The sequence below is a fragment of the Zobellella iuensis genome, from assembly GCF_016746085.1.
Taxonomy (GTDB): Bacteria; Pseudomonadota; Gammaproteobacteria; order Enterobacterales; family Aeromonadaceae; genus Oceanimonas; species Oceanimonas iuensis.
This window is the reverse complement of sequence record NZ_JAERTZ010000002.1, coordinates 170,346-226,155: the sequence shown is the minus strand read 5'-3', so window position 1 is coordinate 226,155 and position 55,810 is coordinate 170,346. Positions and strand designations below refer to the sequence as shown.

Below are 55,810 nucleotides of genomic sequence, written 5' to 3'. Positions count from 1 at the left end.
CTGAGCCAGTTCGACCTGCAGTTTCCCCTCATGGGTACGGGCGCGCTGGGCGAAAATATCCAGGATCAGGCCGGTGCGATCCAGCACCCGACACTTGACCTCCCGTTCCAGGTTGCGCTCCTGGGCCGGACTCAGGCTGTGGTTGAAGATCACCACGTCGGCCTGATGCATCTGCACCAGGGCGGCCAGTTCTTCTACCTTGCCGGTGCCGATAAAAAACTTGGACTGGGGCGCACCCCGACTGGCGGTGACCACCGCACAGGTCGCGACCCCGGCGGAGTCGGCCAGCAGCTCGAGTTCATCCAGCGCTTCCCGCTCGTCATCATCGGCAAAATTTATATGAACCAAAATGGCGGACTCGCCACCTTGATAACGCTCAAACAAGGCGCCTCCTCCGTCGTGCAGATGGGGTGGTATGCAAAGGATAATGCCGCAAGCAACGGCGCCGACTCATGCTCAATCTTGATCCTGCTCGGTATCGGCCTGCTCGGCACCACCGGGCGATGGTGCCTGATGGTGTACCGGCCTCGCCGGCACTACGGTCGAAATCGCATGCTTGTACACCATCTGGCTGACGGTGTTTTTCAGCAGAATAACGAATTGATCGAACGACTCAACCTGGCCCTGTAGCTTGATGCCATTCACCAGATAAATAGAGACGGGGATCCGCTCACGGCGCAGCGCATTCAGAAATGGATCCTGCAGAGATTGTCCCTTAGCCATCTTGTTGTCCTTATCTTTTGTAATTGTGAAAAATTGTTATTGTTGTCTTTCATTGAGCGCCCGCCTCACCTGCTCGATCAGGTGAAGGTCGGCCTCTTTGTTATCAGTATCCAGCCAGTGTACGTCCGGCCAGCTCCTGAGCCAGGTCAGCTGCCGCTTGGCCAATTGCCGGGTAGCGGCGATCCCCCGCTCCACCATTTCATCATAGCCGACTACGCCATTCAGGTAATCCCACATTTGCCGGTAGCCGACACAGCGAATGGACGGCAGATTCGGATGCAGATCGCCGCGCTGGTAAAGGGTCCGGACTTCCTGCTCAAATCCCTGTTCGAGCATCAAGCGGAAACGGTCGGCGATACGCCGGTGCAGCAGGGACCGTTCCTTGGGCGCAATCGCGAACTGTAACACTTTGTAAGGCAGGGGATCATCCTTGTGTTGCGTCAATTCTGTGAGCGTTTTACCGGAAATGCGAAAAACTTCCAGTGCCCTGGACAGACGCTGGGGATCATTGGGATGAATTCTGGCGGCCGCCACCGGGTCGATATCGGCCAACTCACGATGTAGCTGCTCCCAACCGAAGCGGGCCGCTTCGGCTTCAATCTGCGCCCTGATGCCGGCATCGGCACTGGGCAGGGGGGAGAGCCCCTCCAGCAGTGCCTTGAAGTAAAGCATGGTGCCCCCGACCAGCAGCGGGATACGGCCGGCGGCACTGATCTCGGCCATGGCCGCCAGCGCATCACGGCGGAAATCCGCCGCCGAATAGGCCTGCGACGGGTCGAGCAGGTCAATCAGCCGGTGAGGCGCCACGGCCTGCTCCTGCGGGGTGGGCTTGGCGGTGCCGATATCCATCCCCCGGTAGACCAGCGCCGAGTCGACACTGATCAGTTCACAGGGCAATGCCCGGCACAACGCCATGGCCAGGCTGGTCTTGCCCGAGGCCGTGGGGCCCATTAAAAATATTGCGAGGGGTTCAGTCCCCATCCATCCACCTGTCTAGTTGTTGCTCTATCGCTACCGGCTGCAAAAAAGAAAGCTCGCCGAAGGCGGCGGGCAGATGCGGCAGCAACCGTCGCCACAGGGTCACCGCGTCGGCCATGGACCAGCCTTGCCGGCGCGCCGGCCCCTGCTCGGCCAGCCACTGGCACAAGGCCCGGGGCTGGCCTTCGGCATCGCTATCCAGCCGTGCCAACAGTTCGGGGAACAACCGTGCCAGATCCGCATGACGCAGAGGTTGCGGCACCCGGGTCAGGATAATGGTGCCTTTGCTGCCGCTTTTCAACTCCAGACCCAGCTTTTGCAATGTCTGCCGATGTCGTGTCAGCCCCAACTGTTGCTGTTCATCCAGCGGAATAGCGATGGGCAGCAGCAGGGGCTGCGGCGTCAGCCCCTGCTGCCAGACCTCGAACAACACCCGGCCATTCTCATAGACGCCGGCGCCGGCCAGATCACACAGCCAGAGCTGCTCCTGGTGCAGTACCACCAGGACCCGCTCCCTGACCAGCAACAGGGGCTGGCTGACCATTTCGGGCAGGGAACCGGTTGCCGTCGCCCGCCCGGCAACCGGCGCCCGATGCTCGGGAGCCAGCGTGGTCAGCAAGCCCGTCATGCCCTGCCACTCCCGCCGGCTTGGCCCACCGCCGGTTCGAGCCGCCCCTCCGCCGCCATAACTGTGGCTCGGCGCCTGGAAGCTTACCGGGGCGGAAGGGCGGGACAGCTCGTCATAATCCACCGGCGGCTCCGCCACCCGGCTGGCCTGGGCGGCCGGACGATGGGCCAGCGCCTGTACCAATACCTGATAGATAAAGTCGTGTACCAGCCTGGCCTGGTGGAAACGCACTTCGTGCTTGGCCGGATGCACGTTGACATCCACTTCCCGCGCATCCAGCTCCAGATAGAGCACAAAGGCCGCGTTGCCATCGGCCGGCAAGCGATCACCGTACGCCTGGCGTACCGCATGGTTGAGCAGCTTGTCGCGCATCATGCGACCGTTGACATAGGTATATTGCAGATCGGCCTGGGCCCGGGCCGCTTCGGGCGGGGCCAGCCAGCCCCACAGCCGCAGCCCGTGGTGCTCGCTGTCGAGCCGGAGCGCCGAGCCGATAAAGGCAGGGCCGCATACCGCCGCCAGGCGCTTGTCTTGCTGGGACGGCAGCGTACCCGCCCGGTACTGGCGCACCGGCTTGCCGTTATGATGCAGGGTCAGGCTGATATCGAACCGACTGAGGGCGATGCGTCGGATGACCTCATCGATATGGCCGAACTCGGTTTTTTCGGTACGCAGAAACTTGCGCCGCGCCGGGGTATTGAAAAACAGATCCGCCACTTCCACCGTGGTGCCCTTGGGGTGGGAAGCCGGCTGCACCTTGACTTCCATTTCCCGGCCCTCCGCCATCGCCTGCCAGGCTTGTGCCTGCTCCTCCGGCTTGGAGGTGAGCACCAGGCGTGATACCGAGCTGATGGAGGCCAGCGCCTCGCCGCGAAACCCCAGGCTCAGGATCTGCTCCAGATCCTCCAGGGTACTGACCTTGGAGGTCGCGTGGCGAGACAGCGCCAGGGTGAGCTCCTCGCGCGCAATGCCGCTGCCGTTGTCGCGGATGCGAATAAGCTTGGCCCCGCCTTTCTCGATATCCACCTCGATCCGGGTAGCACCGGCATCCAGGCTGTTTTCCACCAGTTCCTTGACCACGGAGGCGGGCCGCTCCACCACTTCACCGGCGGCAATCTGGTTAGCCAGCCGGGCCGGCAATATCTGGATAGGCATGTCAGCTTCCCGGTATGTTCAGCACCTGGCCAATACGCACCACGTCGGACTGCAACTGGTTATGCCCCTTCAGCAGGTTGACGCTGATACCGTAGCGTTGGGCGATCAGCGACAGGCTCTCTCCGGAGCGGACCGTATGCTGGCGCGCGCCGCCCTGGGCCGGCTGACTGGCCATCATGGTGCCGCTGGGCGGGTTCTGCCGGTAATAGGATTTCACGCCGTTGAACACCGCCAGGGCGATTTTCTGCTGATGATCGGCGGTGAGCAGCAACTGCTCCTCCTGGGGATTGGAGATAAAGCCCGCCTCGATCAGGATGGAGGGTATGTCCGGCGACTTCAATACCGCCAGGCTGGCGTGCTCGGGCTTGCTCTTGTGCAGGCGCACCACCTTGCCCATGGCGGAGAGGATATGCTCGCTGATGGCGTAGCTGTCGGCCCGGGACCTGTCCATCGACAGATCGAGGAAGGTGCGGGTCAGGTAAGGATTGCCGTCGGTCTGGGAAATCACTTCGCCCACCCCACCGAGCAACTCCGATTGGCGCTCTTGCTTCTCCAGCCAGCTGGCCATTTCCCGGTTGGCCCGGTTGGAAGAAAGTACCCACACGGAAGCACCGCGCGGCCCCTGGTTGGCGACGCTGTCGGCATGGATGGACAACAGCAGATCGGCCCTGGCCTTGCGGGCGATTTCGGAACGCTGGTTGAGGTTGACAAAATAGTCGCCGGTGCGGGTCAGCACCGCCCTCATGCCCGGCTCCTTGTTGATAAGCTCGGCCAGGCGCCGGGAAATGGACAGGGTGATGTGCTTCTCCCGGTTCTTGCGCGGCCCTATGGCACCGGGATCTTCCCCGCCGTGACCCGGATCGATGGCCACCACGATTTCTTTCTGGCCCACCGGCGCCGCAGCCCGCACTACCTGTTGCGGTGTCCGGCTCGAATCGGCATAGGGCAGATCGACCACCAGGCGATGGCCGTACTCCCCGGCCGGCGTCAGCGGGAACACCACCGGCCTGACCCCGGACTTGAGTTCAAACACCAGTCGGTAACCGCCCGCCGTCGCCGGCTTGCTGTCCCGGATGCGGGTGATCAGTTCGCTGTTGTTGGTAATGGCACCGAAATTGACCCGGCTTTGGGTCTGCCGCAAATCCACCACCAGCCGGTGGGGATCGTTGAGCATAAAATATTCGTAATTGGGGGCCGACCCCATGTCCAGCACGATGCGGGTATTGTCCGGCGAAGGCCAGATACGGATACTTTCCAGCTGGTTGGCCCAGGCCGACACGCTGAACAGCACCAAGAAAAAAGCAACTATCGACTTCACGCTTGTACTTTCTCCAGCAACGCCACGCCTACCGGGGTGCAGGCTTCCAATAACGCCATGCGCCGCATGCCTTCATAACTGAGGGTAATTTCCATATCCGCCGGCGGCAGCATGCCATGACCCCGCTCCGGCCACTCGATCAGACACAAGCTGTCTTGAGTAAAATAATCACGAATGCCCATATATTCCAACTCTTCCGGGTCTGCCAGACGATAAAGATCGAAGTGATATATTTGCCAGGCCGGAGTCTGATAGGGCTCGACCAGGGTGTAAGTCGGGCTTTTGACTTTTCCTGCATGGCCCAGGGCGGTGATAATACCCCGGCTGAGGGTCGTCTTTCCCGCCCCCAGCTCGCCATGCAAAAAAATGACTGCCGCTTCGCTGCAGGCCAGGGCCAGTTTTTGTCCCAAGGCCAGGGTCTCCCCCTCATCGGCCAACACCAGGGTCCACTTATTTGTTGTCATTTTCATCTACTTGATTAATAAGGCTTCTTAGTGGAGATAACAAATCCGATGCCAGCAAGCCGAGCATGCCTTCGGCCGCGGCCCTGTCACCGGCCAGGCCGTGCAGGCACACCGCCAGGGGTGCCGCCAGGGCAGGGGCCAGCCCCTGGGCCATAAAGGCACCGATTATACCAGATAACAGGTCGCCCATACCCCCCGAGGCCATACCGGGATTACCATAATGACATAAACTGACATGGTGCTCATCAGCGATCAAGCTGCCGGCCCCCTTGAGCACCGCCACGCCGCCGTATTGCCGCTGGATGGCACGCACCGCCGCCAGCCGATCCGCCTCAACATCCGCCAGGCTGCATCCCAGCAGCACAGCGGCTTCTCCCGGGTGCGGCGTCAATACCCAGGGCCGAACGGCCGGCAGCCGTGTCTTGTTTCCGGCGAGCAAATGCAGGGCATCCGCATCGATAACCATGGCCAGACCGCTGTCCATGGCCGCGTCGAACAAGGCCTCGGCCCAGGGGTCGCGGCCCAGTCCCGGCCCCAGTACCAAGGCATCGGCCCAGCCCCAGTGACTGAATCCCGGAAAGGCTGCCGTCATCAGCTCGGGCCGGTGCAAGTTCAGGAACTGCGCATGGGCAGGATGACTGACGATGCGCACCAACCCTGTGGCACAACGCAGCGCCGCCTCCCCGGCCAGCCTGACGGCTCCATTCATGCCCTCATTGCCGCCCGCGATCAACAGCCGGCCGGCTTCGCCCTTGTGGGCTCCCCGCCGTCGGGTGGGCAGGGCCATTCGCTCCTGCTGCCAATGCAGCAAGGTGGCCACCGGCTGTTGAGCCAGCCGGGCCTGGATACCCAGATCCGCCAGCCAGATCCGGCCGCACACATCGGGCCCGCGCCCGGTCAGCAGGCCGGGTTTGAGCCCGACCAAGCTCAGGGTAAGAGAAGCCTGCACCGCCTCGCCCAGCAGCCGGCCGGTGTCGGCGCACAGGCCGGAAGGCAGATCCACCGCCAGCACAGGTGCATCGGTGGCGTTGATGCGCCGGATATGCTGGCGGGCGGCCTCCCTCACCTCGCCCTTGAGGCCGGTGCCGAGCAGGGCGTCGATGATCAGATCCGGCTTGTCCTGCAAGGCACTCAGGCTTTCGATAGCACCACCGTCGGCCCGGTAGTGATCCCGGGCGGTGGTCGCATCGCCGGTCAGGGCGTCGGCATCCCCCAGCTGCACCAGTTGCACCCGGACTCCCGCCGCCCGGGCCAGCCGCGCCACCACATAGCCGTCGCCGCCGTTATTGCCGCCACCGCAGAACACCCACCAGTGCCGGGCATCGGGCCATTGCCGTCGGGCCAGCTCGAACAGCGCCAGGCCGGCCCGCGACATCAGCTCGAACAGGCTGATGCCGGCCGAGGCCGCCGCCTGTTTCTCCCCTTCCCGGATCTGCTCCGAGTACCAGAGCGACTGTGTTAGACTGTGGGGCTTTTCCAGACCGATAATGCTCATGACCGCTCCCGACCTTGCCGCTTTGGCTCACGATATCAAGCTCTGGGCAGCAGAGCTAGGCTTTGACCAGGTAGGCATCACCGATACCGACCTGGCCGCCCATGAGCCCCTGCTGGCCGACTGGCTGGACCAGGGCTACCACGGCGAGATGGACTACATGGCCCGCCACGGCATGATGCGCGCCCGCCCCCAGGAGCTGCTGCCGGGCACCTTGCGGGTGATTTCGGTGCGCATGAACTACCTGCCGGAGCAGGCCGCCATCGCCCGGGTGCTGAGCGACCCGGACAAAGGCTATATCAGCCGCTATGCCCTGGGCCGGGACTACCACAAAGTACTGCGGGGCCGGCTGAAGAAGCTGGCCGACAGGATAGCGGAACGGGCCCAAGAGCTGGTCGCCCGCCCCTTCGTCGACTCGGCCCCCATACTGGAGCGGCCGCTGGCCGCCAAAGCCGGCATCGGCTGGGTGGGCAAGCACTCGCTGTTACTCAACCGGGAGCAAGGCTCTTTCTTCTTTCTGGGCGAGCTCTTGGTCAACCTGCCGCTGCCGGTGGACAGCCCGGTGGAGGAAGGCTGCGGCAAGTGCGTGGCCTGCATCACCACCTGCCCCACCGGCGCCATCGTCGCCCCCTATGTGGTGGACGCCCGGCGCTGCATCTCCTACCTCACCATCGAGCTCGACGGCTCCATACCGGAGGAGTTCCGACCGCTGATGGGCAACCGCATCTACGGCTGCGACGACTGCCAGCTGATCTGCCCTTGGAACCGCTTCACCGGGGCCAGCCGGGAGCCGGATTTCGCCGCCCGGGACGACCTGCACGCCCCCGAGCTGCTGACCCTGTTCGCCTGGAGCGAGGAACACTTCCTGAAGATGACCGAGGGCAGCCCCATCCGCCGCATCGGCCATCGCCGCTGGCTGCGCAATATCGCCGTGGCCCTGGGCAACGCCCCCGCCTCCGAGCACGTCATCCGGGCGCTGGAACAACAACGGGAAGCGGTGGACGAGCTGGTGCGGGAACATGTCGACTGGGCCCTGGCGCGGCAACGAGCCGGCCTGACCCGGCCGGAGCGCAAGACGGAGCGGCTGATCCGCGCCGTGGACAAGGGCATGCCGGAGCATGCCCGCTGAGGGCCTGATATCGGAGGCCGTTTGCGGGCATAAAAAAACCGACCCTGAGGTCGGTTTTTTAGGTTTGGAGCGGGAAACGAGACTCGAACTCGCGACCCCAACCTTGGCAAGGTTGTGCTCTACCAACTGAGCTATTCCCGCAAAATACTTTTCACTTTCAATGCCGCCTTGGTGAGCCGCATCGTTGCAATTTGGAGCGGGAAACGAGACTCGAACTCGCGACCCCAACCTTGGCAAGGTTGTGCTCTACCAACTGAGCTATTCCCGCAAAATACTTTTCACTTTCAATGCCGCCTTGGTGAGCCGCATCGTTGCAATTTGGAGCGGGAAACGAGACTCGAACTCGCGACCCCAACCTTGGCAAGGTTGTGCTCTACCAACTGAGCTATTCCCGCAAAATACTCTTAACTTGTGCATGGGGCCGCGGCGCGACCCTCATCAACTTCAGCAAGGTCAAGCCCTATCAACTGAGCTATTCCCGCAATTTGTTACGTAGGCAGCGGCTTGCTTTGCAATTCCGTCCGGCTACGGGAGGCGAATTATAAGAGCACTTTAAGTGAATGCAAGCCTTTTTTCGCCCCCTAAGATCGTTTGTCGAATTTACCAGCAATGGCGCCCGGATGGCTCAGATCTTGAACACCTGATCCCGGTAGAACTGCAGTTCGGCGATGGATTCGCGGATATCGTCCAGGGCCTGGTGGCTGCCCTTTTTGGTGAACTGCTCCAGCAACGCCGGCTGCCAGCGGCGCACCAGTTCCTTGACGGTACTGACATCGATATTACGGTAATGGAAAAAGGCTTCCAGCTCCGGCATATGCCGCACCAGAAAGCGCCGATCCTGGCCGATGGAGTTGCCGCACAGCGGCGAGCTCTTTTCCGGCACCCACTGGCGCAGAAACGCCAGCGTCTGCGCCACCGCCTCGGCCTCGGTCACTGTGCTTGCCTGCACCCGCGCCACCAGGCCCGATCCGGTGTGGGTGCGCACATTCCACTCGTCCATCTTGGCCAGCTCCGCTTCCGGCTGGTGGATGGCCAGCACCGGCCCCTCGGCCAGCACCTTCAGCTCCTTGTCGGTCACTATGCTGGCAATCTCGATAATCCGGTGTTCGTCCGGCTCCAGGCCGGTCATTTCCAGATCGATCCAGACCAGGTTTTCTGTATTTTGGCTCATCTTGGGTCTCTAGCTGTGTGGCAATGTGGGACAAGTTTGAGCGGGAAAGTGTATCATAGCCGCAGTGAAAACGGGTTCGAGGACATCGTGACCAAGAAAAAACAGCTCAGCAAAGGCCAGAAGCGCCGGGTAAGCGATAACCACAGCCGGCGGCTCAAGCGCCAGCAAGAGGAAAGCATTGATGACCGCCTGCTCGGCCCGCCCCAGGAAGGAGTGGTGATCAGCCGCTTCGGCCAGCACGCCGACATCGAAGACCATGAAGGGCGTATCCATCGCTGCAACCTGCGCCGGACCCTGAGTTCCCTGGTCACCGGTGATCGGGTGGTCTGGCGCCCGGGCGTGGAGGCCATGCAGGGCATCAGCGGCGTGGTGGAGGCGGTGCACCCCCGCCAGACCGTGCTCAGCCGCCCCGATTACTACGACGGCATCAAGCCGGTGGCCGCCAATATCGACCAGATAGTGGTGGTGTCGGCGGTATTGCCCGAGTTGAGCTGCCACATCATCGACCGCTACCTGGTGGCGGCCGAAGATGTCGAGATGCCGCCCATGCTGGTGCTGAACAAGGTGGATCTGCTCACCGACGACCAGCGCCGGCAGGCGGAGCTGGCCCTGCAACGCTACCGGGATATCGGTTACCAGGTGCTGCTGGTCAGCTGCGACACCGGCGAAGGCCTGGAGCAGCTCAAGCAGGCGCTTAAAGATCACACCAGTATCTTCGTGGGCCAGTCGGGGGTGGGCAAGTCCTCCCTGGTCAATGCGGTGATGCCCCACGTGGACGCCGCCACCGGCGCCGTGTCCGATAACTCCGGCCTGGGCCAGCACACCACCACCACCGCCCGGCTCTATCATTTCCCGTCCGGCGGCTCCCTCGTCGACTCGCCGGGTATTCGTGAATTTTCCCTCTGGCACCTGCCGCCCGAGCGGGTGGCCTGGTGCTTCAGCGAATTCCGGCATTACCTCGGCGGCTGCCGTTTCCGCGACTGCAAGCACGGCACCGATCCGGGCTGCCTGCTGCAACAGGCCAGGACGGATGGCCACATCCATCCCGAGCGGCTCGACAGCTACCATCGCATCATGGATGCCATGGCGGACAAACCCAGCCGCCATCATCCCAAATCCTGATCCTTTTCCCAGTCATTGTTCGGACGCCCTATGATCGATAGCCTTAAAATTTTGCTGCAATACCTGCTACCCAAACACCTGATTTCCCGCCTGGTCGGCCGCCTGGCCGCCATGGAGGCTGGCCGCCTCACCCAGTGGCTGATCCGCCGCTTTATCCAGCGCTACCGGGTGGACATGAACGAGGCCCAATATCCGGATCCGGGCCATTACCTGAGCTTCAACGACTTCTTTACCCGCCCGCTCAGGGAAGGGGTGCGCCCACTGGTGGAGGGGGAGGAGATCCTCGCCATGCCGGTGGACGGCGCCATCAGCCAGCTGGCCCCCATCCAGCAGGGGCGCATCATCCAGGCCAAGGGCCACGACTTCAGCGCCCGGGGCCTGCTCGGCGGCGACAAGGCCCTGGCCGAGCCCTTCATGGGCGGCGACTTCGCCACCATCTACCTGGCGCCCAAGGACTATCATCGCATCCACATGCCCCTGGACGGGGTGCTCAAAACCATGATCTACGTGCCCGGCGAGCTGTTCTCGGTCAATCCGCTCACCGCCGAGCGGGTACCCGAGCTCTTTGCCCGCAACGAGCGGGTGGTGTGCATCTTCGATACCGCCGCCGGGCCCCTGGCCCTGGTGCTGGTGGGCGCCACCATAGTGGCCAGCATCGAAACCGTCTGGGCCGGCACCATCACCCCGCCCGTGGGCAAGCGCGTGCAGCGCTGGGACTACGATCCGGCCACGGCGCCGCGCCTGGCCAAGGGCGAGGAGATGGGCCGCTTCAAACTGGGCAGCACCGTGGTCTGCCTCTTTGCCCCCGGCCGGGTCGAGCTGTCCGACAGGTTCCAGCCCGGCACCCCCACCCGCATGGGCACCGAATTCGGCCGCCTGCTGCGGGGCTGAGCCATCGCAGGCTTTAACCCTTAAACATCGAGAGTCAGCCGTGTTTGCCCCCATACTGCTGTTTTTTGCCCTGCTGTTGCTGCCGGCCCCGCTGCCGGCGGATCAGAGCGTCGCCGACATCGAGACCCTGCTGGCCGAAATCCCCGAGGGGGACAGGCCCGAGCTGCAGAAATTGCGCGACAGCTACAACCAGGCCCTGCAACTGGTGCGCGAAGGCGAGCGCTACCGCCGGCAGGCCCAGGCGCTGCGGCAGTTCATGGATGGCTACCCGGCCGAACTCAAAAAGCTCGAACGCGAACGGGACGGGCTCAAGGCCACCGACACCGCCGGCATCCCCCGCCTGGACGAAGAGGCGGTGCAACAGGCCCTGGTCGATGCCCAGGCCCGCCGGCTGGAATTCAGAGGCCAGCGGGACGATCTCGCCAATACCCTCAACCTGCAGGAACTGGGGGCGGGCGATCAGCACAAGCTGCTGGACGATCTGCGCCAACAGCTGCGCCGCACCCAGCAGAGCCTGGACGAATTACAATTCTCGGACAGCCAGAACCGGCAGCAGACCGCCAACCGCGTACTGGCCCTGGTGCGCGAGCAGAGCCTGCAGACCCGCATCCAGGTGCTGGAGCTGGAGCAGCTGTCCGCCGGCAACAGGGACAGCCTCAACCGGCTGAAACTGGACATCATCCAGGCCCGGTTGCAGGATCTGGACGCCTACATAGCGGCGCTGCAGAATCGCCAGAACGAGCTGCGCCGGGCTACCACCGAGGCCACCATCGCCGAGAGCGAACGCCTGCTGGACCAGGTCGAGGCCGACGCCCCCCTGCTGGCCGGTCAGCAGGCCGTCAACCAGCGGCTGTCCAGCCAGCTTGCGGAGAAGAGCCGGGAGGTGGAGGCGCTGCAGCTGGAATACCAGGCGGCGGAGCGGGCCGCCTCCGAGCTGGTTACCATGAAAAACAACCTCAAGGAGCAGCTGGAATGGCTGCAGGTCAGCCGGGGCTTCGGCGAAAACCTGCGCAACCGCCTGAACGAGCTGCCGTCCCCCTATTCCCTGCCCCAGCTGGAGGCCCGCATCGTGCAGAGCCGGGTGGACAAGTACGGCTATCAGGAATCCCTCGACAGCCTGCGCACCGGCAGCTACCGCACCAGCCTGCTGCTGAGCGAGCAGGCCGGCGCCCTGACCGACACCCAGCTGTCCCAGCTCGATGAACTGCTGGCCACCCAGCGCCGCTTGCTGGAGCAACTGGTCGGCGCCACCGACAACCAGATCCACGAGCAGACCCGGCTCAAGGTCGCCTACAGCCGGCAGAACAGCCAGCTGCAGGAAATCCGTACCCTCACCGACGAGCGGCTGTTCTGGCTGCCGGATCTGCGCCCCATCGGCGGCCAGTTCCCGCAGTCCCTGATGGAAACCCTGGGCTGGCTGCTGACCGCCAGCACCTGGACCGCCCTGCCCCAGTCCCTGCTGCTGCAGGGCGGCGCCAGCCTCACCCTGTACGGCGTCAGCTCCCTGATGGTGCTTTACCTCTGGTTCCTGAGCCGGCGCAGCCTGCGCGATTACCTGGAGAAAATCAGCCCGCGCATCGGCAACGTCACCCAGGACAAGTACGACTACACCTTCAATACCCTGCTGCTCAGCCTGCTCACCGCCCTGCCGCTGCCGGCGCTGCTGTCGCTGTTGTCCAGGGCCATCGACTCGCCCTGGGCGCCGCCGGTGGTGCTGGCCCTGGCCCATGCCCTGGGCAAGCTGATGCTGCCGGTGTTCATCCTGATGTTGATCGGCAACCTGATGATGAACAGGGGCCTGCTGGTGGTGCACTTCAACCTGCCCCGGGAACGGGTGCGCCGGGTCTGGCGCCAGTTCCAGACCCTGATGCTGACCATGCTGCCGGCCCTGCTGCTGTTCTACACCGCCCAGGAATACCGGGACTTTTCCCTCTACGACACCCTGGGCCGGCTCGGCTTTATGTTCATCTGCCTGCTGCTCAGCCTGTTCTCCTGGCGTCTGTACCGGGCGGATCTGCCGCTGCTGCTGTCCACCCCCCGCCGGGAGCACCTCACCCTGGTCAACCACCTGCTGTGGGGCCTGCTGATCCTGGCGCCGCTGCTGGCCCTGGCCGCCGCCGCCATGGGCTACCTGTTCACCGCCCATACCCTGCTGCGCCAGCTGGAGATCTCGGTGCTGGTGGGGGTCAGTTTCCTGATGGCCTACTTCCTGGTGCGGCGCTGGATGCTGATCCAGCGCCGGCGGCTGGCGTTCGAGCGGGCCAAGGCCCGGCGCGCGGAAATCCTGGCCCAGCGCAAGGAGAGCAAGGAAAAAGAGAAGGAAGAGACGATGGAAACCCCGCCCAGCCCGGAGGCGGAAGCGGCCGCCGTGGCCGAGGTGGACCTGGATACCATCAGTGCCCAGTCTCTGGGGCTGCTGCGTTCGGTGCTGATGCTGGGCTACATCCTCAGCCTGATGCTGCTGTGGTCGGAGATCAACACCGCCTTCAGCTTCCTCGACAGCATCCAGGTCTGGCAGGTCTCCACCAGCCTGGGCGGGGAAGACACCCTGATGCCCATCTCGCTCAAGGATCTGGTGATCGCCCTGTTCGTGGTGGTGCTCACCTGGATCACCGCCCGCAACCTGCCCGGCCTGATGGAGCTCAGCCTGCTGCAGCACCTGAACCTGTCGCCCGGCACCGGCTTCGCCATCACCACCATCTCTAAATATGTGGTGCTGATGGTCGGCGCCTTCACCACCTTCGCCATGCTCGGCATCGACTGGTCCAAGACCCAGTGGCTGGTGGCCGCCCTGTCGGTGGGCCTCGGCTTCGGCCTGCAGGAGATCTTCGCCAACTTCGTGTCCGGCCTGATCATACTGTTCGAAAAGCCGATCCGTATCGGCGACACCGTCACCATCCGCGAGCTCACCGGCACCATCTCCAAGATCAAGACCCGGGCCACCACCATAGTGGACTGGGACAGGCGCGAGATCATCGTGCCCAACAAGGCCTTTATCACCGAGCAGTTCGTCAACTGGTCCCTGTCCGACGCCATCACCCGGGTCAAGCTGCTGGTGCGGGTACGGCTGGATGCGGATATCGAGCTGGTGCAGCGGTTGACCCACGAGGCGATCAAGGAGTGCGGCCTGATCCTGGACAACCCCATCCCCGAGGTGTTCCTGATCGAGTTGACCGACTCGGCCCTGGTGTACGAGGTGCGGGTCTATGTGGAGGACATGAGCCACCGCATGCCCATGACCCACGAGCTGCACAACCTGCTGCTGGCCCGGCTGCGCTGGCACCAGATCCAGATCCCGCACCAGCAGGTCGACATCCGCCTGATCAGCGAGCAGCCCATCAACACGCCCGTGCGAGGTCCAGATGCCAAACCACGCTAAACTGCTGCTCGCCCTGCTGCCGCCGCTGCTGGTGCTGAACCTGCCGGCCGAGCTGCTGCCGCTGCCGGATCCCAGCCTGGTCGAGCAGCGGCTGCTGGCCATCTTCCTGCTCGCCGCCCTGCTGTGGGTGCTGGAGCCGGTGCCGGTGTTCGCCACCTCCCTGCTGATCATCGGCCTGCTGCTGGTCACGGTATCGGACCAGGCCGCCGTCTGGTTCCTGCGGGAGGACGCCGGCCAGCCCCTGGGCGAGCTGCTGCCCTACCAGGCCATCATGGGCAGCTTCGCCTCCCCCATCATCATCCTCTTCCTCGGCGGCTTCGCCCTGGCCCTGGGGGCGGCCAAGTACCAGCTCGACACCAACCTGGCCAACTATCTGCTGCGCCCCTTCATGGCCAGCCACAACCGGCTGATGCTGGGCGTTATGCTGATCACGGCGCTGTTCTCCATGTTTATGTCCAACACCGCCACCACCCTGATGATGCTCACCATCATGGGGCCGGTGTTCGCCAGCCTGGGGCTGCAGGCGCCGTCCACCCGCGGCCTGCTGCTGGCCATTCCCATCGCCGCCAACCTGGGCGGCATCGGCACCCCCATCGGCACCCCGCCCAACGCCATCGCCCTGCAGTACATGGCCAACCCGGTCGATTTCCTGACCTGGATGGCCTTCGCCGTGCCCCTGGTGCTGGTGTTGCTGCTCGCCGCCTGGCGGCTGCTGCTGAAGCTTTACCCCGCCGCCGAGCTGGGCCTGTGCCTGACCCTGAGCAGCAAGTTCCTGCACGGGCCCCGCGCCTGGCTGCTCTACGCCACCTTCGCCCTGACCATAGTGCTCTGGCTCACTTCCTTCTGGCACGGCATGAACAGCTATGTGGTGGCCGTCATCCCGCTGGTGGTGTTCAGCCTGACCGGCATCATCACCCCGGCGGATCTGCAGAAGATCAACTGGGACGTGCTCTGGCTGGTGGCGGGGGGCATAGCCCTGGGGCTGGCCCTGGATCAGTCCGGCCTGGCACGCAAGCTGGCCCTGTCGCTGCCGCTCGAGCAGCTGCCCGGCGCGGCCATACTGCTCAGCCTGCTGCTGGTGTGCTTCCTGCTGGCCAACGTCATGTCCAACACCGCCACCGCTAACCTGATACTGCCGATCACCGCCGCCGTGGCCACCGGCTATGACGGCATGGCCGACTATGGCCTGGATACGGCCCTGGTGCTGGTGGCCCTGTCCTGCTCCCTGGGCATGATACTGCCGGTGAGCACACCGCCCAACGCCCTGGCCTACGCCACCGGCCTGGTCACCACCAAAGACATGCTGCGCACCGGCCTGGCGATCGGTGCCTTCGGCCTGGTGCTGCTGTTCGTCATCCTGCTGGTGCTGGGCGCCCTGGGATGAATTTTACCCTCAAGCAGTTGCGGCTGTTCGTCGCCGTGGCGGAAAACGCCAGCCTGAGCCGGGCCGCCGAGCAGCTGGCCATGACCCAGTCGGCGGCCACCATGGCGTTGCAGGAGCTGGAACGCCAGCTCAACCACCCCCTGTTCGACCGGGTCGGCCGCCGGCTCAAGCTCAACGCCTGGGGGCTTTGGCTGCTGCCCCGGGCCCAGAAAATACTGGCCGAGAGCTACCTCATCGAGCAGGGGTTCAAGGGCAAGAGCCCCATCGCCGGGCAACTGCGCCTGGGGGCGAGCCGCACCATCGCCGACTGCTGGATCCCCGAGCTGGTGGAATACAGCTCCCGCCGTTATCCCCAGCTCGACATCAGCCTGGCGGTGGACAACACCCATAGCCTGTTGCAACAGCTGTATCAGGGCCGGTTGGAAATGGCGCTGGTCGAAGCCCATGCCCAGGAAAAATGGTTGCGGTTGGAACCCTGGTGTCAGGACGAGCTGGTGATCGTCTGCCGGCCGCAGCACCCTCTGGCCCGAGAGCAGAACGTGACCCTGGCGCAACTGGCGGCATGCGAATGGATACTGCGCGAGTCCGGCTCCGGCACCCGGGATACCTTCGAGCAGGCCCTCGCCGGTCGACTCGGCCCCCTGAACATTCGCCAGGAATATCCGCACCTGCCCACCATCAAACGGCTGCTGCTGTCCCGCCCCTGGCTCAGTTGCATATCCCGCCTCAGTATCGCCGACGAGCTGGCAGCGGGCACCCTGGTGGCCCTGCCGGTGGCGGAGCTGGTGCTCACCCGCTTTTTCTATTTCGCCTGGCACAAGGACAGGGGGGATCACCCCTCGCGTATGGCGCTGATCGAACTGGCCAGGGAAATTCTGCTCTGAGTAATACCAGCGGGAAAAATGGCGACCACGGCGGCTTGCAACTTTCCCTCCGGCCGGGTCTAAATAGGGGAGACCCCGGCCGGAGATCACGCTTATGTTACGCCTATTGCTTCTTGCCCTGCTGTTGAGCGGCTGCGCCGCGCCCTACGACTACGCCGAAGACACCGATTTCAATCGCTTCACCAGCGTCGCCCTGGCGCCCACCGCAGACAGCCAGTCCCTGGACGGTGCCCGCATCACCACCTCGGCCCTGGCCCTGCTGCCGGGACGCGGCCTGCGCCTGGCGGAACCCGACCGGGCTTCGCTCTGGCTGAACTACCAACTGGTGGAAGAAACCCGACTGCTGACCACCATACCGCGTATTACCGCCCATCATGGCCGTTTCTGGGACGACGAGGAGCGGGTCTATGGCGCGGTGCGGGAGCTCAAGCTGCGCCTCTGGCTGGAAGAGCCCGGCGGCAAGATGCTGTGGAGCAGCAAGCACCCCCGCGCCTTTCCCGCCGCACGGGTCAAAGGCGCCGAACGCAGTCGACGCATCGAACAGCAGGTGGCGGAGCTGCTGGCCAACTACCCGCCCCGCCACTGAGTCAGGCGCGGGTGACCGGGAAGGCGATCACCTGCTCCAGCAGCGAAGCCCCCAGCGCCAGCATGATCAGCCGGTCCATCCCCAGCGCCACCCCGGCGCAATCGGGCAGGCCGGCCTGCAGGGCGGCGAGCAGGTATTCGTCCACCGGCCGCTCGGGCAGCCCGCGGGCGCGGCGCAGCCGGTTGTCCTGCTCGAAACGGCGGCGCTGCTCGTCCGCATCGCTCAGCTCATGGAAACCGTTGGCCAGCTCGATGCCCTTGAAATAGACCTCGAACCGCTCCGCCACCCGCGGATCCTGCGGGCTGATGCGCGCCAGGGCCGCCTGGCTGGCGGGGAAGTGATAGACGAAGCAGGGGGTGCACTGACCGATGCGCGGCTCCACCCCGAGGGCGAACAGCAGTTGAAGCAGGGTATCCCTGTCCTCCTCCCGGGCGACCAGATCGTCGGCACCCAGCCCCTGGCCGGCCCGGCGCAGCTCGTCGAGGGAAGCGCTCAGCGGGCAGACCCCCAGGGTGGTCAGGAAGGCCTGCCGGTAAGTCAGCCGCTCGGGACTGTCGCAATCCAGCACCCGTTGCAGCAGCCCGGCCATCTCGTCCATCAATTGATGATGATCGAAACCGGGTCGGTACCACTCCAGCATGGTGAACTCGGGATTGTGCAACCGGCCCGACTCCTCGTTGCGGTAGGCCTTGCAGATCTGGTAGATGGGGCCGCTGCCCGCCGCCAGCAGCCGCTTCATATGGAATTCCGGCGAGGTCTGCAGGTAGAGCTCCAGCCCCGCGGCCATGCCCGGACCGACGAAGCGGGTCATGAAGTTGTCCAGGTGCACATCGGTCACCCCGGCGCTGGCCAGGGTGGGGGTATCCACCTCCAGCACCCCCCGTTCGGAGAAAAACTGGCGAACCTGCGCCAGCAGCCGGGCCCGCTGTTGCAGAAAGGAAAGAGGGGCCGTGGGTGGCCAGGGGATGCTCGTCATGGGTTCGGTGCCAAAAATGGGCATTTTACCCTTAACGGCGGCGCTTGCCACTCTAGAGCGGCCCTTTCAACTCCACCTGGTTGCCTTCGGGGTCGAACACATAGACCGACGGGCCTTCGCCCTCGGCGCCGTAGCGCAGCTGCGGCTCCTCGCAGATGACCCCGCTGCACTCCAGGTAGAGCAGCAGGGCATCGGGCTCGAAGGGGGTGATGCGCAGGCAGAAGTGATCCATATTGGCCTTGCACTGTTCCGCCGCCTCCCCGTCCCCGCCCAAGGGGCCACGGATATCCACCAGATCGATCAGCTGGGCGCCGGCACGCAGCTGGTAGAGGCCGATGTCGCTCTTTTCCCGCTCCAGGGTGCAGCCCAGGACGCGGCAGTAAAAATCCAGCATCCGCTCCGGCTGCCGCACCCGCAGCACCAGATGATCCAGTCCCAGAATAGTGAACATGAGCACGCCCTCCCCGTCAGGATGCTAACAGCATGGCGTAATTTTGAGCAAAATAAAAGGGCGCCGCGGCGCCCTCGATTCGTCGTTTCCGCTCAGTCTTCGCCCATCACGTGGTCGTCCCGCTTGACCGCGCCGAAAAAAGCGTACCAGGCGAACAGCAGCGCCATCACCAGATAACCCATGACAAATTCCGGTGCCGCATAGAAGCCGAGTTTGGGCGCGTGCATCAGCCCCACGAAGGAAAAGCCGGCACTGCACAGGGCGAAGGCCATGGCCCGCTTGAAGGCGCCATCGATCACGCACACGGTGATGGCGCCCAGCATCATGGCGGTGAACATGGCACCCTGGCCCAGGGGCACTATGCCGTCGGAAATGCGGCTGACCACCTCGCCGGCGGCGTTGTTGAAGCGGGTCATCACATAGTTGGCGAAGTAGGGCAGCATGGCCAGGGCCACCGCCGGGTAGTACTTCTTGGCGTTGGTCAGGAAGGCGGTGGACACCATGGACATGCCCACGAACACCAGGATCGGGGCCACCACCGCCACCGGGATCAGCGCCGAGATCACCGCGATCAGGCCGAACATGGCCGCCAGCAGGTATACCAGGCCGTTGAGGATGCTGTAGCCACGACCGGCCTTCATCCACTTGGCGCCCACGGTGGCGATATAGACGGTGGTCGGGAACAGGCCGCCGAACAGGGCGCCGATCATGGTGCCCACGCCGTCCACCGCCTGGCACTCGCGCACATCGTACTTGTCGCCGGCGGCCTCCATCGCTTCCACGTTGTTCATGGTCTCGATGGCGTTATAAAGGGTAATGGGCAGCACCACGGTGAGGATGCCGATCATGGAGCCGAACAGGTAGCTAATACCGTCGAAGGCCGCCATGGAAGGCAGCACGGGGTAGAAGCCGAAGTGGGACAGCCCCTCGGCAATCTTGGCGCTGTCGCTCGCGCCCAGCAGATAGGCCAGCAGGGTACCGAACACGATGGCGAACAAAGAGGCGGGCATACGGAAGGGCAGCACCACCCGGCCGACGATGCCGATGATGATCACCGCCAGCACGAACAGGCCGACCACCGGCATCTCCAGGGTCTTGAACAACATCTCGCCGGCGATAAAGGTCAGCGCCACCCCGGCCACCGCCCCCAGCATGGCCGCCCGGGGCAGGTTGCGCTGCACCCAGCGGCCGATGATGCTCACCAGCACTTCCAGCAGGCCGCTGAGGAAGCAGGCGCCCACGGCGATTTTCCAGGCCAGCTCGGGATCGCCGGTCAGGGTCTTGGCCGGCAGCAGTACCCCGAACAGGAATACGAACATCACCGGCGTACTGATACCGTAGGACAGGGCGGTCACGTCGGTACGCTGTTCCTGGTGGGCCAGGCGGTTGGCGGTATAGGCGTAATAGAGGTTGCCCACCAGCACGGCGATGGCCGCCCCCGGTATCACCTGTCCGAACACCAGCTCCTGGGGGAAACCCATGCCCAGCATGGTGATGGTGATAATGACGAAGTTGGCGACGTTGTTCTGGAACAGGGCGAAGAAGGCATCGGTGTCTTCCTTCTTGTACCAGGGATAATGGAAGCGCGGCTCGGTCACTGCTGTTTTCTCCTTGTGATGATGAGTGGCGGCATCGGGTGACGATAGGCAAACGATTGCGCACAGGATACCGCCTTCCTTCTGCGCAACACAGCGGACAACTGTAAACAAAAAGCGGCAAAGGTTAAATGAAATTTAACTTAAAAGTCAGTTTTTAGAGTAAAGCATGAACTCTGCTAATTATCTTTTCATGAAATTAATTGTTGAACAATGAGTCAGGATGGTTGCAAAAAAAAATAACCCGAACTAGAATGCTGAAAACCGGGGGCCTAAAAAACCCCCGGTTTTTTTGTGCCTGTCACTTATCGAGGTTACACCATGCGTATCGAAGAAGACTTGAAACTGGGCTTTAGGGATGTGCTGTTTCGCCCCAAGCGCTCCACCCTCAACAGCCGTTCCCAGGTTGAACTGAACCGGGAATTCACCTTTAAGCATTCAGGTCGGCGCTGGTCCGGGGTGCCGGTCATCGCCGCCAACATGGACACCGTCGGCACCTTCGCCATGGCCCGGGCCCTGGCCCGCCACGAGATACTGACGGCGGTGCACAAACATTACTCGGTAGCCGAGTGGCAGGCCTTCGTGCAGGGCGAACAGGCCGAAACGCTGCGGCATGTGGTCGTCTCCAGCGGCACCTCCGACAGGGATTTCGAGAAGCTGCAGCAGATCCTGGCCCTGTCCGGCGAGCTCGGCTTTATCTGTATCGACGTGGCCAACGGCTACAGCGAGCACTTCACCTCCTTCGTCAGCCGGGTACGCAGCCAGTGCCCGGGCCACACCATCATCGCCGGCAACGTGGTCACCGGTGAAATGGTGGAGGAGCTGATCCTCTCCGGCGCCGACATCGTCAAGGTGGGCATAGGGCCGGGCTCGGTGTGCACCACCCGGGTCAAGACCGGGGTCGGCTATCCCCAGTTGTCGGCCATCATCGAGTGCGCCGACGCCGCCCACGGCCTGGGCGGCCAGATCATCGGCGACGGCGGCTGCACCTGCCCGGGCGACGTGGCCAAGGCCTTCGGCGGCGGCGCCGACTTCGTGATGCTGGGCGGCATGCTGGCGGCTCACGAGGAATGCGGCGGCGAGATCATCGAGCGGGACGGCAAGGCCTTTATGACGTTCTACGGCATGAGCTCTTCCAGCGCCATGGATAAACACGCCGGCGGCGTGGCCAAGTACCGGGCCGCCGAGGGCAAGACGGTGGCGCTGCCCTACCGCGGGCCGGTGGAAGAAACGGTGCAGGACATCCTCGGTGGCGTGCGCTCCACCTGTACCTATGTGGGCGCCCAGCGGCTGAAGGAGCTGACCAAGCGCACCACCTTTATCCGGGTACGGGAGCAGGAAAACAACGTGTACGGCAAGGAATAAATAAAAACGGCGCCTTTCGGCGCCGTTTTTACGTCGGGGAGCAATAACGGCTTACTTCACCCGGGACACGTACTCGCCGGAGCGGGTGTCGACCTTCAACACTTCACCGATCTGGATAAACAGCGGTACCCGTACCACGGCGCCGGTGCTCAGGGTGGCGGGCTTGCCGCCGGTGCCGGCGGTATCGCCCTTCAGGCCCGGATCGGTTTCAATCACTTCCAGCTCCACGAAGTTGGGCGGGGTCACGGAAATGGGCGCCCCGTTCCACAGGGTCAGGATGCAGACGTCCTGCTCTTTCAGCCACAGTTTGGCATCACCCACGGCTTTGTCATCGGCAGCCAGCTGCTCGAAGGTGTCGTTGTTCATGAAATGGTAGAACTCGCCGTCGTTGTACAGGTAGGCCAGTTCCATGTCCATGACGTCGGCGGCTTCCACGGAATCACCGGACTTGAAGGTCTTCTCCAGTACCTTGCCGTTCAGCAGGCGGCGGATCTTGACGCGGTTGAAGGCCTGGCCTTTACCGGGCTTGACGAATTCGTTTTCGATAATGGCGCAAGGTTCCCCGTCCAGCATAATCTTTAGGCCGGAGCGGAATTCGTTGGTACTATAAGAGGCCATTTTACCCTCGTGAATTTGACAGAGTTGCAGAAAATGCCGGCAATGATACCCCTAAACGGGGGCGATTTACATATTAACTGGCAAAAAGAACTTGCCCAGGCCTTTACCTCTCCCGAGCAACTGCTGGACTACCTGCATATCGACCCGACCCCCTGGCAACAAGGGTTCCAGGCCCGCCGGCTGTTTCCGATGCGGGTGCCCCGCCCCTTCGCCGACAAGATGCGCCCGGGCGATCCCGCCGATCCTTTGCTGCGCCAGGTGTTACCCCTGAGCGAGGAATTCGAGCAGGTCTCCGGATACGTGGCAGATCCCTTGCAGGAACACGACAGTGCCTTGCCCGGGCTGCTGCACAAATATCGCTCCCGGGTGCTGCTGGTGCTGCGCGGCGGCTGTGCGATCAATTGCCGCTACTGCTTTCGCCGCCATTTTCCCTATGCCGACAATGCGCCGGGGCGGGAAGGCTGGCAGGAGGCACTGGCCTATATCGCCGCCGATCCCGACATCAACGAGGTGATCCTGTCCGGCGGCGATCCGCTGATGGCCAAGGATGAACAGCTGAGCGCCCTGTTCGACCGCCTGGAGGCGATACCGCATCTCAAGCGGTTGCGCATCCACACCCGCTTGCCGGTGGTGATCCCGGCCCGGCTGACGGACGTCCTGCAACAGCGGCTGAGCCGGAGCCGGCTGCAGGCGGTGATGGTGCTGCATATCAACCACGCCAACGAGCTCGACGCCATGCTGAGCGAACGGCTCAACCAGTGGCGCCAGGCCGGTATTACCCTGCTCAACCAGAGCGTACTGCTGGCGGGGGTCAACGACGATGCCGATCGCCTGTGCCAGCTGTCGGAGCGGCTGTTCGAGGCAGGCGTGCTGCCCTATTACCTGCACCAGCTCGACCAGGTCCAGGGCGCCGCCCACTTTGCCGTCGGCGACGAACAGGCCAGGGCCCTGCTGGCCCAGCTGCTGATCCGGCTGCCCGGCTTTCTGGTGCCCCGGCTGGTACGCGAAATCGGCGGCGAACTGAGTAAAACTCCCATAGACCTTGGACTTGAACCCTGTTGAGGAACAGACATGCACGATTCCGTCACCGCAAAATTGCATGACACCCTGAAAGAGCTGTATCACCAAGCCATCGATGCCGATAAAAAGCTGACCGAGTTGCGTGGTCGCGGCCAGGCCAAGTTCAGCGCCGTATTACGCGAAGACAGCCAGTTCATCGCTCACGCCGATCACTTTATGCCTTATGTGGCCGAACTGGCGGAAGAGCTGGAGCTGCTGGACATGGCAGCCGATGAGGAATACCAGGATTTGTTGGCACGGATGGTACATAAAATCCGGCTGCTGGCCGAAACCATGAACCAGTTTATGCGTCTGCCCTAGCCCTACGGCCACGCCGCCGGTCGTCATCGACGGCGGCTTTTCAACCAGTCGGACATCTCCACCGCCGCCAGGGGGCTACAGATATGGTCGCCCTGCACCAGCATCTCCTCCGCCATGCCGCGGATCACCTCCAGCTCGCCCCGATGATCGACGCCGCTGCAGATCAGGGGGCGCTGCAGCAGCTGCCCCAGCGTAAACAGGGCCTCCAGCTGACGACGAGGCTCCCCGGGCCGCTCGATGCCGTTGCAGAAGGTGGCATCCAGCTTGAGCCAGCTGAGCGGCATGCGGGGCAGGTAGCCCCAGGCCGAACAGCCACTGCCAAAATCGGCCAGGGCCATAGGTATGCCGGCGGCCTGGATGCCGTCCATGATCGTCAGCGCCTCATAGGCATCCCGCATCACCGTATTTTCGTTCAGATCCAGGACCAGGCTGTCGGCATGCAGCCCATATTCCCGCAACACCGGCAGGAGCCGATGTTCCAGGCCGGGACGAAACAGCGCAGGCGGCACATTCAGGCTGATGAACAGCGGCCGGCCGGCCAGCCCCTGCCAGCCCTGCAGGTGGCGGCAGGCGGTGTTCAGCAGCCACAGAAAGACCCGCTCCGACAGCTGGAACTGCTCGCTCACCCGCAGCAGCTCGGCCGGCGATATCATGCCCAGACCGGGGTGGTGCCAGTACAGCAAGACCTGCAGCCCATGGCAATCGCCCCCCCGCAGGTCCACCATGGGCTGGAAGTGCAGGCTCAGGCTATCGCTGTCCAGGGCCGCCGGCAGATCCCTGGCCAAGGTCTGCCGGCGTGATATTTCTTTCAGCAGGGAAGGGTCGAAGATCACATAGGGCAAGCGATCCCGCTTGCACAGCTCCAGTGCCAATTCGCCCCTGGCCAGCAACTCGACCAGATTGTCCGCATCCGCCGGATAGAGCACCACTCCGATCATCGGCGTCATATAAAAGTCGTGGGCGGCAATGGCCTCTTTTGTCCTCAGGGCCTGGCGAAAACGCGACAGCTGGGCCCGGACCTCCTCCAGCTCGACCACCCCTTTGGCGACCACCACCACCCCTTCCCGGCCAAACTGGGCGATGAACTCATGGGGTTGCAGGCTTTGCTGCAGACGCCGGCTGAACGCCTGCAGCAGACGGTCGGCCACTTCAAAACCAAAACGATGGTGGTGCTGGGTGAAATCCTCCAGCTCCAGCACGGTCACACTGAAGGGCATGCCCTGTTCAATCATCGGAACCATTCGCCGCTGCAGGGCAAAACGGTTGGGCAGGCCGGTCAGGGGATCGTGCAGTTGCAGGGTTCGGTAGCGCCATAATTCCCGCAGCAGCAATAGCAGCAGCAGGCCGGCGGTAATAAAAAGCCCGACGATCTGGATATAGAGCCGCTGCCCCAGGTGCCGGTAGGCGTCATCGTATTCCGCATAAAAGCGGACATTGCCGTGCATGGTGGCGGTGACGGTACGCGACAGCGGCTCCAGGTAAGGACTCAGCTCCGCCAGTATCTCCCGATAGGTGACCGAACCGGGTGCCAGCACCTGCACCCGCGGCTCCAGCTCCCTGACCCGGGCTTCTATCTGCTGGATCAACAACCACAGATCGGGCCGCTCGCTGAGGGTATCCTTGAGCTGACTGCTGAGCAGGATGGGAGTCCGGCTCCAGAGGATATCGTAACGCAACAGCAGTTCATCGTGACGAATGGCATCCGCATGCAGCAAACGCACCGCATCCAGAAAGCGCCCCATCTCCAGCTGCAGCTGCATCAGGGACCAGGGCACCTCATAGGTCCGCTGTTCCAGCAGGGTATTGTGCTGGCGGATACTGACCAGGGTATGGGTAGCTCCGGTGCCGAAAATGACCATGCACAACAGCAGTATCCCGGCAACAGCCGCCTTGAACGGCTGCACACTGCCGTATTGGGAGCCGGAGCCGTCGGTGGGGGGTAAAGCAACCTTCACTTAGGCTCCGTATGAACCCTTACATGCCTGAGCTGCCAGGCCATGAAATGCAGGAAGTCAGCCTGCTGCAACTCGGGAACCTGATCAAAGGGCAGCATCAACCAGAGGGGGCCTTTGTCACGACGGCTCATGACCCGGCCATCTTCCTGCCAGGCCAGAATGGGGTGGAAGGGCTCCACCTTCTGCCAGTCGACGGCGACGCTGAAGCCGTTGAGCGCCTCCAGATACAGGGTTTTAATCCTGGTGTGACCGAACAGGGCATCCAGTATCGCCACCAGTTCGGGCCCCCGGTAGTGGCGAGGCTCCTGCACCCAGGGATGGGTCGTGGTGATGTCGGCCTGGGGCAGGGCCTGCAACTCGCTCAGGGTATAATCCAGTTGTTCATAATGCCTTCCGTCGAGCTGGATATTGCCGGCGATGGTGAGCACCACCGGCTCCGCCGCCTTGCCCAGCAACGGCCACAACAGCATCAGTACCAAGCCTATGAGTTTCATTACCGCTCCTCCTTAAGCCCAGAGAAACTGGCCACAATCCTATTATCGCCAGACAATCCCGCTCTCCCATCCAGAAAGGACTCAAAAAGAACTTAAGATGTTAAAAAAACATAATACCTAAATCACGCCACCAATCCGAAGTTTAATTTGGTTATACCGACAAGAAACCACTATCGCCACCAGAAGCCCACAACAAAACCGGGCCACTGGGGCCCGGTTGCTATCGATGACAGGGAGTCATTCGCATGTCGGGTAGCAGCAGTGCATTGCTGCACCGCCGCCCCCTAAGAACCGTACGTGCGAGTTTCCCCGCATACGGCTCAAGCCTTTATAAGCCCCTGTTCAGACAGGGGCCAGCGACTTGTCACCTTTGCCATGATGCAGTTGCATATGACAGTTGATATGCAGCATCACCAGGTTCCCGATGTTATCCCCGCCGCCGTCTGTCTTCCGGATAAGATGGTGGATATCCCAGTCATCCTTATCTTGGAACAGCTGATTGCAGACGAGACATCGGTGGTGTTGGCGCTCCCAAATCCTGCGTACCTTGTCGAGCACAAACTTGTTCTCCTTCCAGCGCTTTACCAGCCGCTGTTCGAAGTACAGCTCGAAGTCGCGATCATAGGGATTGGCCTCCGCCTTGATCTTGATGTGCCGCTTGATCGGAATGTCTTTGCTTTGGAGCAGCCGTACCGGCCTGCCCTCGGCATCAACACTCTGGAACACCCAGCGCTCACCACCCACCGTGTGAAAATACCTGCCTATCACCCAGCGTTTGTAGCGGTTCTTGTGCCTGCGACGGCACCAGCGCCAGAGTAATTTCCAGACTCTGTAGTCCACATAGCCGAAGGTTTCCTTGGCGACCACATGGCGGTGATAGTTGGCCCAACCCCTAAGTACCGGATTGAGCTGACGTATCAGGTTGCCCTGTTCGGCCGTCAGGTTGCCTCTGACGATGTGTCTGATCTTCTGAAGATGGGCGCGCAGGCTTTTCTTGCTCGGCTTGATCAGCATCTTGCCGTGATACTTGCGCACATTCTGCCCCAGAAAATCGAACCCGTCCGTGATGTGCGAGATCACCGTTTTTTCCTGTGACAGCGTTAACCCCCGCTCCGCCATAAAGGCTTCGACCAGAGGCTTGACCTCACTTTCCAGCAGCTCTTGCGAGATACCGGTGATCACAAAGTCATCCGCGTAACGCACATAGTTGACCTTGGTCTTGTAACTGGCCTTGGTGTTCTTCTTCCCGAATCGGGATTCGAGCACCGCCTCCAGTCCATCCAGCGCCATGTTGGCCAACACCGGCGAGATAATCCCCCCTTGCGGGGTTCCTGCCTCGGTCGGATACAGACGGTTGGACTCCATAAAGCCCGCTTTCAGCCATTTTCCGAGTACCTGTTTATCCAACGGTATGTTGGCAAGTAACCAGTCATGACTGATGTTGTCGAAGCAACCCTTGATGTCTCCTTCCAGCACCCACTGCGCGGAATGGCCACGACTGAGATTGACGAACAATTGCTCAATCGCGTCCGCCGTCGAGCGCATCGGTCGAAAGCCATAGCTGTTGCGGTCGGCCGTTGTTTCCGATACCGGCTCCAGAGCCAGCAGATACAGCGCCTGCATGGCCCGGTCCAGCATGGTCGGTATTCCCAGCGGCCGGCGTTTGCCATTCGCTTTGGGAATATAGATTCGACGCAGCGGTTTCGGACGATACCCAGTCCTCACCAACCGGCCGATGGCCTTCCACTTCGCCTCGGGCGTACTCCACAACTCGCCATCAACACCGGGCGTTTTCTTGCCCCGGTTTTCGGTGACTCGTCTGACCGCCAATGCCTTGGCCGCAAACGAGTGAGTCAGCATCCGTTGCAAGGCGTTCACCCTGCGCCAGCGCTTCTCTTTTGTCGCCTTCGCGATTCGAGCCTGTAGCCCCCTCACCTGTCTGTGCATGACATACCAATCGATGGTGTGCCAGCTGTCAGCCGGGTGGGAGAATGCAGGTACCTTGATTGCCGTACTCATCTTGCTATTCTCCTCAGTGCTTTGTTTATGAAAGCCCCGAGCGAGAAACAGATGGATCAATCCCTTGCGGGAGTGAAATCTGCTCCCGCAAGGGTTCAGACGAAGTCGGCTCTCGGCCGCTTCGCCACCTTTCATGTCACTGTGGGCGCTTTACACGCCTGCACACGATTAAAGACCTGTCGGACGTGGGCTCCCGTTTCCGGTGGAGGAACCTTTAACCCCCTATCCGTTCCATTACAGAACGGCCTTCGCTTTTTCCGACTTCCCAAACCCGCACTTCCAACAGCGTCGATTGCTCTTCGCCTGCCCCAGGTCGCTAGACCGGGGCGAAAATACGGGGTTTCCGAGTTCCGTGCCGATGACACGAGTCACTTAGGTCCTGCCAATACACCGAAGGCTTGATGGCAACGTATCCCCAGATGTAAGAGGGATAGCCAGCCTTGTACCTTTTGGTCAGAGCGCGTCAGTAGCTTGCGCTCATTGCGGCTGACGGTGCTTGTTAGCAGTTCACGTATGTTGACCATATGACCCAGCCTAGCCTCTCCTCCACCTGCTACTGGCGAAATCTCCGGCACACCTCGCGATGCAGACCGAACCCTTGCGGGGAGTACATTGTCAGGAAGCTTCGCACCCCACCGTTACCAGTGACGCACTATCCCTAGGCTACTGTTGGTTGCACAACAGGTTCCGCTCACCACACCGGCCAAGTTACTTTTGACCGAGTATCGCGTGGAACAATCATCGAACACAGCTTCACACCGGCAGGTGCTTAGCTTTTGATAGACACGGATATTCCCGTTACCTCGCAACCTCAAATTTCGAGACTGCTTCAACGTGTATCATTCGCGCAATGCGGGGATACAGGCTCATCACCCATACCTGAACTTCGGAACTCCATACGGAGTACCGATATTCGGGCCTGGAACAAGCCCGAATATCGGGTTTTCTCAAATGCTATTTTCTGCTGGAAATGGCAGTGATTATTAACTATAAGTTAGTAACCACTTCGGGTGTAACCCAGCCAGGCTAGCTACCTGCGCGACTCTCGTCGCATGTCGGGTAGCAGCAGTGCATTACTGCACCGCCGCCCCCTAAGAACCGTACGTGCGAGTTTCCCCGCATACGGCTCAAGCCTTTATAAGCCCCTGTTCAGACAGGGGCCAGCGACTTGTCACCTTTGCCATGATGCAGTTGCATATGGCAATTGATGTGCAGCATCACCAGGTTCCCGATCTCACTTCCGCCGCCGTCCGTTCGCCGAATGACATGGTGAAGATCCCAGTCATCCTTATCCTGGAACAGCTGATTGCAGACGAGACATCGGTGGTTTTGGCGCTCCCAAATCCTGCGAACCTTGTCGAGCACAAACTTGTTCTCCTTCCAGCGCTTGACCAGCCGCTGTTCGAAGTACAGCTCGAAGTCGCGATCATAGGGATTGGCCTCCGCCTTGATCTTGATGTGCCGCTTGATCGGAATGTCTTTGCTTTGGAACAGCCGTACCGGCCTGCCCTCGGCATCAACACTCTGGAACACCCAGCGCTCACCACCCACCGTGTGAAAATACCTGCCTATCACCCAGCGTTTGTAGCGGTTCTTGTGCCTGCGACGGCACCAGCGCCAGAGTAATTTCCAGACTCTGTAGTCCACATAGCCGAAGGTTTCCTTGGCGACCACATGGCGGTGATAGTTGGCCCAACCCCTAAGTACCGGATTGAGCTGACGTATCAGGTTGCCCTGTTCGGCCGTCAGGTTGCCTCTGACGATGTGTCTGATCTTCTGAAGATGGGCGCGCAGGCTTTTCTTGCTCGGCTTGATCAGCATCTTGCCGTGATACTTGCGCACATTCTGCCCCAGAAAATCGAACCCGTCCGCGATATGCGTGATCACCGTTTTTTCCGGTGACAGCGTTAACCCCCGCTCCGCCATAAAGGCTTCGACCAGAGGCTTAACCTCGCTTTCCAGCAGCTCTTGCGAGATACCGGTGATCACGAAGTCGTCCGCATAGCGCACATAGTTGACCTTGGTCTTGTAACTGGCCTTGGTGTTCTTCTTCCCGAATCGGGATTCGAGCACCGCCTCCAGTCCATCCAGCGCCATGTTGGCCAACACCGGTGAGATGATCCCCCCTTGCGGGGTTCCTGCCTCGGTCGGATACAGACGGTTGGACTCCATAAAACCCGCTTTCAGCCATTTCCCGAGTACCTGTTTATCCAACGGTATGTTGGCAAGTAACCAGTCATGGCTGATGTTGTCGAAGCAGCCCTTGATGTCTCCTTCCAGCACCCACTGCGCGGAATTGCCACGACTGAGATTGACGAACAATTGCTCAATCGCGTCCGCCGTCGAACGCATCGGTCGGAAACCATAGCTATTGCGGTCGGCCGTCGTTTCCGACACCGGCTCCAGGGCCAGCAGATAGAGTGCCTGCATGGCCCGGTCCAGCATGGTCGGTATTCCCAGCGGCCGGCGTTTGCCATTCGCTTTGGGAATATAGATTCGACGCAGCGGCCGCGGACGATACCCTGTCCGAACCAACCGGCCGATGGCCTTCCACTTTGCCGCGGGCGTACTCCACAACTCGCCATCAACACCGGGTGTTTTCTTGCCCCGGTTTTCGGTGACTCGTCTGACCGCCAATGCCTTGGCCGCAAACGAGTGAGTCAGCATCCGTTGCAGGGCTTTCACCTTGCGCCAGCACTGCTCTTTTGTCGCCTTCGCGATTCGTACCTGTAGCCCCCTCACCTGTCTGTGCATGGCATACCAGTCGATGGTGTGCCAGCCGTCAGCCGGGTGGGAAAATGCAGGTACATGAACTTCAGTACTCATCTTGCTATTCTCCTCAGTGCTTTGTTTATGAAAGCCCCGAGCGAGAAACAGATGGATCAATCCCTTGCGGGAGTGAAATCTGCTCCCGCAAGGGTTCAGGCGAAGTCGGTTCTCGGCCGCTTCGCCACCTTTCATGTCACTGTGGGCGCTTTACACGCCTGCACACGATTAAAGACCTGTCGGACGTGGGCTCCCGTTTCCGGTGGAGGAACCTTTAACCCCCTATCCGTCCCATTACAGAACGGCCTTCGCTTTTTCCGACTTCCCAAACCCGCACTTCCAACAGCGTCGATTGCTCTTCGCCTGCCCCAGGTCGCTAGACCGGAGCGAAAATACGGGGTTTCCGAGTTCCGTGCCGATGACACGAGTCACTTAGGTCCTGCCAATACACCGAAGGCTTGATGGCAACGTATCCCCAGATGTAAGAGGGATAGCCAGCCTTGTACCTTTTGGTCAGAGCGCGTCAGTAGCTTGCGCTCATTGCGGCTGACGGTGCTTGTTAGCAGTTCACGTATGTTGACCATATGACCCAGCCTAGCCTCTCATCCGCCTGCTACTGGCGAAATCTCCGGCACATCTCGCGATGCAGACCGGACCCTTGCGGGGAGTACATTGTCAGGAAGCTTTGCACCCCACCGTTACCGGTGACGCACTATCCCTAGGCTACTGTTGGTTGCACAACAGGTTCCGCTCGGAAAGACAGTGACGGCTACACCCGTCTCTTTCTACCGTGGAACCATCATCAGACACAGCTTTGCACCGGTAGGCGCTTAGCTTTTGATAGACACGACTATTCCCGTTACCTCGCCGCCTCAAACTTCGAGACTGCTTCAACGTGTATCATTCGCGCAATGCGGGGATACAGGCTCATCACCCATACCTGACTTCGGACTCCTTACGGAGTACCGACATTCGGGCATGGAACACGCCCGAATGTCGGGATTTCTCAAATGCTATTTCGGCGGGAGAAAGGGACACACCAACTCGACAAGTTAGTGCATCCTTACGCTGTAGCCCGCTCGGCTAGCTACCTACGCGACTCTCGTCGCACTACATCATGCCACCCATGCCACCCATGCCGCCCATGTCCGGCATGGCCGGAGCGGCGTCTTTCGGCAGTTCGGTGACCATGGCTTCGGTGGTGATCATCAGACCGGCCACGGAGGCGGCGAACTGCAGGGCGGAGCGGGTCACCTTGGTCGGATCCAGGATACCCATTTCCAGCATGTCGCCGTAGGTGTCGTTACCGGCGTTGTAACCATAGTTACCTTCGCTGGCCTTGACCTTGGACACCACCACGGAGGCTTCCTCACCGGCGTTGGAAACGATCTGACGCAGCGGGGCTTCCATGGCGCGCAAGGCAACCTTGATACCCACGTTCTGGTCTTCGTTGTCACCGGTCAGGCCGGCCAGTTTGGCGGCCACGCGCACCAGGGCCACACCGCCGCCGGGCACCACGCCTTCTTCCACCGCGGCACGGGTAGCGTGCAGGGCGTCGTCGACACGGGCTTTCTTCTCTTTCATTTCCATTTCGGTGGCGGCACCCACCTTGATGACGGCAACACCGCCGGCCAGCTTGGCCACGCGCTCTTGCAGTTTCTCTTTGTCATAATCGGAAGAAGAGTCTTCGATCTGCTGACGGATTTGTGCCACACGGGCGTTGATGGCCTCGACTTCACCCACCCCATCGATAATGGTGGTGTTGTCTTTGGTGATCACGATGCGCTTGGCACGGCCCAGATCTTCCAGGGTGGCCTTTTCCAGCTCCAGACCCACTTCCTCGGAGATGACGGTGCCGCCGGTCAGGATGGCGATGTCCTGCAGCATGGCCTTGCGGCGGTCGCCGAAGCCCGGTGCCTTGACGCCGGCCACTTTCACGATGCCGCGCATGTTGTTGACCACCAGGGTGGCCAGGGCTTCGCCTTCCACGTCCTCGGCCACGATCAGCAGCGGCTTGGATTGCTTGGCCACGCCTTCCAGCACCGGCAGCAGTTCGCGGATGTTGGAGATTTTCTTGTCGACCAGCAGGATGAAGGGGTCGTCCAGTTCGACGGTACCGGTTTCCTGCTTGTTGATGAAGTAGGGAGACAGGTAGCCGCGGTCGAACTGCATGCCTTCCACCACGTCCAGCTCGTCCTGCAGGCCCTGGCCTTCTTCCACTGTGATGACGCCGTCGGTGCCCACTTTTTCCATGGCTTCGGCAATCAGCGCGCCCACGGTTTCATCGGAGTTGGCGGAAATGGTTCCCACCTGGGCGATGGCAGTGGTGTCTTTACAGGGTACGGACAGGCCTTTCAGCTCTTCTACCGCCTTGATCACGGCCTTGTCGATGCCGCGCTTCAGATCCATCGGGTTCATGCCCGCGGCCACGGACTTCAGGCCTTCGTTGACGATGGACTGGGCCAGCACGGTGGCGGTGGTGGTGCCGTCACCGGCTTCGTCGTTGGCCTTGGAGGCCACTTCTTTCACCATCTGGGCGCCCATGTTTTCGAACTTGTCTTCCAGCTCGATTTCCTTGGCAACGGACACGCCGTCCTTGGTGATGGTGGGGGCACCGAAGGACTTGTCCAGCACCACGTTGCGGCCTTTCGGGCCCAGGGTCACCTTGACCGCGTCGGCCAGGATGTTCACGCCTTTCAGCATTTTTACGCGGGCGTCATTACCGAATTTTACGTCTTTAGCAGCCATTGTTTATGTTCCTTTAAAGTGGATAAACCGGATTATTATTCGACGATAGCCAGGATGTCGTTTTCGGACAGGATCAGGACTTCCTGCCCATCCAGCTTCTCGGTTTTCACACCGTAGCCTTCGTTGAAAATCACCTTGTCACCCACCTTGACGGACATGGCTTTCACTTCACCGCTGTCCAGGACGCGGCCATTACCTACCGCCAGCACCTCACCACGGGTGGATTTTTCGGCGGCAGATCCGGTCAAAACAATGCCTCCGGCAGATTTGGACTCGGCTTCAATACGCTTGATAATGACGCGATCGTGCAATGGACGAATGTTCATCGATAACTCTCCCAATGAGTGTTGTTACCTTAGTTAGATAAACGGCCGGCGGCCGCAAACTGTTCCGTTGACCTTCTATATGGGAGCGCATTTCCCGCCTTCAAGGGGAAAAGATAAAAATTTTTTAAAGCTGTGGCCGGGGCGTTATCATGGCCGCCGCATCCGGCGGTCATGCCCCCCCTATCAAGAGAACCCTAGTGGCAAAACACAACTCGATGCTGACAGCCCCCATAGGCCCGCAACTGGCCAGGATGACGGGGCCCATGGCGCTTGGCATCATCGCCATCCAGGCCTTCAACCTGGTGGATACCTTCTTCATCGGTCTGCTGGGGACCGAGGCGCTGGCGGCGGTGAGCTTTACCTTTCCGGTCACCTTCGTGGTCATTTCCCTGGCCATGGGCCTGGGTGCCGGCCTGTCCGCCAGCCTGGGACAGGCCCTGGGCGCCGGCAACCAGCAACAGGCCGCACAGTTCACCAGCCACGGCCTGTTGCTGGCCTGGCTGCTGGTCAGCCTGCTGGCCTTGCTCGGGGCCGCCACCATAGCACCCCTGTTCCGGCTGCTGGGCGCCGGAGATGCCCTGTTGCCGCTGATCCATGACTATATGCTGATCTGGTACCTGACGGTGCCCATGCTGGTGCTGCCCATCGTCGGCAATGCCGCCATCCGGGCCACCGGCGATACCCGTACTCCCAGCCTAGTGATGACGGTGGCCGGTCTGGTCAACGGCCTGCTCGATCCCTTGCTGATCTTCGGCCTCGGACCCTTCCCGGAGCTGGGCATCAAGGGCGCGGCCATCGCCTCGGCCTGCTCCTGGCTGATGGCCATGGTGGTCGGGCTCTATCTGTTACGACGCCGGGAACGGCTGCTGGTGTGGCCCCTCGCCGCCCTGGCCCAACTGTTGGGCCACTGGCGCCAGCTGCTGCAGGTGGCTATTCCCGCCTCTTTTGCCAATATGCTCAACCCCATCGCCACCGCCCTGCTGCTCACGGTGCTGGCGGGCATGGGCACGGAAGTGGTGGCGGCCTACGGGGCGGCCTCCCGCATCGAGGCCCTGGTACTGATCGTGATGATGGCACTGAGCTCGGTGCTGGCCCCCTTTATTTCCCAGAATACCGGCGCCGGCCAGCATGAGCGCAGCCGCCACGCCCTGCTGCTGGCCATGCGCTTCGCCGTCGGTTTTCAACTGCTGGTGTTCGCTCTGCTGTGGATACTGGCGCCGCTGGTAGCCCGGCTCTTTACCGACAGTCCGGAAGTCGCCGCGCACCTGGAACGCTATCTGCGCCTGGTTCCCCTGGGCTATGGCCTGCAGGGCTGCTTTATGCTGCTGGCTTCGGCCCTGAACGGCCTGCGGGTATCCGGCATTGCCCTGCTACTGAACGGCTTCCGCCTGTTCGGCCTGCTGCTGCCACTGGCCTGGCTGGGAGCCTGGTGGCAAGGCGAAACCGGCATCTTCACCGGTATTCTGCTGGCCAACATCCTGGCCGGCATGCTCGCCTGCCTGTTCGCCTGGCAGCGCTTCCCCTGGCGCATCAATCATCCGCTGCGATAACCCGGGGAAAAATGCCGGCGCAGGAGGAAAACCGCGGGAGCTCCGACTCCTGAGCTCGGGTTATTTATCGTCCTTGCGCTCGTATTCACCATCAAAGGTATTGCCCGCGCCCTTGTCCTGCAGCCGCTCATCGACCTGGCGGCTTTCACGGCTGTAATGGTATTCGGCGGTAAAGGTATGTCCCTTGTGGCCCCGCACATGGGCACGGCTTAAGAAACGCTCGGCCAGGGCGGCCCGGACCGGGGGCAGCAGCAACAGGAGTCCGGCCAGATCCGACACAAAGCCCGGCAACAGCAGCAGTACACCGCTCATCGCCAGCATCATGCCCGACACCATTTCCCGGGCCGGCGGCTCGCCCAGGTTGATCTTGCGCTGGGCTTCCATCAGGGTATTGACGCCCTGGATGCGCACCAGGCTGATGCCGACCACCGCCGTCAGCACGATCAGCGCCAGGGTGTTCCAGGCGCCGATGGCCGAGCCCACCTCGATAAACACAAAAATTTCCAGCAAGATGGCGCCGACGAATACTAAAAAAACTTTACCCACTGTGACCTCATCTCCTGCGCCGCTCCGGCGTGATATGGTTGAACCGTTAACATGGGGACGAAAAGGCCGATTTTCAAACCGGCGCCGGCCCTGTGGTGACCTTAACCCAGGTCGGCGCTATAGTGAACGTGCGGATCCCGGCACCATGACGGCTTTATGACCCAGGTCAAGCCGCAGCGGTATCGCCCGGCTATGATGGGCCGAGCGCTTCGGCACCCTGATTTCAATCTAAGGTAAGCCATGTTTCGTATCCTTTGTTTGCTGCTGGCCTGTGGCCTGCCCCTGGCTCCGGCTCATGCCGGCCTGCTGGAGTGGCTGGGCCTTGGCCGGGACAAAACCCCGCCGCCGGCCTTCCTGCGGGTAGAGCAGGCCTTTGCCGTCAGCAGCCGACAGACGCCGGATGACTTGCTGATCCGGGTCAACATAGCGCCCGGTTATTATCTTTACCGCCACAGCATCTCGGTCACGCCCGTACAGGCGACATTCGGCGACTGGCTCCTGCCTGAAGGGCGCCCTTACGAAGACGAGTACTTCGGCCAAAGCCAGGTGTACTACCAGCAACTGCAGCTGCGGATCCCGCTGGAACAGCTCCAGTCCGGCGGACGCGCCGAGCTGCGCTACCAGGGTTGCACCGCCGGCCTCTGTTACCCGCCCGAACGGCTGGAGATCCCGCTGACATCCGCCGCCGGCAGCTGAATTATTCCAGCAGGTACTCGACGCTGGTGACCACCCGGACCTGCTTGATCTCCGGGGTGTACAGATCCAGGTCGGCCACCGAGAAATATCCCTGCTGGGCCGAACGAATGGCCCCCACCTCGGCATCCGCATCCTTGGCGAATTGTTGAGCCGCCTCCCGGGCATTGGCGGTGGCGTCGGCAATCATCTGCGGCTTGATGTCGTTCAGGCCGGTAAACACATATTGGGTTTTGTGTTCATAGCTCTGGGTCAGCAGCACGCCCTGGTTCACCAGTTCGGCCGTGGCCGGCTGGCTGGCCTTCACCCGTTCGACCTGGCGGCTGCGCACCAGCAGCACCGCATCGGCCCGGTAGCGCTGGGGAGGCCGCTGCTCACCATACTGGCTGGCCCACAGATCCTGCACCACCGGGGCGGCGAAGCTCAGCTCTTCCGGACCAAAACCCGACTGGGCAAGAAACGCGGAGATCTTGTTGCGGTCGCTGTCGATGGCCCGATACAGCTCGGCCAGGCTATCGGCCGAGACCGAAAAGCTCAGCGGCCACAACGCCAGATCCGCATCGACCTGCCGCTCGGCCAGTCCCTTCACCGCCACCACCCGCTCCGCCTGTTTCCAGAGCCTTACCGCGTCCTTGAGGTAACTGCCGCTCCAGATCAGCCCCACCGCAATCAATCCGCCCAGCAACAGGGCCGCACCATGGTCGTTTCTATTCATGGAAAACCTCGTTATTATCCCGCTCCCTACCTATCTGAAGACTTGGAAGCTATGTGCCCCCCGGCCACGGACACCTGGTTTATTTATCTGTTGCGCTGCCGAGACGGTAGCCTCTATACCGGCATCAGCCTGGATCCCGAGCGTCGTTGCCGGGAGCATAATCAGTTGCCGAAACGCGCTTCCCGTTATGTCTGGGCACGCCGTCCGGCCGAACTGGTCTGGTGCCGGCCGGTCGCCGACAAGGCCGAGGCATTGCGGCTGGAACGCCGGCTGAAACGGCTGCACAAATCCCGCAAAGAACAGCTGCTGCACAGTTCCCGCCCCTGGCGGGAACTGCTGCCGCCCCAATAAAAACGGCGCCTTCCGGCGCCGCGTCACAGCTTACTCCTGGGCCTGAGCTTCCGGCTCCGGCTGGTCGGCCCGCTCGATATCGAGCAGCTCGACCTCGAAAATCAGGACCGCATTACCGGGGATGGTACCGGCCCCGGACTCGCCATAGGCCAGATCGGCCGGGATGAACAGCTTGTATTTAGACCCCACCGGCATCAGCTGCACCCCTTCGGTCCAGCCCGGAATCACCTGGTTGAGCGGGAAGCTCGCCGGCTCGCCCCGGTCGACCGAACTGTCGAACTGAGTACCGTCCACCAGGGTCCCGACATAATGCACGGTCACCACGTCTTCCGCCGCCGGCTGCTCGCCCTCGCCCTGGGTCAGCACTTCATACTGCAGGCCGGACTCGGTGACCTGCACCCCTTCGCGCTTGGCATTTTCTTCCAGGAAGCTCTTGCCTTCCTCCAGGGTGGCGCTCGCCTGCTCTTTGGCCTGGGTCTCGATCAGTTCGTTGATGTGCTCATCATAGGCCATCAGCGCATTCTGGATTTCCTCATCGGTCATGCGGCCCTGATCGGTAAAGCCGTCTTTCACCCCCTGCAGGATCACATCGTTGTTCAGGCTGACGCCCAGTTCCTGCTGTTTTTCCAGGGTGGAGCCGATATAGCGCCCCATCGACAGGCCGATGGCATAAGCGGATTTATCCTCGAAGCTGGTCAGGGCCGATGCCCGCTCGGCCGCCGGAGTGGGCGCCGTCGCCTGCTCATCCTTACAACCACTCAGACCCACCATGACGGCAGAAGCCAGCAAGCTGACTTGCAACAGTTTTTTCATTATTGACTCCAGAACAGGGGAAAAACCCCATGGAAAATGAGATGCTTATAACTCAGAACCTATACTAACGTTTCAACTTGCCGATGCGAAAGCCCAAGCCGACAAAAATGCCGATACACCTGCTGACAACGGCGCTGTGCGTCACACTTCTGCTGCTTACCGGCTGTGACGCAGGCGACACGCCGCAGCTGCAGAGCCGCTATGCCGAAGGCACAGTGCTCGCCGCGGAAACCAGCGCCGACGGCCGCCATACCCTGATCTCCACCGGGCCAGGCCCGGTGCAGGTCTGGCGGCACGGCGAGCCGGAGCCGCGCTACCACTGGTATCAGGACGAATCCCTTCAGGACATAGTGCTGCTCGCCATTTCGCCCGATGGCCGAGCCGCGGCCACCGCCAGCGAGGACCGGGTGGCGCTGTGGTCATTGGAAACCGGACGCAACCTGGGGTTCTACCAGCTCAACCACACCCTGCGCACCCTGGCCCTGGCCGACGAAGGCCGCAGCCTGCTGCTGGGTTATCAGAACGGGGAAGCGGAGCACGTCAACCTGAGCAACGGCCGCCGGCTGCTGTTCCTGGGCCATGAAGATCGCATCAACAGCCTGGACCTGTCCGCCAACGGACGTTACGCCCTGAGCGCCAGCCACGATGGCCAGGTGATATTATGGCAAACCACCGATGCCGCCATCCTCGCCCGTTGGCAGCATCCCCACAGCGTCAGTCTGGTACGCCTGGACCAGGACGGCGGCTATGCCTTCAGTGCCGATGCCCAGGGCCGCGGCATCATCCGCCGGCTGCCGTCCGGCGAGCCGGTGGCCAGCTTGCAGGTGCCCCATCGGGGACAGACCTTTATCAGTGCCCGCCTGGACCCGGCCAATAACCGCCTGCTGACCGGCGGCACCGCCCGCAGGCTCGACTTGTGGCAACTGGACAGCGGCCAGCTGCTGGACAGCTGGCGGGTGGGATTGCATACCCGGCTCCGCCCGGCCAGCGCCATGGTCTATGGCGTGGCCTTTATCGATCGACAACGGCTTTACAGCATCAGCTCAGCCGGCCTGGGGGAAACCTGGGTCCTGCCTCAGAGAGAACAGCAACCATGAATGAAGACCTCATCCACCGCCTGGAGCAGTTGGAAACCCGGCTCGCGTTTCAGGACGATACCATCGACCAGCTCAACCAGGAAATTGCCGCCCAGGGCGGTGAAATCGTCCGGCTCAAGGCCCAGCTCAGCCTGATGGTGAAGAAATTCAAGGAACTGCAACCCAGCGAAGTCGCCAGCCAGGCGGAGGAAACCCCACCGCCTCATTATTGAGGTAAGGGTGGGCCTCAGGGTCCGGGCAATAAAAAAGGCGCCGAAGCGCCTTTTTTATTGCCAGAGCCGGCATCAGTGGTGGTGGCCGCAGCACCCACCCTGGTGATCGTGATCGTGATCGTGGCCATGTTCGCCATGCACATGGCCGTGGGCCAGCTCCTCTTCGGTGGCGGCCCGCACTTCACGCACCACGCCCTTGAAGCCCAGGGTCATGCCGGCCAGCGGATGGTTACCGTCCACCTTCACGTACTCTTCCGCCACCTCGATGATGGTCACCGGGCGATGGCCGTCATCGGTCTCGGCCACGAAGGTATCGCCCTCGGACACCTCCATGCCGTCGAACAGCTCACCGGGTACCGACTGTACCAGCGCATCGTCGTATTCGCCGTAAGCCTGCTCCGGAGACAGGGTCACTTCAAAATCCTCACCCACCACCTTGTCGGCCAGCACCGCTTCCAGGCCGGCCACCAGATAACCGGTACCGTGCAGGTACTGCAACGGCTGTTTGCCTTCGGTGGAGTCGAGAATTTCACCGTTGGCGTTGGTGACGGTGAAGTCCAGCGTCACCACGGTGTTTTGGGATACTTTCATGGGAATGGCCCTGCTCGTGAATTTGGCCATAGCATACATGATGGCCGAGCCGGATGAAATGAGACCTAAACAGAATAAAAGATGGCCCCGAAGGGCCATGGTTTGGCAGAATTCAAGATTGCACAGGGAATAGAATACTTGCTCTGCCGTGGTCAGTCTAGCCCAGAGGAGGTAAGGCTGGGAAGAGCGGCGCCAAGCGACTGTACAAAGTACGTACAGTCCGCATGGTGTTGCCCGCTTATTCCGGCTTGAACACCCCGATCACCTCACCGCCGCCGGCCTGGCTGATCTGCTCCTTGGTCTGGCTCTGACTGTGGCCGCAACTGATACACTCGACTTTCTCGACACCGTGCTCCATATACAGCATCATGGTGTCCATAGCCTGACACCGGGGACAAACGGCTCCGGCGATAAAACGCTTCTTACGACGGGTTTCCACGGCTGAACTCCTCGTTACCACTTTGCTTTGAATTCTCCGCCAAAATCGAACCGACTACAATGACCACAACCACCCATTACAGTATTCACCATCAGCTGGTTACACTGCCTCATCTGCAGCCGGGCAAGCGCCAGCGCCATATCAAGGGCCAGTTGCTGCTGGTGCATCAAGGCTCGGGGTTATTGCAACTGGGCCGCCATTATTATCCGCTGGTCGCCGGTGAAGCCGCCTACCTGGCCGCCGACACCCTGTTCGCCTGGCATGGTTTTGCCGCCACCCGGCTGAGCCGGGTGGCGCTGTCGCCCCGCCTGGCACAACCGGGTGGCAGCGGCCGCCTGCATCCTTCCCCCCTGCTCGGCGCCATCGCCGGCAAGCTGGCCGAGTGGCAGGACAAACCAGACTGGCAAGGGGCCTATGGCCGCCTGTGCCGGGCCCTGTATGACGAGCTGCCGTCCCACGACCTGCTGCCCTTTGCCGCGCAGCCTGCCCTGCATGAACGGGTGGCCGCGGATCCGGCCGGTTTTCCGCTGGCCGCGGCCCAGCAGGCCGAATTCCGCCAGCGCTTCGGCTGCGACGCCGACAGTTGGCGCCGGCAGGCCGCCCTGCTGCTGGTACTGCGGGATCTGCCCAGAAGCCCGGACCTGGAACAACTGGTCAGGGACTATGGTTTCGTTTCGCTGCCGCAATTTGAACAAGATTGCCGTCATTGGCTGGGTACCCCCTGTCATCAGGGTGGCAAAACCGGCTAAAATGCCGTTTTTTCCACGAGCCAGGCCAGTATGATCACCCTCAGCCAGATTGAATTGCTCCGGGGCGGCCGCCCCCTGTTGAAAGACGCCAGCGCCACCGTCCACGGCGGCCAGAAAGTCGGCCTGGTGGGCAAGAACGGTTGCGGCAAGTCGAGCCTGTTTGCCCTGTTCAAGGGCGAGCTCGGCATCGACAGCGGCCAGTTTGTGCTGCCGGCCGACTGGCAACTGGCCAGCGTGGCCCAGGAGACCCCGGCGCTGGACTGCTCGGCGCTCGACTATGTGATCGACGGCGATCGGGAATACCGCCGCCTGTGCCGGGAGCTGGAACAGGCTGAAACCCGCCATGACGGCATCGCCATCGCCGAGCTGCACGGCAAGCTGGAAACCCATGGCGGCTATCATGTCCATGCCCGCGCCGCCGGCCTGTTGCACGGCCTCGGCTTTGCCAGTGAGGCCCAGTCGCGGCCGGTCAGCGCCTTTTCCGGCGGCTGGCGGATGCGCCTGAATCTGGCCCAGGCGCTGATCTGTCGCTCCGATTTGCTGTTGCTGGACGAACCCACCAACCACCTGGATCTGGATGCGGTGATCTGGCTGGAACGCTGGCTGAACAGCTACCCCGGCACCCTGATCCTGATCTCCCACGACCGGGATTTTCTCGACGCCGTGGTGGGGCGCATCATTCATATCGACAACAGCCAGCTCAACGAATACACCGGCAACTACTCCGATTTCGAGCGCATGCGCGCCGAACAGCTGGCACTGCAGCAGTCCATGTATGAGAAACAGCAACGGGCCCTGAGCCATATGCAAAGCTACGTGGACCGTTTTCGCTACAAGGCGAGCAAGGCCAAACAGGCCCAGAGCCGGCTCAAGGCCATGGAGCGGATGGAGTTGATCCTGCCCGCCCATGTGGATTCGCCGTTCAGTTTCAGCTTCCGCCCGCCGAACAGCCTGCCCACCCCGCTGATCGCCATGGAAAAGCTGGCCGCCGGCTACGGCGGCCAACCGGTACTGTCGAACATCAAGCTCAATCTGGTGCCCGGCTCGCGCATCGGCCTGCTGGGGCGCAACGGCGCCGGCAAGTCGACCTTTATCAAGCTGCTGGCCGGTGAGCTCGAACCGCTGTCCGGTACACTCGAAGCCAGCAAGGGCATCGCCCTCGGCTACTTCGCCCAGCACCAGCTGGAAAGCCTGCACCCGGAAGAGTCGCCGCTCACCCATCTGGCCAGGCTGGACCCGCGCGCCACCGAGCAGAGCCTGCGCGATTATCTGGGCGGCTTCGACTTTGGCGGCGACAAGGTGAAAGAGCCGGTCGGCCCCTTCTCCGGCGGGGAAAAGGCCAGGCTGGTACTGGCGCTGATCGTCTACCAGAAACCCAACCTGCTGCTGCTGGACGAACCCACCAACCACCTGGATCTGGACATGCGCGAGGCCCTCACCCTGGCGCTGCAGGCCTTCGAAGGCGCCATGGTGATCGTCTCTCACGATCGGCACCTGCTGCGTGCCACCACCGACGAGTTCTACCTGGTAGACAGTGGCCGGGTACAGCCCTTCGAGGGCGATCTGGACGACTACCACCAGTGGCTGGTGGAACAGGAAAAGGCCGCTCAACCCGAGTCGTCCCCGACCGCCGGTGACAACTCGGCCCAGGCGCGCAAGGCGGAGAAACGCCGCCAGGCCGAGTTGCGCCAGCAGAGCCAGCCGCTGCGAAAAGCCATCGCCAGGCTGGAGCAACAGATGGAGCAGTGCCAGCAACGGCTGGCCACCATAGAGCAGGATCTGGCCGAGCCCGAGATCTACGCGGCGGAAAACAAGGCCCGCCTGCAACAACTGCTGCAGTCCCAGTCGCCCCTGCAGCAGCAGCTGGCCGAGGCGGAAGCCGAGTGGCTGGAGTTGCAGGAGCAACTGGAATCCCTGGAGCAAGAGTGAGCCCGATCAGCGCCGAGGAACTCTGGCAATTCAGCGAACAACACTATGCCCGCCCCGGCGTGGCCCAGGCCTGCCTGCAACTGCAGGACGAACACGGCGCCAACGTCAATCTGCTGCTGTTGCTGCTGTTGCTGGAAGAACTGGGTCTCTGCGCCGAGCCCACTGCCTTCATCCCCGTCCTGCAGGCCCGCAAGGGGCTGTTCGGCCAGTGGCGGGAGCTGCGGCGCTGGCTCAAGCCCAAGCTCGACGAAGACGACTACAGCCAGCTGCTGCAGCACGAGCTGGAGCTGGAGCGCTGGCAGCAGGAAGAGCTGCTGCAGGTGCTGGAGCGACAGCCGCCCCGGCCGGGCAGCGGCGGCCTGCTGGCCTACCTCACCCTGCTGCAGGTGGCCGACGCGCCCCTGTGGCAACTTAAACTCGCCGGTTAACACGGACCCATTTCATGCTTAGCTATCGTCATGCCTTTCATGCCGGCAACCACGCCGACGTACTGAAACACGCCGTCCAGTCCCTGCTCCTGGAAGCCCTGGCTACCAAGGACAAGGGCTTTTGTTATATCGACACCCACGCCGGCGCCGGCGGCTACGCCCTGAGTCATGAATGGACCCAGAAAAAGGCGGAATACCTGGGCGGCATCGACCTCCTGTGGCAACGGCGGCAGGACTGGCCCGAGCTTGCCGGCTACTTTGCCGCCATCGCGGCCATGAACGGCGGTGACCGGCTCGACTATTACCCCGGCTCGCCCAAGGTCGCGGCGCACTTCCAGCGGCCCCAGGACAAGCTGGTGCTGATGGAGCTGCATAACAACGAGGTGGACAACCTGCGCCAGAATATGCGCCAGAGCGGGGCCGCCATCCATCATAGGGACGGCTTCGAAGGCCTGGTCGCCCTGCTGCCCCCCACCCCCAAACGGGGACTGGTACTGATCGACCCGCCTTATGAATTAAAAGAGGATTATCACAAGGTGGCCGACAGCCTGGCCAAGGCATATCGACGCTGGCCCATCGGCATCTACGCCATCTGGTACCCGCTGCTGGCGAAAGCCGTGGATCGCAGTGCCGGTCTCAAGCAGGCCCTGGCCCGCTGCGGCTTCGAGCGGATGCTGTGCGCCGAGCTCAGCGTCGGCCCCCAGGCCGAGGACTTCGGCATGCACGGCTCCGGCATGGTGGTGCTCAACCCGCCCTGGAAGCTGGGCGAGCAACTGGCCGGCCTGCTGCCCCGGCTGGCGGAGCGCCTGGGCCAGGACGGACAGGGAAGCTGGAAGCTGGAGGCTACTGGAAGCTAGAAGCGGGAAGCGGGAAGCGGGAAGCGGGAAGCGGAAAACGTCAGGCGTCCGGCTTCAAGCTTCCCGCTTCCCGGTGCAGCCAGTCGCAGCACTGGCGGATCTGCGCCAGGCGGGGCGAGTCGGGCCGCCACACCAGGTAGTACTGGTGCAGGGGCTTGAGCTCAGGCACGAAGGGGCGGCACAGCCGGCCGTCGCGCAACAGCTCCGCCACCAGCACCGAGCGGCTGAGGGTCACCCCCTGCCCCGCCAGCACCATGTCCAGCGCCAGGCTGCCGTCATCCACCGTCAGTTGCCGGCAACGAGCGAGCAGTTCGGGCCGGCCGGCCAGCGCCAGCCAGTTGGCCCAGCTCACTCCGGCGTATTCCGGCGCCGTCACCAGGGGCACGCCCGCCAGATCATCCAGGGAGCCGAGCCGCCGGCTCAGGGCCGGGCTGCACACCGGAAACGCCGTGTCCGCCATCAGGTATTCACAGGCCAGCTCCGGATAGTCGCCCAGGCCATAACGGATGGCCAGGTCGGTTTTACCGGCGCCGAAATCGGCCAGTTGCTGGCTGGGCTGCAGGCGTATCTCGATATCGGGATGGGCTTCGGCGAAACGCCACAGCCTGGGCATCAGCCAGCGCGCCGCCAGCGACGGCAGCACACTGATGGCAAGCGGCCCGGGCGAGGACGGCAGCAGCTGCTCCAGCCCCTGCTGCAACAGGGCCAGGCCCTGCTCGACGAAGGGCAGCAGGGCCTGGCCCTGCTCGGTGAGCAACATGCTGGCCCCGGCACGGCGAAACAGGCGGCAGCCGAGGGACTGCTCCAGGTTGCGGATCTGCTGGCTCACCGCCGCCTGGGTGACGCACAGCTCCACCGCCGCCGCCGAGTAACTGCGATGGCGGGCCGCCACCGCAAACACCCGCAGGCCGCTTAGCCGGCTTGCCGTCAGTCGCCGCACGCCCTTCCTCCGCTCTGCCTACAGCCCCTTGTTCAACACCGGCCGGGCATACATGGACAACACCAGCTCACGCAGCTCGCCGGGGATCTGTGCCATATGGCGCTCAAAGACCTCGGCCGCCGCCGGATCCACCTGGGCGGTCTGGCCCGCCGCCAGCAGGTTGCTGGGGAAGAGGTGGTAGTTGCCGTGAATTTCCTGATCGATGGCCGCCGCCAGCTCGTCCGCATTGTCGAACTCGCCGTGCACCGGCCGCCCGAAGGTGACATGGACCCGCCCCTTCTGGCCGACGATACCCTGCACTATGCTCTGGATATCCTCGAATTCGCTCTTCTCGTAGGCGCCGTGGGTCGCCTTCGCGTACAGCTCGCGGGCCTTGGCCAGATCACCGGGGTCGTATTCATAGGAAATGGACACCGGCACCAGGTTCAGGCTGTTGATGTAGTCGCTGAACGAGACTTTCTGCCGCTTGCCTTCCATATAGAACATCTTGAGGATGGCCGGATCCGTCTTGTCGTCCCCATCCTTGGCCCGCCCCTCTTTCTGGGCAATCCAGACGGAGTGGCCGCCGTCGATGGAGTGGCGCAGGTAGGCGGACAGCTCGGTGAACGCCTTCATCATTTCCCGCGGCCCCCTGGCCGAGCGCTTGACGATAAAGCTCTTGTTCAGCTTCATCAGCTCGGTGGCGCAGGGCTTGCGCAGCAGGTTGTCGCCGATGGCGATGCGCACCGTATCGAGGCCGTGACTGTGCAGGCCCCAGTTGACGAAAGCCGGATCCAGGGCAATGTCCCTGTGGTTGGAAATAAACAGATAGCCCACCCCCGGCTTGAGCTGCTCCAACCCGCTATAGGTCACGCCGGAGGTGGTGCCCGCGATCATCTTTTCCATATAGGTCGCCACTTCCAGCTGTACCTGGCGGATGCTGTTGACCTTGCGCCAGCGCCAGCCGAGGTACAGCCGGATCAGCGCCTTGATAAAGGTGCCGCCCAGACGGGAAAGGGTGGAAAAGCGATACTTGACGATGGCGCCGATAAACTCGTCATCACGGATCAGCCGTTGAATGGCCGCCGCCACTTCATCATCCTGGTAGGGACGAATGTCTTTGAAAATATCTGTGTCTGAAACCATGACAGCCTTGGTCTAGGGGGACAAAAAACGCCCAGATTCTACACCCTTTGGCCGCAAACTCTAATGATTAAGCGCAAAAACCGGCTCAGCGCCAAATCATCAGTACACTGGCTGCGGTCAATATCGCCATCAACAGGTTAAAACGCCGCCAATCTCCGGCCGTATGCAGCCAGCGGCGCACATGCATGCCGAACAGGGCCCAGACATGGCCGGTGACTACCCCGAAAAACAGAAAGACCGCCAACACCAGCACCGCCGACGACCAGTACTGTTCACCGGCCAGGGTAAAGCCGCTGATCGCCGAAATCGCCATCAGCCAGGACTTGGGATTGAGAAACTGGAACAGGGCGCCCTGATGCCAGCGCATGCCACGCTCGCCCTCCCCTTGCCCGGGGGGCGGCGCACTGCCAATCTTGAAAGCCAGCCAAAGCAGGTAGAGACTGCCGGCAATCTTGAGGCCCCATTGCAGTACCGGCCACAACATGAACAGCTGGCCCAGCCCCAGGGCGGTGAGCAGCATCAGGCTTTGCAGGCCGAGCATGATGCCCAGCAGCAGTTTCAGCGTGGGCCGGTAGCCGAAACGGGTACCGGAGCTGGTCAGCAGCATGTTGTTGGGGCCGGGCGTACCGCAGGTGGCCAGGGCAAAACCGGCCACGGGGCCGAGCAGGGCAAGATCCATGATGTCCGCAGCAGATAACAATAAAGAAGAACATTGTTTTACTCGATTTTATGCACAGCGCCCAGTATTTTATCGGTCTATGGCTTTGTCGCGATGGACTATGTCCCGGCTCACCCGGCCAACCCGGAGCAATAACAGGAAATTATGATCCACCCCAGCCGATTCACCTCTCCCTGGTGGGCACGCAACCCCCATGTGCAGACCATACTGGCCAAGTATCTTCACCCTGTGCGCATCGATTACCGTCGCGAACGGCTGGAGCTGCCGGACGGCGACTTTGTCGACCTGGCCTGGGCCCTGCCCCGGCAGGACGACCGGCGCCCGCTGGTGGTGCTGTTCCACGGCCTGGAAGGATGTGTCGAATCCCATTACGCCAGGGGCATGATGGCGGCCTTGCAGCAACGCGGCTGGCAAGCGGTCTTGATGCACTTTCGCGGCTGCAGCGGTGAGCCCAACCGCTATCTGCGGGCCTACCACTCGGGGGCCATCGAAGATCCCCACTATGTGCTGGAACGGTTGCGCCAGCGCTATCCCGAGCGCCCCATGGCGGCCATCGGCTATTCCCTCGGCGGCAACATGCTGGTCAACTACCTGGCGGCCCAGCCGCGTAATCCGCTTTGCGCCGCCGCGGTGATCTCCGCGCCCCTGCTGCTGTCGGCCTGCGCCGAACGCATCAACCGGGGCTTTTCCCGCCTCTACCAGCATTACCTGCTGGGGCGGATGAAGCACAACTGGCAGCAGCGGCTGAGTCGCCACCCCCGCCACCAGTGGCAGGGCAACCTGGCGGCCATCCGCAGCCTGCGCGAGTTCGACGACGTCGTAACCGCTCCCTTGCACGGTTTCGACGATGCCGAGGATTATTACCGGCGCTGCTCCGGTCTCTATAAACTGGCGGCCATAGGTACGCCCACCCTGGTGATCCACGCCGCCGACGATCCCTTTATGAACGAGGCGGTCATCCCCGACGCCAGCCACCTGCCACCGGCGGTGACCTATGAACTGAGCCGCAGCGGCGGTCATGTCGGTTTTATCCATGGCCGGCCCTGGCGACCCCGTTACTGGCTGGAGCAACGGGTGCCCGACTGGCTGGCGGAACACTGGCCCCCCTATCAGGAGCAAGCATGATTATTCCCTTCAACGAACTGGCCGAAGAGACCCTCGACAGTCTGATCGAGCATTTTGTATTGCAGGAAGGCACCGAATACGGTGAGCAGGACATCTCGCTCAAAGAAAAAGTTATTCAGGTTAAACAACAACTTAAGTGTGGTGATGCGGTCATCGTCTACAGCGAGCTGCACGACAGCGTCAACATAGTACCGGCGGCCCAGTTTCATCACAGACCTTGACCTGCCCCCGGGCCTCTGCGTATAAACATTCACAGTTTAATCAATTTCAGGTTCCGTTATGTCTGCCAAGCACCCCATTATTGCGGTTACCGGCTCCTCGGGTGCCGGCACCTCAACGTCCACCGATGTATTCCAGTCCATGTTCGCCCAGCTCGGGGTCAAGGCGGCCGTGCTCGAGGGCGACAGCTTCCACCGTTACACCCGGCCGGAAATGGATGTGGCCATCCGCCGCGCCCGGGAGCAGGGTCGCCACATCAGCTATTTCGGCCCCGAAGCCAACGATTTCGAACTGCTGGAACAATTCTTCAAGGAGTATGGCGACACCGGCACCGGCCAGTTCCGCCGCTACCTGCACACCTTCGACGAGGCGGTGCCCTTCAACCAGATGCCGGGCACCTTCACCCCCTGGCAGCAACTGCCGGAAGACACCAACCTGCTGTTTTATGAAGGGCTGCACGGCGGCGTGGTCACCGAGGATCAGAATGTGGCCCAGCACGTGGACCTGCTGGTGGGCATGGTACCCATCGTCAACCTGGAGTGGATCCAGAAGCTTATTCGCGATACCGCCGAGCGCGGCCACTCCCGGGAAGCGGTCACCGACTCCATCGTCCGTTCGATGGAAGACTACATCAACTACATCACGCCCCAGTTCTCCCGCACCCACATCAACTTCCAGCGGGTGCCGACGGTGGACACCTCCAACCCTTTCAGCGCCAAAATCATCCCCACCCTGGACGAAAGCATGATGGTGATCCGCTTTCGCGGCATCAAGAACGTGGACTTCCCTTACCTGCTGGCGATGATCGACGGCTCCTTCATGTCCCGCCGCAACACCATAGTAGTGCCCGGCGGCAAGATGGGCTTCGCCATGGAGCTGATCCTGCGGCCGCTGATCGAACAACTGCTGGAAACCGGCAAGATCCGCTAAACGCAAACAGGCCCGGCGGTGCCGGGCCTCGGGTGAGGGCGGTATCCCCCCTTAACCGAAGGGTGCCGGTGCCGGGGTGTCGTTGGACGAGGGCGGCAGTATTGGCAGTTCGAAGCGCGGCTGCTCGCCGGTGAGCGATTTCAGGAAGGCCACAATCTGGCCGATTTCTTCATCGGAATAGACCCGCCCCAGTTGCAGCCGGCCCATGATGTCCACCGCCTCTTCCAGGGTGGCGGCTTCGCCGTCGTGGAAATAGGGGTAAGTCAACTCCACGTTGCGCAGGGTCGGCACCTTGAACGCAAAGCGATCCGCATCCTTGCCGGTGACCGCCGCCCGCCCTATGGTGTCGGCGGTGGACTGATAGGGTTCCACCACGCCCATCCGCTGGAAGGAAGTTCCGCCCAGGTTGGGGCCATTGTGGCAGGCCACGCAGCCGCTCTGCTTGAACAGCTGGTAACCGGCCAGGGCCTGGGCGTTGAGGGCGTCGTCGTCTCCCAGCAGCCACTGGTCGAAGGGCGAATGGGGCGTGACCAGGGTCTCCTCGAAGGCGGCGATGGCGTCGGTGACCATGTCGATGTCCAGTACCTCCTGACCGAACACCGCCTCGAACTCGGCCACATAGCCGGGGATAGACTGCAGCACCCCTATCGCCAGCTCGTGGGTGAAGGCCATTTCGCCCGGGTTGGCAATGGGGCCGCCGGCCTGTTCTTTCAGATCCGCGGCGCGCCCGTCCCAGAACTGGGCCAGGTTCAGACTGGAGTTGAGCACCGTCGGCGAGTTGATCGGGCCCTGCTGCCAGTTGTGGCCGATGGAGCTCTTGAGGTTGTCGGTGCCGCCCATCGACAGGTTGTGACAGGAATTGCAGGAAATAAAGCCGGACTTGGACAGCCGGGGATCGAAGAACAGTTTTTTGCCCAGCTCCACCTTGGCCGGCTCCGTTACCGCCACCGCCGGAATCGGTTGCACCGGCTCGTTACGAGGCGCAACGCCCCAGGCTACCTGGCTGGTCAGGGCCAGCCCTACTGCTGCTATGATTATGGTCGTTCTCATCCTGCTTCCCTCTCCTGCAATACAGCGGTTTACCCTAGTTAAACAGCGTTATATGACTCCATTGATCGCCGCTAATTTACTACTTTATAGGTATTCCGTTTATTGATGTGGATCAGGGGACGGCACGAATCGGCGCAACGGGCCCGTTACAGGCCCGCAACCACCGTCAGGCTGGGCGGATCTCGAAGGAATGGGATACTTCCACCGCCTTTTCCAGCATTTTCATCACCGAGCAGTATTTCTCCATGGACAGTTCCACCGCCCGGGCCACCTGCTTCTCGGGCAGCGCCTGGCCGGTCACCACGAAATGCAGCCGGATACGGGTAAAGACCCGGGGCGGATTTTCGGCCCTGTCCGCGTCCAGCTCCACCTCGCAACCGGTCACCTGCTGGCGCCCCTTCTCCAGGATGGACACCACATCGATGGCACTGCAGCCACCGGCACCCAGCAGCACCGCTTCCATCGGGCTGGGCCCCTGCCCCGGGTTGGTGCCGTCCAGCACTATCCGGTGCCCGGACTCGGACATGCCCTCGAAACACATTCCTTCCAACCAGCGGACATTGGCTTTCATAACTGCTCCCATTGAAAAAAACCGCATCTTATCCTATCGGCCGGGTGCCGACGAGCGGGATAAAAACCCCAAGGCTCTTGATGGCGGGTCACAAGCCTTTTATGCTAACGGACTATCTACGGAGCAAGGCAAGGCAGCCTGCTTGCCAGGCGTTCCGCCCGAGTCAATCAAGAGGAAAGTTCATGGTTATTGGCAAGTCCCAAAGTGACCCTACCCTGGAATGGTTTTTGTCACATTGCCATATTCATAAATATCCGGCAAAAAGCTCATTGATCCATGCGGGAGAGAAAGCCGAAACCCTCTACTACATAGTGAAAGGCTCGGTCGCTGTGCTGATCAAGGACGAGGACGGCAAGGAAATGATCCTGTCCTACCTGAACCAGGGCGACTTCATGGGCGAGCTGGGTCTGTTCGAGGAAACCGAAAACCCGGTGCGCACCGCCTGGGTGCGGGCCAAGACCCCCTGTGAAGTGGCCGAGATCTCCTACAAGAAGTTCCGCCAGTTGATCCAGGTGAATCCGGAAATCCTGGTGCGGCTGTCGGGGCAGATGGCCAAGCGGCTGCAGAGCACCAGCCAGAAGGTGGGCGACCTGGCCTTCCTCGACGTGACCGGCCGCATCGCCGAAACCCTGCTGAACCTGGCCCGCCAGCCGGACGCCATGACCCACCCGGACGGCATGCAGATCAAGATCACCCGCCAGGAAATCGGCCAGATCGTGGGCTGCTCCCGGGAAACCGTGGGCCGCATCCTGAAGATGCTGGAAGAGCAGAACCTGATCTCCGCCCACGGCAAAACCATAGTGGTGTTCGGCACCCGCTGAGCCGGTGTTTACCGCCAACCACAAAAAACCCGGGATTTCCCGGGTTTTTATCGTTTGGGCCGATGCCCAGAGACAGATTCCAGAGCTTAAAAGTTAATCCACCAGGCCGTACTGGTCGCGCAGTATGGCGATGATATCCGCCTTGGGATTGTCGGACAGCGCCAGTGCCTGGCCGGTGATCTTCTCGGCGATGCCCACATAGGTGCGGGACACGTCCATCAGCACCTCGGCCGGCAGGGCGTTGTCCCGGGCCAGGGCCTCGCGCTCGGGCATGCGATCCTTGTTGAGCAGGATATCCGAGTCCGGGAAGTGGTTGAGCAGCACCTGGCGGAAGTCCTCCTTGGAATTCTCCACGATGCGCCCTTCCCGGTAGGCGGGGCCGTCCCAGATGCGGGACGAGTCGGGAGTGCCCACCTCGTCCATGTAGATCAGCTTCTCGTTGCCCGCCGCGTCGGCGACATAGCCGAACTCGAACTTGGTATCCACGAAGATCTGGTCGAGCTTGGCCAGCTCCTTGCTTATCACTTCGAAGCCTTCCCTCAGCAGCCGCTCGTACCGGTCGATATCCTCGCGGCGCTTGAAGTTGAAGGCGGCGAAGTTGTCCTCGATATTCCGGCGGGTGATGTTGACATCGTCCGCCTCCGGCACTCCGGGAATACCCTTGAGGATGCCCTTGGTGGAGGGGGTCATCAGCAGCTCGGGCAGCTTCTGGTCCTTTTGCAGGCCATCCGGCAGGCGGATACCGCAGAATTCCCGTTCGCCCTTGGCGTAGCTACGCCACATGGAGCCGGTGATGTACTGCCGGCAAATGGCTTCTATCTTCACCGGGGTGGCCTTCTGCACTATCCACACGAAGGGATGGGGAATGTCGAGGATATGGCTGTCGGCCAGGCCCTGCTCGCGGAACAGCTTGAACCAGTGGTTGGAAATGGCATTGAGCGCGGCCCCCTTGCCGGGCACCCCGTTCAGGCCGCCCTCCCCGTGCCAGATGCAGTCGAAGGCGGAGATGCGATCGCTGATCACCATGATGGCCAGGGGCGCATCGGCGGCCACGTTGTAGCCTTTTTCCCGGATCAGGCGGCGGCTGTCTTCTTCGGTCAGCCAGTAGACGGAGCGCACCTTGCCACTGTGCACCGGTTGCTTGGTACGGATCGGGAGGTCGTTGTTAACGGCCAATACCTTGTCTGCAAGACTCATCACTTGTGTCCTGTGTGTGGAATGTTGAACCTGTACTGGAAGTCGCCCCTGTGGTTATTGTACTTGTGTTCGGAGGCGGCAGGGCTTGCCAGCGGCGCTATCTTATCAGATGTGGGAAAGCGGCAATAGCCGCTGCAACACCAGGGTCCAGGAGGGGGCACTCGGTGCCAGCCACCAGCAGCCCGCCAGCAGGGACAGCAGCAGCAGATTGGGCAGCGGGGCACGCCACTCGGTGATCTTCAGTGCGGTGCCGAAGGACTTTTTGATACGCCGCCCTTCCAGATCGATGCTGTACAGCTCGTCCAGCAGCAGGTGGATAAAGGCGCCGATAAATACAAAGACCCCGGTCTCCCAGGCCAGCGCCGGAGCAGCGCCAAACAACCGGTGACATGTCACCACCGCGACCAGGGCGAACACGCCGTTGGCCAGCAGCGAATGCAGTATGCCCCGGTGCACGGTAAAACGGGCGAAGGCCCAGCACAGGGGATAGCGAATGGCGCCGTAAGCAACGGCGCCCAGCACCAGGGTATAGGTGAGCGGCAGCCGCTCCTGGCCATAGAGCAGCGCCAGCAGGGCTCCCAGCACACCGAACAACCGGAAAATAATGCGGATGGAGCGGGAGCTGTCGGCGTCGATATCCGGCAGTATGCCGCCCAGGGTGCCCGCCAGCCACAGCAGCACCCCCTCCGCCAGGGTCAGTTGCTGGGCCCATACCATGGCACCGGCCAGCAGGCCGCTGGCCACGGTAGCCACCTGGATATGGGTTCTGAAATCCGCCATCGACCGCCCTCCCCGGCTGACAAGGTGCGCGAGTCTAGCACGAAAGCCCTGGATAAAAAAACAGGGCTGCCGAGGCAGCCCTGTCAAATTCCCCGCAAGCGGAGTCGTGCTCAGTGACTGGGCAGCAGGTCCGGCAGGACCAGGCGGCTCAGGCTGCCCGCCTTGAGCAGGGCGTCGGCCTGCTCGATATCGGGGGCGAAGAAGCGGTCCTTGTCGTAGTAGCTCACCTGCTCCCGCAGGGTCTGGCGGGCCAGCTCCAGCGGGGCCGTGGTCTTGAGGCCACCGCGGAAGTCCAGGCCCTGGCAGGCCGCCAGCCATTCGATGGCCAGCACGCCCCGGCTGTTTTCCACCATGGGCCACAGCCGGCGGCCGCCGTTGGGGGCCATGGAGACGTGGTCTTCCTGGTTGGCGGAGGTGGGCAGCGAGTCCACCGAGTGCGGGTGGGCCAGCGCCTTGTTGTCGGACGCCAGTGCCGCGGCCGTGACCTGGGCTATCATAAAGCCGGAGTTGACGCCGCCGTTTTCCACCAGGAAGGGCGGCAGGCCGGACATATGGGTATCCATCATCAGCGACACCCGCCGCTCGCTTAAGGAGCCGATTTCGGCAATCGCCAGGGCGATGTTGTCCGCCGCCATGGCCACCGGCTCGGCGTGGAAGTTGCCGCCGGAGATGACGTCGTTGTCCTCGGCGAACACCAGCGGATTGTCGGACACCGCATTGCCCTCGATCAGCAGCACCTCGGCGGCCTGGCGCAGCTGGGTCAGACAGGCACCCATCACCTGGGGCTGGCAGCGCAGGGAGTAGGGATCCTGCACCTTGGCACAGTTGACATGGGTCTTGCTGATGTCGCTCTGCTCGCCCAGCACATGGCGGTAGGCGGCGGCGGCGTCGATCTGGCCTTGCTGACCGCGCACCTCATGGATGCGGGCATCGAAGGGGCGACGGGAGCTCAAGGTGGCTTCCACCGTCAAGCCGCCCACCACCACGGCGCTGGCGAACAGGTCTTCCGCCTCGAACAGGCCGCGCAGGGCGAAGGCGGTGGACACCTGGGTGCCGTTCAGCAGCGCCAGTCCTTCCTTGGGCGCCAGGCCCATGGGCTCGAGGCCGGCGATCTCCAGCGCCTGGCCGGCGCTGATAACTTCCCCTTGATAACGGGCCTGGCCCTCGCCCAGCAGCACGCAGCTCATGTGCGCCAGGGGCGCCAGGTCGCCGGAGGCGCCCACCGAGCCCTTGCCGGGAATGCAGGGGTAAACGCCGTGGTTGACCAGCGCCATCAGCGCCTCCAGCACCTGCAGGCGGATGCCGGAGTAGCCGCGGGCCAGGCTGTTGATCTTGAGCACCATGATCAGCCGCACCAGCTCGTCGCTGATAAGCTCACCCAGGCCGGTGGCGTGGGACAGCACCAG

55 protein-coding genes and 3 tRNA genes (2 of these 58 only partly in view) are annotated in these 55,810 nt (G+C 62.2%); 23 read left to right on the top strand and 35 right to left on the bottom strand.

Features of this window, described 5'->3' with window-relative positions:
- The 7 genes from hflX to JKV55_RS01560 form a co-directional block, all read right to left on the bottom strand.
- Positions 1-384, bottom strand: partial view of a ribosome rescue GTPase HflX gene (gene hflX, locus JKV55_RS01590; protein ID WP_202081986.1) — the 5' end (the start) only. The gene continues 903 nt to the left of window position 1, outside the view; the window shows 384 of its 1,287 coding nt (coding positions 1-384); the start codon lies at positions 382-384; its stop codon lies off the left edge, out of view.
- Positions 385-456: 72 nt separating this feature from the next.
- The gene (gene hfq / locus JKV55_RS01585; RefSeq protein WP_202081985.1) at positions 457-723 is read right to left on the bottom strand and encodes an RNA chaperone Hfq; all 267 of its coding nucleotides are present in this window, start codon (positions 721-723) and stop codon (positions 457-459) included.
- Positions 724-759: 36 nt separating this feature from the next.
- Positions 760-1,704, bottom strand: a complete 945-nt coding sequence (gene miaA / locus JKV55_RS01580) for a tRNA (adenosine(37)-N6)-dimethylallyltransferase MiaA (RefSeq protein ID WP_202081984.1) — start codon at positions 1,702-1,704, stop codon at positions 760-762.
- Positions 1,694-3,484: a DNA mismatch repair endonuclease MutL gene (mutL, locus tag JKV55_RS01575; protein WP_202081983.1), complete on the bottom strand. Its 1,791-nt coding sequence runs from the start codon at positions 3,482-3,484 to the stop codon at positions 1,694-1,696. The genes miaA and mutL overlap by 11 nt, the downstream gene beginning before the upstream one ends.
- Before the next feature lies 1 nt (position 3,485).
- On the bottom strand, positions 3,486-4,802 hold the full coding sequence (locus JKV55_RS01570) for an N-acetylmuramoyl-L-alanine amidase (RefSeq protein WP_202081982.1): 1,317 nt from the start codon (positions 4,800-4,802) through the stop codon (positions 3,486-3,488).
- Entirely contained in the window at positions 4,799-5,266 is a 468-nt protein-coding gene (tsaE, locus tag JKV55_RS01565) for a tRNA (adenosine(37)-N6)-threonylcarbamoyltransferase complex ATPase subunit type 1 TsaE (RefSeq protein WP_202082016.1), read from the bottom strand. The genes JKV55_RS01570 and tsaE overlap by 4 nt, the downstream gene beginning before the upstream one ends.
- Complete coding sequence (locus tag JKV55_RS01560) at positions 5,253-6,761, bottom strand: NAD(P)H-hydrate dehydratase (RefSeq protein ID WP_202081981.1); 1,509 nt, start codon at positions 6,759-6,761, stop codon at positions 5,253-5,255. The genes tsaE and JKV55_RS01560 overlap by 14 nt, the downstream gene beginning before the upstream one ends.
- On the opposite strand from JKV55_RS01560, the gene queG reads away from it, so the two are divergent.
- Positions 6,760-7,887, top strand: a complete 1,128-nt coding sequence (gene queG, locus JKV55_RS01555) for a tRNA epoxyqueuosine(34) reductase QueG (protein ID WP_202081980.1) — start codon at positions 6,760-6,762, stop codon at positions 7,885-7,887. The two genes, JKV55_RS01560 and queG, sit on opposite strands and share 2 nt — an antisense overlap.
- 65 nt (positions 7,888-7,952) lie before the next feature.
- On the opposite strand, the gene JKV55_RS01550 is transcribed toward queG, so the two are convergent.
- The 4 genes from JKV55_RS01550 to orn all read right to left on the bottom strand — a co-directional run bounded on the left by JKV55_RS01550 (position 7,953) and on the right by orn (position 9,058).
- Positions 7,953-8,028 (bottom strand) — tRNA-Gly (locus JKV55_RS01550).
- A gap of 51 nt (positions 8,029-8,079) precedes the next feature.
- Positions 8,080-8,155, bottom strand: a tRNA-Gly gene (locus JKV55_RS01545).
- A gap of 51 nt (positions 8,156-8,206) precedes the next feature.
- Positions 8,207-8,282: transfer RNA gene (locus JKV55_RS01540), tRNA-Gly, on the bottom strand.
- Between the two features lie 230 nt (positions 8,283-8,512).
- The gene (gene orn / locus JKV55_RS01535; RefSeq protein WP_202081979.1) at positions 8,513-9,058 is read right to left on the bottom strand and encodes an oligoribonuclease; all 546 of its coding nucleotides are present in this window, start codon (positions 9,056-9,058) and stop codon (positions 8,513-8,515) included.
- An 87-nt stretch (positions 9,059-9,145) separates the two neighbouring features.
- On the opposite strand from orn, the gene rsgA reads away from it, so the two are divergent.
- The 6 genes from rsgA (at position 9,146) to JKV55_RS01505 (ending at position 17,304) form a co-directional block, all read left to right on the top strand.
- Complete coding sequence (rsgA, locus tag JKV55_RS01530) at positions 9,146-10,180, top strand: small ribosomal subunit biogenesis GTPase RsgA (RefSeq protein WP_202081978.1); 1,035 nt, start codon at positions 9,146-9,148, stop codon at positions 10,178-10,180.
- Between the two features lie 30 nt (positions 10,181-10,210).
- The gene (gene asd, locus JKV55_RS01525) at positions 10,211-11,071 is read left to right on the top strand and encodes an archaetidylserine decarboxylase (RefSeq protein WP_202081977.1); all 861 of its coding nucleotides are present in this window, start codon (positions 10,211-10,213) and stop codon (positions 11,069-11,071) included.
- Between the two features lie 40 nt (positions 11,072-11,111).
- On the top strand, positions 11,112-14,450 hold the full coding sequence (mscM, locus tag JKV55_RS01520; protein ID WP_202081976.1) for a miniconductance mechanosensitive channel MscM: 3,339 nt from the start codon (positions 11,112-11,114) through the stop codon (positions 14,448-14,450).
- Positions 14,434-15,834, top strand: a complete 1,401-nt coding sequence (locus tag JKV55_RS01515; protein WP_202081975.1) for an SLC13 family permease — start codon at positions 14,434-14,436, stop codon at positions 15,832-15,834. The genes mscM and JKV55_RS01515 overlap by 17 nt, the downstream gene beginning before the upstream one ends.
- The gene (locus JKV55_RS01510; RefSeq protein WP_202081974.1) at positions 15,831-16,718 is read left to right on the top strand and encodes a LysR substrate-binding domain-containing protein; all 888 of its coding nucleotides are present in this window, start codon (positions 15,831-15,833) and stop codon (positions 16,716-16,718) included. The genes JKV55_RS01515 and JKV55_RS01510 overlap by 4 nt, the downstream gene beginning before the upstream one ends.
- A 94-nt stretch (positions 16,719-16,812) precedes the next feature.
- Positions 16,813-17,304 carry a DUF4136 domain-containing protein gene (locus JKV55_RS01505; protein ID WP_202081973.1) on the top strand — a complete coding sequence of 164 codons (492 nt, stop codon included), beginning with the start codon at positions 16,813-16,815 and terminating at the stop codon, positions 17,302-17,304.
- Between the two features lies 1 nt (position 17,305).
- Here the strand turns inward: JKV55_RS01505 and epmA are convergent, their stop codons facing one another.
- The 3 genes from epmA to JKV55_RS01490 form a co-directional block, all read right to left on the bottom strand.
- Positions 17,306-18,280: an elongation factor P--(R)-beta-lysine ligase gene (gene epmA / locus JKV55_RS01500; protein WP_202081972.1), complete on the bottom strand. Its 975-nt coding sequence runs from the start codon at positions 18,278-18,280 to the stop codon at positions 17,306-17,308.
- A gap of 52 nt (positions 18,281-18,332) precedes the next feature.
- Positions 18,333-18,731: a VOC family protein gene (locus JKV55_RS01495; RefSeq protein ID WP_237332589.1), complete on the bottom strand. Its 399-nt coding sequence runs from the start codon at positions 18,729-18,731 to the stop codon at positions 18,333-18,335.
- Positions 18,732-18,823: 92 nt separating this feature from the next.
- Complete coding sequence (locus tag JKV55_RS01490) at positions 18,824-20,329, bottom strand: hypothetical protein (protein ID WP_202081971.1); 1,506 nt, start codon at positions 20,327-20,329, stop codon at positions 18,824-18,826.
- Between the two features lie 318 nt (positions 20,330-20,647).
- Here JKV55_RS01490 and JKV55_RS01485 point away from each other — a divergent pair, with 318 nt between their 5' ends.
- The gene (locus tag JKV55_RS01485) at positions 20,648-21,691 is read left to right on the top strand and encodes a GMP reductase (protein ID WP_202081970.1); all 1,044 of its coding nucleotides are present in this window, start codon (positions 20,648-20,650) and stop codon (positions 21,689-21,691) included.
- A 51-nt stretch (positions 21,692-21,742) separates the two neighbouring features.
- Here JKV55_RS01485 and efp read toward each other — a convergent pair whose 3' ends face one another.
- Positions 21,743-22,309, bottom strand: coding sequence for an elongation factor P (gene efp / locus JKV55_RS01480; RefSeq protein WP_202081969.1), 567 nt, complete (start codon positions 22,307-22,309; stop codon positions 21,743-21,745).
- Between the two features lie 42 nt (positions 22,310-22,351).
- Here efp and epmB point away from each other — a divergent pair, with 42 nt between their 5' ends.
- Both epmB and JKV55_RS01470 read left to right on the top strand, forming a co-directional pair.
- Positions 22,352-23,371, top strand: coding sequence for an EF-P beta-lysylation protein EpmB (epmB, locus tag JKV55_RS01475; protein ID WP_202081968.1), 1,020 nt, complete (start codon positions 22,352-22,354; stop codon positions 23,369-23,371).
- Between the two features lie 9 nt (positions 23,372-23,380).
- A complete protein-coding gene (locus JKV55_RS01470; RefSeq protein WP_202081967.1) occupies positions 23,381-23,689 on the top strand; it encodes a hypothetical protein in 309 nt (102 codons plus the stop codon).
- A gap of 23 nt (positions 23,690-23,712) precedes the next feature.
- Here JKV55_RS01470 and JKV55_RS01465 read toward each other — a convergent pair whose 3' ends face one another.
- The 7 genes from JKV55_RS01465 to JKV55_RS01435 form a co-directional block, all read right to left on the bottom strand.
- Entirely contained in the window at positions 23,713-25,644 is a 1,932-nt protein-coding gene (locus JKV55_RS01465) for an EAL domain-containing protein (RefSeq protein WP_369409608.1), read from the bottom strand.
- Complete coding sequence (locus JKV55_RS01460) at positions 25,641-26,138, bottom strand: putative pterin-binding protein (RefSeq protein ID WP_202081966.1); 498 nt, start codon at positions 26,136-26,138, stop codon at positions 25,641-25,643. Before JKV55_RS01460 ends, JKV55_RS01465 begins: the two co-directional genes overlap by 4 nt.
- Positions 26,139-26,480: 342 nt before the next feature.
- Positions 26,481-28,157 (bottom strand): group II intron reverse transcriptase/maturase, encoded by a 1,677-nt coding sequence (gene ltrA / locus JKV55_RS01455; protein WP_202081965.1) that lies wholly within the window; start codon positions 28,155-28,157, stop codon positions 26,481-26,483.
- A 1,149-nt stretch (positions 28,158-29,306) separates the two neighbouring features.
- Positions 29,307-30,983, bottom strand: a complete 1,677-nt coding sequence (gene ltrA / locus JKV55_RS01450) for a group II intron reverse transcriptase/maturase (protein ID WP_202081964.1) — start codon at positions 30,981-30,983, stop codon at positions 29,307-29,309.
- Between the two features lie 663 nt (positions 30,984-31,646).
- A complete protein-coding gene (locus JKV55_RS20185) occupies positions 31,647-31,733 on the bottom strand; it encodes a hypothetical protein (RefSeq protein WP_369409609.1) in 87 nt (28 codons plus the stop codon).
- A 300-nt stretch (positions 31,734-32,033) separates the two neighbouring features.
- A complete protein-coding gene (gene groL, locus JKV55_RS01440; protein WP_202081962.1) occupies positions 32,034-33,671 on the bottom strand; it encodes a chaperonin GroEL in 1,638 nt (545 codons plus the stop codon).
- 35 nt (positions 33,672-33,706) lie between these two features.
- Entirely contained in the window at positions 33,707-33,997 is a 291-nt protein-coding gene (locus JKV55_RS01435; protein WP_188630664.1) for a co-chaperone GroES, read from the bottom strand.
- A gap of 215 nt (positions 33,998-34,212) precedes the next feature.
- Between JKV55_RS01435 and JKV55_RS01430 the strand changes: the two genes are divergently transcribed.
- Positions 34,213-35,547 (top strand): MATE family efflux transporter, encoded by a 1,335-nt coding sequence (locus JKV55_RS01430; protein WP_202082013.1) that lies wholly within the window; start codon positions 34,213-34,215, stop codon positions 35,545-35,547.
- Between the two features lie 60 nt (positions 35,548-35,607).
- Here JKV55_RS01430 and JKV55_RS01425 read toward each other — a convergent pair whose 3' ends face one another.
- The gene (locus tag JKV55_RS01425; RefSeq protein ID WP_202081961.1) at positions 35,608-36,093 is read right to left on the bottom strand and encodes an FxsA family protein; all 486 of its coding nucleotides are present in this window, start codon (positions 36,091-36,093) and stop codon (positions 35,608-35,610) included.
- Positions 36,094-36,333: 240 nt separating this feature from the next.
- On the opposite strand from JKV55_RS01425, the gene JKV55_RS01420 reads away from it, so the two are divergent.
- Entirely contained in the window at positions 36,334-36,789 is a 456-nt protein-coding gene (locus tag JKV55_RS01420) for a protein-disulfide reductase DsbD domain-containing protein (RefSeq protein ID WP_202081960.1), read from the top strand.
- A 1-nt stretch (position 36,790) separates the two neighbouring features.
- On the opposite strand, the gene JKV55_RS01415 is transcribed toward JKV55_RS01420, so the two are convergent.
- On the bottom strand, positions 36,791-37,501 hold the full coding sequence (locus JKV55_RS01415) for an SIMPL domain-containing protein (RefSeq protein ID WP_202081959.1): 711 nt from the start codon (positions 37,499-37,501) through the stop codon (positions 36,791-36,793).
- 90 nt (positions 37,502-37,591) lie between these two features.
- On the opposite strand from JKV55_RS01415, the gene JKV55_RS01410 reads away from it, so the two are divergent.
- Positions 37,592-37,852 (top strand): GIY-YIG nuclease family protein, encoded by a 261-nt coding sequence (locus tag JKV55_RS01410; protein ID WP_237332588.1) that lies wholly within the window; start codon positions 37,592-37,594, stop codon positions 37,850-37,852.
- Between the two features lie 30 nt (positions 37,853-37,882).
- Here JKV55_RS01410 and fkpA read toward each other — a convergent pair whose 3' ends face one another.
- Complete coding sequence (gene fkpA, locus JKV55_RS01405) at positions 37,883-38,665, bottom strand: FKBP-type peptidyl-prolyl cis-trans isomerase (protein WP_202081957.1); 783 nt, start codon at positions 38,663-38,665, stop codon at positions 37,883-37,885.
- A gap of 107 nt (positions 38,666-38,772) precedes the next feature.
- On the opposite strand from fkpA, the gene JKV55_RS01400 reads away from it, so the two are divergent.
- Both JKV55_RS01400 and JKV55_RS01395 read left to right on the top strand, forming a co-directional pair.
- Positions 38,773-39,762: a WD40 repeat domain-containing protein gene (locus JKV55_RS01400; RefSeq protein ID WP_202081956.1), complete on the top strand. Its 990-nt coding sequence runs from the start codon at positions 38,773-38,775 to the stop codon at positions 39,760-39,762.
- On the top strand, positions 39,759-39,974 hold the full coding sequence (locus JKV55_RS01395; protein WP_202081955.1) for a SlyX family protein: 216 nt from the start codon (positions 39,759-39,761) through the stop codon (positions 39,972-39,974). Before JKV55_RS01400 ends, JKV55_RS01395 begins: the two co-directional genes overlap by 4 nt.
- A gap of 72 nt (positions 39,975-40,046) precedes the next feature.
- On the opposite strand, the gene slyD is transcribed toward JKV55_RS01395, so the two are convergent.
- Complete coding sequence (gene slyD / locus JKV55_RS01390) at positions 40,047-40,565, bottom strand: peptidylprolyl isomerase (RefSeq protein WP_202081954.1); 519 nt, start codon at positions 40,563-40,565, stop codon at positions 40,047-40,049.
- Positions 40,566-40,803: 238 nt separating this feature from the next.
- Positions 40,804-41,004 carry a YheV family putative zinc ribbon protein gene (locus JKV55_RS01385; RefSeq protein ID WP_202081953.1) on the bottom strand — a complete coding sequence of 67 codons (201 nt, stop codon included), beginning with the start codon at positions 41,002-41,004 and terminating at the stop codon, positions 40,804-40,806.
- A 59-nt stretch (positions 41,005-41,063) separates the two neighbouring features.
- Between JKV55_RS01385 and JKV55_RS01380 the strand changes: the two genes are divergently transcribed.
- Genes JKV55_RS01380 through JKV55_RS01365 form a run of 4 tightly spaced genes read left to right on the top strand, consistent with a single transcriptional unit; the run spans position 41,064 to position 44,967 of the window.
- Positions 41,064-41,753 (top strand): hypothetical protein, encoded by a 690-nt coding sequence (locus JKV55_RS01380; protein ID WP_202081952.1) that lies wholly within the window; start codon positions 41,064-41,066, stop codon positions 41,751-41,753.
- A gap of 30 nt (positions 41,754-41,783) precedes the next feature.
- Positions 41,784-43,682 carry an ABC transporter ATP-binding protein gene (locus JKV55_RS01375; protein ID WP_202081951.1) on the top strand — a complete coding sequence of 633 codons (1,899 nt, stop codon included), beginning with the start codon at positions 41,784-41,786 and terminating at the stop codon, positions 43,680-43,682.
- Positions 43,679-44,110, top strand: coding sequence for a TIGR02444 family protein (locus JKV55_RS01370; protein ID WP_369409607.1), 432 nt, complete (start codon positions 43,679-43,681; stop codon positions 44,108-44,110). The genes JKV55_RS01375 and JKV55_RS01370 overlap by 4 nt, the downstream gene beginning before the upstream one ends.
- A gap of 14 nt (positions 44,111-44,124) precedes the next feature.
- Positions 44,125-44,967 (top strand): 23S rRNA (adenine(2030)-N(6))-methyltransferase RlmJ, encoded by an 843-nt coding sequence (locus JKV55_RS01365; RefSeq protein WP_202081950.1) that lies wholly within the window; start codon positions 44,125-44,127, stop codon positions 44,965-44,967.
- Between the two features lie 40 nt (positions 44,968-45,007).
- On the opposite strand, the gene JKV55_RS01360 is transcribed toward JKV55_RS01365, so the two are convergent.
- From JKV55_RS01360 to JKV55_RS01350, 3 genes are all read right to left on the bottom strand, one after another.
- The gene (locus JKV55_RS01360; protein ID WP_202081949.1) at positions 45,008-45,907 is read right to left on the bottom strand and encodes a LysR substrate-binding domain-containing protein; all 900 of its coding nucleotides are present in this window, start codon (positions 45,905-45,907) and stop codon (positions 45,008-45,010) included.
- A gap of 18 nt (positions 45,908-45,925) precedes the next feature.
- Positions 45,926-47,032, bottom strand: coding sequence for a 1-acyl-sn-glycerol-3-phosphate acyltransferase (locus JKV55_RS01355; protein ID WP_202081948.1), 1,107 nt, complete (start codon positions 47,030-47,032; stop codon positions 45,926-45,928).
- 85 nt (positions 47,033-47,117) lie between these two features.
- Positions 47,118-47,711, bottom strand: coding sequence for a LysE family translocator (locus JKV55_RS01350; protein WP_202081947.1), 594 nt, complete (start codon positions 47,709-47,711; stop codon positions 47,118-47,120).
- Between the two features lie 144 nt (positions 47,712-47,855).
- On the opposite strand from JKV55_RS01350, the gene JKV55_RS01345 reads away from it, so the two are divergent.
- From JKV55_RS01345 to JKV55_RS01335, 3 genes are read left to right on the top strand one after another with little or no spacing between them, the layout of a single operon-like run.
- Positions 47,856-48,836 (top strand): hydrolase, encoded by a 981-nt coding sequence (locus JKV55_RS01345; RefSeq protein ID WP_202081946.1) that lies wholly within the window; start codon positions 47,856-47,858, stop codon positions 48,834-48,836.
- Positions 48,833-49,057, top strand: a complete 225-nt coding sequence (locus JKV55_RS01340; RefSeq protein ID WP_202081945.1) for a YheU family protein — start codon at positions 48,833-48,835, stop codon at positions 49,055-49,057. The genes JKV55_RS01345 and JKV55_RS01340 overlap by 4 nt, the downstream gene beginning before the upstream one ends.
- Positions 49,058-49,115: 58 nt before the next feature.
- Positions 49,116-49,985, top strand: a complete 870-nt coding sequence (locus JKV55_RS01335) for a phosphoribulokinase (RefSeq protein ID WP_202081944.1) — start codon at positions 49,116-49,118, stop codon at positions 49,983-49,985.
- A gap of 51 nt (positions 49,986-50,036) precedes the next feature.
- Here the strand turns inward: JKV55_RS01335 and JKV55_RS01330 are convergent, their stop codons facing one another.
- Both JKV55_RS01330 and JKV55_RS01325 read right to left on the bottom strand, forming a co-directional pair.
- Complete coding sequence (locus tag JKV55_RS01330; RefSeq protein WP_202081943.1) at positions 50,037-51,035, bottom strand: cytochrome-c peroxidase; 999 nt, start codon at positions 51,033-51,035, stop codon at positions 50,037-50,039.
- 166 nt (positions 51,036-51,201) lie between these two features.
- A complete protein-coding gene (locus JKV55_RS01325) occupies positions 51,202-51,606 on the bottom strand; it encodes an OsmC family protein (RefSeq protein ID WP_202081942.1) in 405 nt (134 codons plus the stop codon).
- A gap of 182 nt (positions 51,607-51,788) precedes the next feature.
- Here JKV55_RS01325 and crp point away from each other — a divergent pair, with 182 nt between their 5' ends.
- A complete protein-coding gene (gene crp, locus JKV55_RS01320) occupies positions 51,789-52,427 on the top strand; it encodes a cAMP-activated global transcriptional regulator CRP (RefSeq protein WP_202081941.1) in 639 nt (212 codons plus the stop codon).
- A 93-nt stretch (positions 52,428-52,520) separates the two neighbouring features.
- On the opposite strand, the gene JKV55_RS01315 is transcribed toward crp, so the two are convergent.
- The 3 genes from JKV55_RS01315 to hutH form a co-directional block, all read right to left on the bottom strand.
- Positions 52,521-53,624, bottom strand: coding sequence for a phosphoribosylaminoimidazolesuccinocarboxamide synthase (locus tag JKV55_RS01315; protein ID WP_202081940.1), 1,104 nt, complete (start codon positions 53,622-53,624; stop codon positions 52,521-52,523).
- A 105-nt stretch (positions 53,625-53,729) separates the two neighbouring features.
- A complete protein-coding gene (locus JKV55_RS01310) occupies positions 53,730-54,404 on the bottom strand; it encodes a metal-dependent hydrolase (protein ID WP_202081939.1) in 675 nt (224 codons plus the stop codon).
- A 110-nt stretch (positions 54,405-54,514) separates the two neighbouring features.
- Positions 54,515-55,810 carry the 3' portion of a histidine ammonia-lyase gene (gene hutH, locus JKV55_RS01305; RefSeq protein WP_202081938.1) on the bottom strand. 237 nt of this gene lie beyond the right edge of the window, so the window shows 1,296 of its 1,533 coding nt (coding positions 238-1,533); the start codon falls outside the window, past its right edge; its stop codon occupies positions 54,515-54,517.

What these genes read in the sequence shown, in the direction of transcription:
- JKV55_RS01415 (WP_202081959.1), bottom strand. Translation starts at nt 37,501, where the DNA reads ATGAATAGAAACGACCATGGTGCGGCCCTGTTGCTGGGCGGATTGATT.
- JKV55_RS01470 (WP_202081967.1), top strand. Translation starts at nt 23,381, where the DNA reads ATGCACGATTCCGTCACCGCAAAATTGCATGACACCCTGAAAGAGCTG.
- JKV55_RS01420 (WP_202081960.1), top strand. Translation starts at nt 36,334, where the DNA reads ATGTTTCGTATCCTTTGTTTGCTGCTGGCCTGTGGCCTGCCCCTGGCT.
- slyD (WP_202081954.1), bottom strand. Translation starts at nt 40,565, where the DNA reads ATGAAAGTATCCCAAAACACCGTGGTGACGCTGGACTTCACCGTCACC.
- JKV55_RS01350 (WP_202081947.1), bottom strand. Translation starts at nt 47,711, where the DNA reads ATGGATCTTGCCCTGCTCGGCCCCGTGGCCGGTTTTGCCCTGGCCACC.
- JKV55_RS01380 (WP_202081952.1), top strand. Translation starts at nt 41,064, where the DNA reads ATGACCACAACCACCCATTACAGTATTCACCATCAGCTGGTTACACTG.
- JKV55_RS01365 (WP_202081950.1), top strand. Translation starts at nt 44,125, where the DNA reads ATGCTTAGCTATCGTCATGCCTTTCATGCCGGCAACCACGCCGACGTA.
- orn (WP_202081979.1), bottom strand. Translation starts at nt 9,058, where the DNA reads ATGAGCCAAAATACAGAAAACCTGGTCTGGATCGATCTGGAAATGACC.
- mutL (WP_202081983.1), bottom strand. Translation starts at nt 3,484, where the DNA reads ATGCCTATCCAGATATTGCCGGCCCGGCTGGCTAACCAGATTGCCGCC.
- ltrA (WP_202081965.1), bottom strand. Translation starts at nt 28,157, where the DNA reads ATGAGTACGGCAATCAAGGTACCTGCATTCTCCCACCCGGCTGACAGC.
- JKV55_RS01330 (WP_202081943.1), bottom strand. Translation starts at nt 51,035, where the DNA reads ATGAGAACGACCATAATCATAGCAGCAGTAGGGCTGGCCCTGACCAGC.
- JKV55_RS01395 (WP_202081955.1), top strand. Translation starts at nt 39,759, where the DNA reads ATGAATGAAGACCTCATCCACCGCCTGGAGCAGTTGGAAACCCGGCTC.
- groL (WP_202081962.1), bottom strand. Translation starts at nt 33,671, where the DNA reads ATGGCTGCTAAAGACGTAAAATTCGGTAATGACGCCCGCGTAAAAATG.
- hfq (WP_202081985.1), bottom strand. Translation starts at nt 723, where the DNA reads ATGGCTAAGGGACAATCTCTGCAGGATCCATTTCTGAATGCGCTGCGC.
- JKV55_RS01505 (WP_202081973.1), top strand. Translation starts at nt 16,813, where the DNA reads ATGTTACGCCTATTGCTTCTTGCCCTGCTGTTGAGCGGCTGCGCCGCG.
- JKV55_RS01400 (WP_202081956.1), top strand. Translation starts at nt 38,773, where the DNA reads ATGCCGATACACCTGCTGACAACGGCGCTGTGCGTCACACTTCTGCTG.
- tsaE (WP_202082016.1), bottom strand. Translation starts at nt 5,266, where the DNA reads ATGACAACAAATAAGTGGACCCTGGTGTTGGCCGATGAGGGGGAGACC.
- JKV55_RS01325 (WP_202081942.1), bottom strand. Translation starts at nt 51,606, where the DNA reads ATGAAAGCCAATGTCCGCTGGTTGGAAGGAATGTGTTTCGAGGGCATG.
- efp (WP_202081969.1), bottom strand. Translation starts at nt 22,309, where the DNA reads ATGGCCTCTTATAGTACCAACGAATTCCGCTCCGGCCTAAAGATTATG.
- queG (WP_202081980.1), top strand. Translation starts at nt 6,760, where the DNA reads ATGACCGCTCCCGACCTTGCCGCTTTGGCTCACGATATCAAGCTCTGG.
- JKV55_RS01345 (WP_202081946.1), top strand. Translation starts at nt 47,856, where the DNA reads ATGATCCACCCCAGCCGATTCACCTCTCCCTGGTGGGCACGCAACCCC.
- fkpA (WP_202081957.1), bottom strand. Translation starts at nt 38,665, where the DNA reads ATGAAAAAACTGTTGCAAGTCAGCTTGCTGGCTTCTGCCGTCATGGTG.
- JKV55_RS01340 (WP_202081945.1), top strand. Translation starts at nt 48,833, where the DNA reads ATGATTATTCCCTTCAACGAACTGGCCGAAGAGACCCTCGACAGTCTG.
- ltrA (WP_202081964.1), bottom strand. Translation starts at nt 30,983, where the DNA reads ATGAGTACTGAAGTTCATGTACCTGCATTTTCCCACCCGGCTGACGGC.
- crp (WP_202081941.1), top strand. Translation starts at nt 51,789, where the DNA reads ATGGTTATTGGCAAGTCCCAAAGTGACCCTACCCTGGAATGGTTTTTG.
- JKV55_RS01495 (WP_237332589.1), bottom strand. Translation starts at nt 18,731, where the DNA reads ATGTTCACTATTCTGGGACTGGATCATCTGGTGCTGCGGGTGCGGCAG.
- JKV55_RS01315 (WP_202081940.1), bottom strand. Translation starts at nt 53,624, where the DNA reads ATGAGTCTTGCAGACAAGGTATTGGCCGTTAACAACGACCTCCCGATC.
- epmA (WP_202081972.1), bottom strand. Translation starts at nt 18,280, where the DNA reads ATGACGAGCATCCCCTGGCCACCCACGGCCCCTCTTTCCTTTCTGCAA.
- JKV55_RS01460 (WP_202081966.1), bottom strand. Translation starts at nt 26,138, where the DNA reads ATGAAACTCATAGGCTTGGTACTGATGCTGTTGTGGCCGTTGCTGGGC.
- JKV55_RS01310 (WP_202081939.1), bottom strand. Translation starts at nt 54,404, where the DNA reads ATGGCGGATTTCAGAACCCATATCCAGGTGGCTACCGTGGCCAGCGGC.
- JKV55_RS01510 (WP_202081974.1), top strand. Translation starts at nt 15,831, where the DNA reads ATGAATTTTACCCTCAAGCAGTTGCGGCTGTTCGTCGCCGTGGCGGAA.
- JKV55_RS01485 (WP_202081970.1), top strand. Translation starts at nt 20,648, where the DNA reads ATGCGTATCGAAGAAGACTTGAAACTGGGCTTTAGGGATGTGCTGTTT.
- JKV55_RS01375 (WP_202081951.1), top strand. Translation starts at nt 41,784, where the DNA reads ATGATCACCCTCAGCCAGATTGAATTGCTCCGGGGCGGCCGCCCCCTG.
- miaA (WP_202081984.1), bottom strand. Translation starts at nt 1,704, where the DNA reads ATGGGGACTGAACCCCTCGCAATATTTTTAATGGGCCCCACGGCCTCG.
- JKV55_RS01435 (WP_188630664.1), bottom strand. Translation starts at nt 33,997, where the DNA reads ATGAACATTCGTCCATTGCACGATCGCGTCATTATCAAGCGTATTGAA.
- JKV55_RS01515 (WP_202081975.1), top strand. Translation starts at nt 14,434, where the DNA reads ATGCCAAACCACGCTAAACTGCTGCTCGCCCTGCTGCCGCCGCTGCTG.
- JKV55_RS01355 (WP_202081948.1), bottom strand. Translation starts at nt 47,032, where the DNA reads ATGGTTTCAGACACAGATATTTTCAAAGACATTCGTCCCTACCAGGAT.
- JKV55_RS01430 (WP_202082013.1), top strand. Translation starts at nt 34,213, where the DNA reads ATGCTGACAGCCCCCATAGGCCCGCAACTGGCCAGGATGACGGGGCCC.
- epmB (WP_202081968.1), top strand. Translation starts at nt 22,352, where the DNA reads ATGATACCCCTAAACGGGGGCGATTTACATATTAACTGGCAAAAAGAA.
- asd (WP_202081977.1), top strand. Translation starts at nt 10,211, where the DNA reads ATGATCGATAGCCTTAAAATTTTGCTGCAATACCTGCTACCCAAACAC.
- JKV55_RS01560 (WP_202081981.1), bottom strand. Translation starts at nt 6,761, where the DNA reads ATGAGCATTATCGGTCTGGAAAAGCCCCACAGTCTAACACAGTCGCTC.
- JKV55_RS01335 (WP_202081944.1), top strand. Translation starts at nt 49,116, where the DNA reads ATGTCTGCCAAGCACCCCATTATTGCGGTTACCGGCTCCTCGGGTGCC.